Source organism: Streptomyces sp. CRCS-T-1 (genome assembly GCF_024442335.1).
Classification (GTDB): domain Bacteria; phylum Actinomycetota; class Actinomycetes; order Streptomycetales; family Streptomycetaceae; genus Streptomyces; species Streptomyces koelreuteriae.
This window is the reverse complement of record NZ_CP101651.1, coordinates 1,943,934-2,001,604: the sequence shown is the minus strand read 5'-3', so window position 1 is coordinate 2,001,604 and position 57,671 is coordinate 1,943,934. Positions and strand designations below refer to the sequence as shown.

The window sequence follows — 57,671 nt, the reverse complement described above, 5'->3', positions numbered from 1 at the left end:
CCGTCGCCTTCGTGGAGGACCTGTCCCACGCGGGCGACCTGCTCTCCCCGCCGCCCTTCAGCCCGGCCGCGGCCTACCCGGACGGTGTGAACGTCGAGTTCGTGATCGACCGTGGCCCCGGGCACGTCGCGATGCGCGTGCACGAGCGGGGTTCCGGCGAGACCCGCTCGTGCGGCACGGGCGCGTGCGCGGTCGCCGTGGCCACCGCCCGGCGCGACGGCGCCGACCCGGCGGCCACCGGCGCCCCGGCGACGTACACCGTGGACGTCCCCGGCGGCACCCTGGTGATCACCGAGCGGCCCGACGGCGAGATCGAGATGACCGGCCCGGCCGTGATCGTGGCCGAGGGTGAGATCGACTCGGCCTGGCTGGAAACCGCCACCGGCGCGTGAGCAGGAGGCGATCGGCCCGAAACAGCCGCTCGCCCTCGGCCACTCGACCCGAAACCGCCGTCAGATCCGGCCACTTGGCGGAAAACCGATCGGTAGGGTCGCGACGTAACGGGGCACAAACCTCACATTCATCCCTCGAATGGGTGATCAGTTTCACGCTCGGCGAGAGGCGGTCAGTCGGGCATGGTGGGCTCGGTAGCATCAAGCACCGGCCCGGACGGGGGACCGAAGCCGCCCCGTGAGCCGTGTCCGCCCTGGGGCACCCGTCCGCCGGTCCACGCAGCCGGAGGTGCCCATGAGTGCGGAGGCCACGAATTCCGTGACCCCAGGCCCGATGCCGGGTGCGGTGTCAGAACCGGTGACGCCGACAGCCCCGCGGAGAAAGGCCCGCCCCCGGATCGACCTGCGCCGCCTGGGCCGTGCGGCGCTCCTCGGCCCCGCCGCGCGCGACCGGCTGCCCGACGCCATCAGCCATGTGGTCGAGGCCCACCGCGCCCACCACCCCGAGGCCGACCTCGAACCCCTGCGCCACGCCTACGTCCTGGCCGAGTCCTCGCACCGCGGGCAGATGCGCAAGAGCGGCGAGCCGTACATCACGCACCCACTCGCCGTGACCCTGATCCTCGCCGAACTCGGCGCCGAGACCACGACGTTGACCGCATCCCTGCTCCACGACACCGTCGAGGACACGGACGTGACGCTCGACCAGGTCCGCGACCAGTTCGGCGAGGAGGTCCGCTACCTCGTCGACGGCGTCACCAAACTGGAGAAGGTCGACTACGGCGCCGCCGCCGAGTCCGAGACCTTTCGCAAGATGCTCGTCGCCACCGGCAACGACGTCCGCGTGATGTCGATCAAACTCGCCGACCGGCTGCACAACATGCGCACCCTCGGCGTCATGCGCCCCGAGAAACAGGAGCGCATCGCCAAGGTGACACGTGACGTGCTCATTCCGCTCGCCGAACGGCTCGGCGTCCAGGCGCTCAAGACCGAACTGGAAGACTTGGTCTTCGCGATCCTCCACCCCGAGGAGTACGCGCACACCAGAGAGCTGATCGTCCGCAACGCCGCCCGCGCGGACGACCCGCTCGCGGAGGTCGCCGACGAGGTGCGGACCGTGCTGCGCGAGGCGGACATCCCCGCCGAAGTCCTCATCCGGCCCCGCCACTTCGTCTCCGTGCACCGCGTCTCCCGCAAACGCGGCCGGCTCCGCGGCTCCGACTTCGGCCGCCTCCTGGTCCTGGTGAACGAGGACGCCGACTGCTACGGCGTCCTGGGCGAACTCCACACCTGTATGACGCCGGTGGTCTCGGAGTTCAAGGACTTCATCGCCGTACCGAAGTTCAACCTGTACCAGTCCCTGCACACGGCCGTCGCCCGGGAGAACGGGCAGGTCGTCGAAGTCCTGATCCGCACGCACCAGATGCACAAGGTCGCCGAGGCCGGAGTGGTCGCGCTCGGCAACCCCTACGCTCCGGCCCCCGAGGACCCGGCCGACGGCGAGCGCGTCGACCCCACCCGCCCCGGCTGGCTCTCCCGGCTCCTCGACTGGCAGGAGGCGGCGTCCGACCCGGACCACTTCTGGTCGACACTGCGCGAGGACCTCGCCCAGGACCGCGAGATCACCGTGTTCCGGCCCGACGGCGGCACCATCGGCCTGCCCGACGGGGCGACCTGTGTGGACGCCGCCTACGCGCAGTACGGCGAGGACGCCCACGCGTGCATCGGCGCCCGGGTAAACGGCCGCCTGGCGACGCTGAGCACCGTCCTCAAGGACGGCGACACCGTCCAGCTCCTCATGGGCCAGGACGCGGCGTCCGAGCCGTCTCGGGAGTGGCTGGAGCACGCCCACACCCCCGCGGCCCGCATCGCCATCCAGCGCTGGCTGACCGCCCACCCCGCACAGGCCGAGGCCCAGCGGAGCGAGGCCCGGCAGGACCGCCAGGCCGAGGAACGCGCGGCGGCCCCCCGGCCCGCCGGCGGCGACACCTCCGGCGCGGACGGACCGGCCCCCGAACAGACATCCGCCCGCCCCGCCACCGGCCATGTCCTCGCCGACCTCCCCGACGCGACCGTCCGGCTCGCCGGCTGTTGTACGCCGGTACCGCCCGACGAGATCACCGGCTTCTCCGTACGCGGCGGAGCGGTCACCGTGCACCGCGTCGGGTGCGCCGCCGTGGCCCGTATGAAGGACGCGGGGCGGCCGGAGGTCGGCGTGCGCTGGGGCGACACCACCGAGTGCCGGGTCACGCTCACCGCCGAATCGTTCGTCCGGCCCCATCTGCTCGCAGACCTCACCGAGGCCATGGCCCTCGAAGGCGCCGAGATCGTCTCCGCGACCGTCGAGCCCCCGACCCAGCAGCAGGTGCGGCACACGTACACCGTGCAACTCCCGGACGCGGCCCGGCTGCCCGCCCTCATGCGCGCGATGCGCGACGTGGCCGGGGTGTACGACGTCAGCCGGGCGCAGCCGCAGCCGCAGGGCGGCTGACCAGGTACGGACGGACGGCCGGGCGGGTGAGCCCCGGGCGGGCCGGACGCGCGCCGTCCCCACCGCGCTCGCCTGCGCTGATAGCCGTGGGGCATGCTCCTCACCCCCCAGATCCAGGCCCCCCGTTCGCGCCGTCGGAGAACTGCGGCGGCCCTGCTCGCCTCGGCCGTCTCCGTCTGCCTCGTCGCCGCGAGTGCCCCCGCCGTGCCGCTCGGCGTCGGCGACCGCCTCTTCCCGTACCTGGGCAACCCCGGCTACGACGTGGCGTCGTACGACCTCTCGTTCACCTATTCCGGCAGCAACAGCCGGCCGCTGCGGGCCGTCACGACCATCAAGGCCCGGACGACCGCCGACCTGGACCGCGTCAATCTCGACTTCGCCCACGGCACGGTCGACTCGGTCGAGGTCGACGGTGAGCCCGCCGCGTTCAGCGCCGCCGGCGAGGACCTGGTGATCACGCCCCAGGAAGCCGTGCCCAGCGGCGACTGGATGCGCATCACCGTGCGGCACACCAGCGACCCCGTGTCCGCCAAGGGCCTCGAGAGCGGCTGGGTACGCACCACGGACGGGCTCGCCATGGCCAACCAGGCCGATGCCGCGCACCGGGTGTTCCCCTCCAACGACCACCCCTCCGACAAGGCGATGTTCACCATCCGGGTCACCGCGCCCAAGGGCCTCACGGCCGTCGCCAACGGCCTGCCGGCCGGTGTGGCCAAGACCGACGGCTCGACCACGTGGACCTACCGCACCCATCACCCCATGGCCACCGAGCTCACCCAGGTCTCCATCGGCCGCTCCACCGTGCTGCACCGCACCGGCCCCCACAGGCTGCCCCTGCGGGACGTCGTACCGACCCGGGACCGCAAGGTGCTCGAACCCTGGCTGCGGAAGACCCCCGCCCAGATGGCCTGGATGGAGAGGAAGCTCGGCCGCTACCCCTTCGAGACGTACGGCATGCTCGTGGCGGACGCCTCCACCGGCTTCGAACTCGAGACCCAGACGCTCTCCCTCTTCGAGCGGGAGCTCTTCACGCAGTCCGCCTACCCGGAGTGGTACGTCGAGTCGATCATGGTCCATGAGCTGGCCCACCAATGGTTCGGCGACAGCGTCAGCCCCCGCACCTGGTCGGACCTGTGGCTCAACGAGGGATACGCCACCTGGTACGAGGCGCTGTACGCCGAGGCGCGGGGCGGCAAGCCGCTGCGGGACCGGATGAAGGCCGCATACGCCTCCTCCGACGGCTGGCGGACGGTCGGCGGCCCGCCGGCCGCCCCGAAGGTCCCCGAGCCCGGCCGCAAGACCGGCATCTTCCGGCACAACGTGTACGAGGGCGCGGCGCTCGTCCTGTACGCCCTGCGCCAGGAGATCGGCAGCCCGGCCTTCGACCGCCTGCAGCGCGCCTGGGTGGGCCGCCACCAGGACGGCACGGCCTCGACGGCGGACTACGTCCGGCTCGCCGCCGAGATCTCCGGGCGCGACCTGAACGGCTTCTTCAAGAGCTGGCTCTACGGCGAGAAGACCCCGCCGATGCCGGGCCACCCCGACTGGAAGCCTCGGACGCAGGCGCAACCAGGGACGCCGGCGAAGCAGAGCGCCCCCGCGAAGCAGGCCGCGCCCGCCCCGGGAGCCGCCCGATAACACGGTGACGAGACGCCCCGTGCCGTGCGACTATCGACGAGTCGGCGCGGCACGGAGCGCCGGGAATCTCCCGGAGTGCTCGTGCGTTCTGAACAATGAACGGCTTCCCAGCTACGTAAGGATCCAATGACCTCCTCTTCTTCCCCTTCCCAGGACACCAAGCGCTTCACCCAGAGCCACTCCGAGGGTCTTCGGGCCGATGCCCTGATGGAAGAGGACGTCGCCTGGAGCCACGAGATCGACGGAGAGCGGGACGGCGACCAGTTCGACCGCTCCGACCGCGCGGCCCTGCGTCGTGTGGTGGGCCTCTCCACCGAGCTCGAGGACGTCACCGAGGTCGAGTACCGCCAGCTCCGCCTGGAGCGGGTCGTCCTCGTGGGCGTCTGGACGTCGGGAACCATCGAGGACGCGGACAACTCCCTCGCGGAGCTCGCCGCACTCGCGGAGACGGCGGGCGCGCTCGTGCTCGACGGTGTCACCCAGCGCCGCGACAAGCCCGACGCGGCCACCTACATCGGCTCCGGCAAGGCCCAGGAGCTGCGGGACATCGTCCTCGAGTCCGGCGCGGACACCGTCATCTGCGACGGTGAGCTCAGCCCGGGCCAGCTCATCCACCTCGAGGACGTCGTCAAGGTCAAGGTCATCGACCGTACGGCCCTGATCCTGGACATCTTCGCCCAGCACGCCAAGTCCCGAGAGGGCAAGGCGCAGGTCGCGCTCGCGCAGATGCAGTACATGCTGCCGAGGCTGCGCGGCTGGGGTCAGTCGCTGTCCCGGCAGATGGGCGGCGGCAAGGGCGGCGGCCTCGCCACCCGTGGTCCCGGTGAGACCAAGATCGAGACGGACCGGCGGCGGATCCGCGAGAAGATGGCGAAGATGCGCCGGGAGATCGCGGAGATGAAGACCGGCCGCGAGATCAAGCGCCAGGAGCGCAAGCGCAACAAGGTGCCCTCGGTCGCCATCGCGGGCTACACCAACGCCGGCAAGTCCTCGCTGCTCAACCGCCTCACGGGCGCGGGCGTGCTGGTGGAGAACGCCCTGTTCGCGACCCTCGACCCGACCGTGCGCCGGGCCGAGACCCCGAGCGGACGGCTGTACACGCTGGCCGACACCGTCGGCTTCGTCCGCCATCTGCCGCACCACCTGGTCGAGGCGTTCCGCTCCACGATGGAGGAGGTCGGCGAGTCCGACATGATCCTGCACGTGGTGGACGGTTCGCACCCGAACCCGGAGGAGCAGCTGGCCGCCGTGCGCGAGGTGATCAGGGACGTCGGAGCCACCGGCGTACCCGAGATCGTCGTGATCAACAAGGCCGACGCGGCCGACCCGCTGACCCTGCAGCGGCTGCTGCGCGTCGAGAAGCGGTCCATCGCCGTCTCGGCCCGCACCGGCCAGGGCATCGACACGCTGCTCGCGCTCATCGACAACGAGCTCCCGCGCCCCTCGGTCGAGGTCGAGGCGCTCGTGCCGTACACGCACGGCAAGCTGGTCGCCCGCGCCCACGACGAGGGCGAGGTGATCTCCGAGGAGCACACCCCGGAGGGCACCCTGCTCAAGGTGCGGGTGCACGAGGAACTGGCGGCGGAGCTCACGCCGTACGCTCCGGCACCGGCAATCTGACGCAAGCGCGCAAGCACACACACCGAAGGCCCGCCCCCTGTCCGCAGGGAGCGGGCCTTCGGCGTGCTTCGGTCAGCGACCGCCGTATGTCTTGCTCATGTTCTGGTAGAGCGCCTCGGCGTCGCGGCCGAGCTGCGGGCCCGCCAGCCAGGAGTTGTCGGCCGGGCCGATCGAGGTGTTGGACACCAGCACGGACTTGCCGTCTCGCACCCGGAACCAGCCGCCGCCGGACGAACCGCCGGTCATGGTGCAGCCGATGCGGTGCATCGTCGGCAGCGACGGGCTGAGCGAGAACCGGCCGGGGACGTCGACGCACTTGAACATCTTCAGGCCGTTGTAGGGCGGCGCGGCCGGGTAGCCCCAGGCGCCCATCTTGCGCGCCTCGGCTGCGGAGGGGGCGGAGAAGTCCACGTCCAGCGCGGCGCCGACCGTCTCCTCCAGGGACTTGCCGCCCCGCTCGGGCTTCACATGCAGCACGGCGTAGTCGTACGCGGCGCCCTCGCCGCCGGTCTCCGAGCCGCCCTTGATCCACTGGTTCGAGGTCGAGGCCCAGTCCGCCCACCAGTTGCCGTACGGGGCGATCTCGGCCGGGTTCGCGTTGGTCAGCTCCGCCTCGGACTTGCCGTAGTCGTTGTAGGCGGGGACGAAGGTGATGTTGCGGTACCAGCCGCCGTCGCCGCCGGCGTGCACGCAGTGGCCCGCCGTCCACACCAGGTTGGACTTGCCCGGGTGGTTGACGTCCTTGACGACCGTGCCGGAGCAGACGGCCGGGCCGTCGGGGGAGTCGAAGAAGACCTTGCCGACCGGCGCGGCGTTCCGGTGGTACGGCGTCTTCTCCGCCTGCGCCCGCACGGGCGCCGGGTCCGGGTCGCTGACGCCCTGACCGGCCGACGCGTCCTTCGTGGTGACCGTCTTGTCGGCCTCCTTCGCGGACTGCATCCGGTCCGGCTTCCAGAGCCCCTCGATCACCGGGTTGACGAAGTCCTTGGCGTCACTGAGCCACTTGTCCTTGTCCCAGTCCTTCCAGCCCCCGTCCTTCCACCGGTCGGCGTCGATCCCGTGCTCCTCGAGCTTGCCGGCGAGTTCGGCCGGGATCCGGACCTTGCCGCCGCCGTCCGCGGCCTGCGAGGTGGTGGCGTCGGGCTTGTCGCTCGCCGAGTCCGCCGAACCGGCACAGGCGGTGGCCGTGAGTGCCAGGGCGGCGACGAGCCCGGTGGCGGCGAGGACGGTGCGCCGCCCGCGCCTCGGTGCCGCGGGCGTACGTGTGGAACGCATGGTGCGATGACCCCCGTTGGTACGTGCTGTGCGTGTCTGCGCGTGCTGAGTGCGTGCTCAGGTGCTGCGTGTGAATGTCATGGGCTTGTCACGCAGAGGCCCTTGATGTGGCCTGCGATGCGTGACACCCCACTATGCCCGGGGAGTTGGGTGCGAACGGCGGTGGGCCGGTGAAGGTTTCCGTGATCCCCGGCCCCACCACCGCGCTGATCGGCCTGCCGTCAGCGGCCCGCGAACTTCTCGCTCACCGAGTCGTACACGCCCTTGGCCTCTGCGCCCAGGCGCGGTCCGGCCAGCCAGCCCGACGTCACCGGGCCGATGGAGGTGTTCGACACCAGCGCCGGCTTGCCGTCCGGCCCCGGCGCGACCCAGCCGCCGCCCGACGAACCGCCGGTCATGGTGCAGCCGATGCGGTACATCGTCGGATCCGACGCCGCGATCGACAGCCGGCCCGGCCGGTCCTGGCACCGGAACAGCTTCTGCCCGTCGAACGGCGGCGCGGCCGGGTAGCCGATCGCCGTGACGCTCTTCGTCTTCGGTACGGCGGGAGCCTTGAAGTCGACCGGCAGCGCCGAACCGACCATCTCCTCCAGCGACTTGCCGCCGCTGCCCTTCTCCGGCGTCACATGGATCACCGCGAAGTCGTACGGAGCGCCGTCCCCGCCCGTCGAACCGCCCTGCTCGATCCATTGGCCCGAGGTCTGCGCCCAGTCGCCCCACCAGACACCGTAGGGAGCGACGTCCTCCCGGGTGGCGTTCTCCAGCTCCGCGACCGGCTTGCCGTCGTCGTTGTACGACGGCACGAACGCGATGTTGCGGTACCAGCCGCCCTTCTTGCCCGCGTGCACGCAGTGGCCCGCCGTCCACACCAGGTTGGACTTGCCCGGGTGGGCGGGGTCCTTCACCACCGTCGCCGAGCAGACGGCCGATCCCTTGGGGGAGTCGAAGAACACCTTCCCGGCCGTGGGGACGTTGGCGTGGTAGGACGGCGGCACGGCCTGCGCCTCGACGGGCTCGGGCGTGGGGTCGGTGACGCCCTGGTCACCGGAGAGGTCGCTGTCGTCCACGCCCTGGTCGGGCTCCTCGGCCTCCCGCATACGGTCGGGGTCCCAGAGGCCTTCGATGATCGGGTTGATGTACTCGTTGGCCTCGCGCAGCCAGTCGTCCCGGTCCCAGTTCTTCCAGGCGCCGTTCTTCCACTTGTCGACGTCGATCCCGTGCTCGCGGAGCCGGTCCCTGATGTCGTCCGGGATCTTGAGCTTGCCGTCGTCGGAGGCGGAGGCGGAGGCGGCTGCGGACGCGGAGGCCTCACCGCCCGCCGCGGCGTCGCCAGACTCGCAGGCGGTGGCGGTCAGCACGAGCGCAGAGACGAGGGCGGCGGCCAGCACGGGGGAGTTCCTGCGGCGCGTCCACCCCCTTCGGCTGGTGGTGGACGACGGCCGTATGGATCGCATGATCTGACTCCCCCTGATGTGAACGAACTTGGACGAACCGGCTCCTCGGGCGCGGTGTCCGCCGAACTCACGGGGAGTTCGGGCCGGCCGCCCGGCACCCGGGAACGGCACCACACACTATGCGGTGGCTGTGGGGGCGGCCCGACGGAACCGCAACAGTTCCGTCACGGAAAGGATCTTGAAGCAACCCGTAACCCGGTGAGCGGTCGGGGGTTGGTAGCGGTGGGGGGTCTGCTGTCTGTGTGCGGTCCTCCGTGCCCGTGCGCAGTGGGAGGTCGGGGAAGTCGTGGCGGAATCCACCCGTGGGGGATGTGCGTCAGAGGAGGCCGCTGTGGGGCGTACGCCGGTGAGAACCCTCCCCGTTGGTGCGGTCGACGACACCACGGCACCGGGAACGCGCGTCGCGCAGGAGGGGATCCTCCGCCGCCAGTCCGCGCGCGAGTCCGCGGCCCGGACCTATGCTCGGGCCCTGCCGATCGTCCCGGTGCGGGCGCGAGGGCTGACCATCGAGGGCGCGGACGGCCGCCGCTACCTCGACTGCCTCTCGGGCGCCGGCGATCTCGCGCTCGGACACAACCACCCCGTCGTCCTGGAGGCCATCCGCAGGGTCCTCGACTCCGGCGCGCCCCTGAACGTCCTCGACCTGGCCACCCCCGTCAAGGACGCCTTCATCACCGAGTTGTTCCACACCCTGCCCCCAGGACTCGCCGACCGGGCCCGAGTGCGCTTCTGCGGACCGGCCGGCAGCGACGCCGTGGAAACCGCCTGCGAACTCGTCCGCGCGGCGACCGGGCGTACCGGCCTCATCACGTTCACCGCCGCCTGCCACGCAAAGCCCGCCGGGCCGCCCGACGCGCCCACCGTCGTACGGGCCATCCGCCTGCCCTATCCGCAGGACTACCGCTGCCCGTTCGGCGTCGGCGGCGAGGCCGGGGCCGACCTCGCCGCCCGCTGGACCGAGTCCGTGCTCGACGACCCCGGGTCGGGCGTGCCACTCCCCGCCGGGATGATCGTCGAGCCCGTCCAGGGCGAGGGCGGGGTGATCCCCGCAACGGACGTCTGGCTCCGGCGCATGCGGCAGCTCACGGCTGAACGCTCCGTCCCCCTGATCGTCGACGAGACCCAGACGGGCGTCGGGCGGACCGGCGCCTTCTGGGCGGTGGAACACAGCGGAGTGACCCCCGACGTGATGGTCCTCTCCAAGGCCATCGGAGGCAGCCTGCCGCTGGCCGTCGTCGTCCACCGCGACGATCTTGACATCGGCGAATCCGGCGCCCCCACCGGCACCTTCCGCGGCAACCAGCTCGCCATGGCCGCCGGCACGGCGACCCTCGCCCACGTCCGGGAGAACCACCTCGCCGAGCGCGCGGCGACTCTCGGCGCGCGCATGCTGCACCAACTCCGCGGCCTGGCAGCGGACTTTCCCTGCGTGGGGGATGTGCGGGGGAGGGGGCTGATGATCGGGGTGGAGTTTGTGAATCCCGAGGGGGAGGCGGCCGAGGACGCAGGTGCAGCCGGTGCGGCCGGTGCAGCTGGGGAAGTTGGGGGAGTCGGAGGGTTTGGGGGATTCGGCCGGGGTCCCGGTGGAGTGGTAGGTGGTGACTGGATCGGCGGGGGGACTGGCGGACGCCGCCGGGACGACGCCGTGGAGGCATCCGCCGTTTCCGTTTCGGGCGCGTCGGTGGTGCCGGACCGAGCACGTCGTCCCCTCCCCGCCGCCCCCGAACTGGCCGCCGCGGTCCAGCGGGAGTGCCTGCGACGCGGCCTCATCGTCGGACTCGGCGGCCGTCACGCGAGCGTCGTACGACTGCTGCCACCGCTAACGATCACCGACGAACAGGCCGCCGCGGTCCTGGACCGCTTGGCCGATGCCGTCCGAGCAGCCGCTCGATGCCCTGGGGGCGCGGCAGCGGCGCCGTCTACGCCGTGAGCCTTCTGGCTCTCACCAGTGAGCTGAGTGGAACCCCTCGGCTCGCACCCCCGACCCCACGCCCCTGCCCCCCCACGAGGTGCCCGTGTTGAACGCCATCCCCGACTCCGACGAACATGCCACGATGCGGGCAGAAGGTTCCGTCCATGCCCGGCTGTCGGGCGCGTCCGTGGAGTCGGCGGTCCCTGCGCAGAGGCCCGAGGCACCGTCCGCCGAGGGGCGGAACGCCGGACCTGCCACCGACCTCCTGGACCATCCGGACCCGCACATCGCCGCCCAGGCAGCCGCCGTGGAGAACCTGCTGCGCTGCTGGGTGCGCGAGACCGACCAGCCCGCCCCCGCCGACGGGATCCTCCGCATCCCCCTTCCCGCCAGCGGCACGGCCCTTCTCGCCCCGGTCCGCTACTGGTCCCCGACCGGCTGGCACCGCTTCGGCCTGCCACAACTGGCCCACGCCCCCGACCACGCCCCGCCGGCCGACGCCGTCACGGTCGCAGCCCTGCTCACCAGAGAGACGTTCGCGGGAAGCGCCGACATGAGCCCCGGCCCTGGCATTGGCCCCGGGCCCGGGCCCGGCTCCGGCGTCAACCCTGGCATCGGCCTCTGCGTCGACCCCGGCATCGGCCCCGCCTTGGGCTCCGGCCTCACCGGCGGACCCGCCTCCAGCGTTGGTGCCGGTGCCGGTGCCCGTGCTGTTGCCGCTGCCGGCGAAGGCCCCGGCGGCATCGAGCTGGTCGCCGGTGTCGCCGACTCCCTCCGCCGTGTCGCCGCCTTCCTCAGCGATCGCCGGAACCATCCGGCCGACGGCCCTGGTCTCTTCCTCGCCGCAGAGCAGGCACTCCTCCTCGGACACCCCTGGCATCCGTCCCCGAAGAGCCGCGAGGGCCTCTCCGATACCGAAGCCCGGCTCTACTCACCCGAGCTGCGCGGCTCCTTCCCTCTGCACTGGCTGGCTGTCGCTCCCTCCCTCCTCGCCACCGACTCCGCGTGGACCGAACGCGGTCGCCCCGTCCCCGCCGCCCGGCTCACCACACGCCTGGCCGGGACCGGACTGTCTCTGCCGGACGGATACGCCCTGCTGCCCCTGCACCCCTGGCAAGCGTGCGAGGTCCGGCACCGACCTGAGACGGCTGCCCTGCTGGACGCAGGACTGCTCCGCGACCTCGGCACTCATGGCACCCCCTGGCAGCCCACCTCCTCCGTTCGAACCGTCTACCGCTCCGATGCCCCCGCGATGCTCAAGCTGTCGCTCGGCCTGCGCATCACCAACTCCCGCCGCGAGAACCTCCGCAAGGAACTCCACCGGGGCGTCGAGGTCCACCGCCTGCTCCGCAGCGGACTCGCGCAGCAGTGGCATGCCGCGCACCCGGGCTTCGACATCGTGCGCGACCCGGCCTGGCTGGCTGTCGACGATCCCGACGGTGCCCCGTTGCCCGGGCTGGACGTGGTGATCCGCCACAACCCGTTCACCTCCTCCGACGACGTTTCCTGCGTGGCCGGACTCGTCTCGCCACGCCCGGGTTCGCCGACCCGGCCCGGGACCAGTCCGGACCGCCCGGAGGACCATCGCCCAGTACTTCGGTCCAGGCTTGCCGAGGTCGTCACGCGTCTCGCCCGCCGGACCGGCCGACCGCAGGGAGCCGTGGCCGCCGAGTGGTTCCTGCGCTACCTCCAGCACGTAGTGCGCCCCGTCCTGTGGCTCGACTCCGAGGCCGGTATCGCTCTGGAAGCGCACCAGCAGAACACCCTGCTTCTGCTGGACGCCGAGGGCTGGCCCGCGGGCGGCCGCTACCGAGACAACCAGGGCTACTACTTCCGCGAGTCCCGGCGCGCGGAGCTCGATGCCCGGCTGCCCGGTATCGGAGAGCGGAGCGACACGTTCGTCCGTGACGAGGTCGCCGACGAGCGCTTCGCGTACTACCTGGCCGTCAACAACGTCCTCGGCCTCATCGGCGCGTTCGGCTCCCAGGGACTGGCCGATGAGCGGCTGCTGCTCGCCGCCTTCCGCCGTTTCCTCGGAAGCGTCGCAGCCGGCCCGGGTCGGCTGCGCACACCGCTGCCCGCCCGCCTGCTCGACTCACCGGTGCTGCGCTGCAAAGCCAACCTGCTGACCCGGCTGCACGGCCTCGACGAACTCGTCGGCCCGGTCGACACCCAGTCCGTCTACGTCACCATCGCCAACCCCCTGCACTCCTGACCACCCCGAGCGTCTCTGATCACAACCGACCTCCTTCATTCCTGAGGACGTGCCCCACCCCCCTTGCTGAGAGGAGCATTCGGTGCCCTTCGCCGACCCCACCACCGATCCCGGTACCGCTGTTCCCGTCACGGCCGGCCTCGGCTCTGACGCCGGCTGCGACGCACACCGCGCGACCCCCGGTGCGTATGCCGGTGAGCGGGACGCGCGGGGCACGGCTCAGCTCTCCGTCTCCCTCACCATGACCCGCGACACCTCGCTCCTCCCGGCTGAGGCCGACCTCCTAGACCACGTCGCCGACTGGGGCCCAGCCCATACATCCGCAGGCGTCTTCCATCTCGACCCCGTGCGCGTCGACCGTGACCTTCCGCTCATCAGTGGCTGGATGAACGACCCTGCCGCGGGGTTCTGGGAGCTGGCCGGACCGCAGGACGTGACCGAGGAGCACCTACGGGCCCAGCTCGCCTGCGACGGACGCAGCGTGCCCTGCATCGGAGTGCTGGACGGAACGCCGATGAGCTACTGGGAGATCTACCGGGCGGACCTCGACCCGTTGGCCCTCCACTACCCCGCCCGGCCTCATGACACGGGACTCCACCTCCTCTTCGGTGCCGTCGCCGACCGGGGGCGTGGTCTGGGCGGTCTGCTGCTGCGAGCCGTAGCCGATCTCGCTCTCGCGCAGCGTTCCTCCTGCGCACGCGTCATCGCGGAACCCGACATTCGCAACACCCCCTCCATCGCCGCTTTTCTGACCGCAGGCTTCCGGTTCTCCGCCGAGGTCGACCTGCCCGCGAAGCGGGCCGCCCTCATGGTCCGAGACCGGTCTCTCCGGCATCTGTTGTAGCGCTGTGTCACCGCGCCATCACTCATTGAACGCGGTGCGTGACGCCGTAGTTCCCACGAGCACCCACCCCGTCGAGGAGCCCAAGGTCTTGATCCCGTCCCCCGCCCCCGCCTTGATCGCCCGATTGTCAGTGCCGGGTCGTAGGGTGGTCGCGCTATGACGAAGCCCTCGCTCCCCGAACTCCTGCATGCCGCCGTCACTGCCGTCGGCGGTACGGAGCGCCCCGGTCAGGTGACCATGGCCGAATCCGTCGCGGAAGCGATCGACGACGGCTCCCACCTGCTGGTCCAGGCCGGCACCGGCACCGGCAAGTCGCTGGGCTACCTGGTGCCCGCGCTCGCGCACGGGGAGCGCGTGGTCGTCGCGACCGCCACCCTGGCCCTGCAGCGCCAGCTGGCGGAGCGCGACCTGCCGAGAACGGTCGAGTCGCTGCACCCCCTGCTGCGCCGCCGCCCGGAGTTCGCGATGCTCAAGGGCCGGTCGAACTACCTGTGCCTGCACCGGCTGCACGAGGGCGTCCCACAGGACGAGGAAGAGGGCCTCTTCGACCAGTTCGAGGCGGCCGCTCCCACCAGCAAGCTGGGTCAGGACCTGCTGCGGGTGCGGGACTGGGCCGACGAGACCGAGACCGGGGACCGTGACAACCTCACGCCCGGTATCTCGGACCGGGCCTGGGCCCAGGTGTCGGTGTCGTCGAGGGAGTGCCTGGGTGCCTCGAAGTGCGCCTACGGAGCGGAGTGCTTCGCCGAGATGGCCCGCGAGCGGGCCAAACTCTCCGACGTCGTCGTCACCAACCACGCGCTGCTTGCCATCGACGCCATCGAGGGCGCCCCGGTCCTTCCGCAGCACGAGGTGCTGATCGTCGACGAGGCCCATGAGCTGGTCTCCCGGGTCACCGGAGTCGCGACAGGGGAGCTCACCCCCGGCCAGGTCAGCCGCGCGGTGCGCCGCGCCGCGAAGCTCGTCAACGAGAAGGCGGCGGACCAGCTCCAGACGGCCTCCGAGGGGTTCGAGCGGCTGATGGAGCTGGCGCTGCCGGGCCGGCTCGAGGAAATCCCCGAGGACCTCGGCTACGCGCTCATGGCCCTGCGCGACGCGTGCCGCACCGTCATCTCCGCGATCGGCGCGACCCGCGACAAGTCCGTCCAGGACGAGGACGCGATCCGCAAGCAGGCCCTGGCTTCCGTGGAGAACGTGCACGACGTGGCGGAGCGGATCACGAACGGCTCCGAATGGGACGTGGTCTGGTACGAGCGCCACGACCGTTTCGGAGCCTCCCTGCGCGTCGCCCCCATGTCCGTCTCGGGTCTCCTGCGGGAGAAGCTCTTCGCGGACCGCTCCGTGATCCTGACGTCCGCGACGCTGAAGCTGGGCGGCGACTTCAACGGCGTCGGTGCCTCCCTCGGCCTAGCCCCCGAGGGCACCGAGGGCGACGACCTCCCCAAGTGGAAGGGCATCGACGTCGGCTCGCCCTTCGACTACCGCAAGCAGGGCATCCTGTACGTCGCCAAACACCTGGCGCGCCCCGCGCGGGACGGCGATCGCGCCGACATGCTCGACGAGCTCACGGAGCTGATCCAGGCGGCGGGCGGCCGCACCCTCGGCCTGTTCTCCTCCATGCGGGGAGCCCAACTGGCCGCTGAGGAACTGCGCTCCCGGATCCCGGAGTTCCCGATCCTCCTCCAGGGTGAGGAGACGCTCGGCGAGCTCATCAAGAACTTCGCGGCCGACCCGAAGACCTGCCTGTTCGGCACGCTGTCGCTGTGGCAGGGCGTGGACGTACCCGGGCCCAGCTGTCAGCTGGTCGTGATGGACAAGATCCCGTTCCCGCGTCCCGACGACCCCTTGATGAGCGCCCGTCAGAAGGCCGTGGAGGAAGCGGGTGGCAACGGTTTCATGGCGGTCGCCGCCACCCACGCCGCGCTCCTCATGGCCCAGGGCGCCGGCCGTCTCGTACGGGCGTCAGGCGACCGCGGTGTGGTCGCCGTGCTGGACCAGCGGCTCGCGACGGCCCGGTACGGCGGCTATCTGAAGGCGTCCATGCCCGACTTCTGGTTCACGGCCGACCGTAATCAGGTGCGGAAGTCGCTGGCGGCGATCGACGCGGCGGCGCAGCAGACGGAAGCCGGATGAGTCGCGGGGGCTGTCCGTGCCTGCGGACCGGCCCCCTCCAGCACCCGACCCCACCACTGAGGGTCGAGCCTGAGGCTGACCCGCGGGTACCGGCCCCGGACAGCACAGGGCCCCGGAACCGGCGCAGGGGTCCCGGGGCCCGGTCTGAAGGTGGGCCCGCTGGGCCCACCCGACGCGGTGCGTGGCGTCAGACGCGGCGCAGTACGGCCACCACCTTGCCGAGGATGGTCGCGTCGTCGCCGGGGATCGGCTCGTAGGCCGCGTTGTGCGGCAGGAGCCAGACATGGCCGTCCTCGCGCTTGAAGCGCTTGACGGTGGCCTCTCCGTCGAGCATCGCGGCCACGATGTCGCCGTTCTCCGCGACCGGCTGGCGGCGGACCGTGACCCAGTCGCCGTCGCAGATCGCGGCCTCGATCATCGAATCGCCGACGACCTTCAGCACGAACAGCTCACCGTCGCCGACGAGCTGGCGGGGGAGAGGGAAGACGTCCTCGACGGACTCCTCGGCGAGAATCGGGCCACCGGCGGCGATACGGCCGACCAGCGGGACGTAGGACGCGGCCGGCTTGCCCGCGGTGTCCGTGGGCTGCACGGACGCGGCCTGGTCCGAGCCGCGCACCTCGTAGGCGCGCGGACGGTGCGGGTCGCGGCGCAGGAAGCCCTTGCGCTCCAGTGCCATCAGCTGGTGTGCGACGGAGGAGGTGCTGGAAAGGCCGACGGCCTGACCGATCTCCCGCATCGACGGCGGGTAGCCGCGCCGCTGCACTGAGTCCCTGATGACCTCGATCACGCGGCGCTGGCGGTCGGTGAGTCCGGAGCTGTCAGCCCGGATGCCGGGAGGTCGTCCCGGCAAGGAGCGCTTGTGCCCCTCCGGGTTCGTAACTTCGTTCATCGCGTGCACCGGCTCGAGTCGGCCCTGGGAGCGGTCCTGGGCAGTGATGGTGGCACTGTCTGCGGTGGTGGTCACGTCGGCCCCTCTCGATGGTCTCCCTGCTGGACAACGGTAGTTGGTTTCGAAAGGTTGCGCCAAACACACGTTCGAGTGAAAAATCGCGAATCGACTGACGCGATCATGTGTCCGGGTGTATTGGCTGCCGCGTTTCCTGGCGGGCAAAAAGGTCCATTGCTGTACTCTTCACCGCCGGGGTGATCGCCTCGTGGACTGTTGCCCCAGTCTGCCATCCGGCATTCCCCTGCCCTGGGACCGGCGGCCATCTGTGCGGGAGTCCCACGCCCCCTCCTCGCGGCGCCCACGGTATCTCCGCATGCGCCGCGGCGATACGGCCGTGCGTGGACGGAAGCGGTCGTGGGCGAGTGGTGCGTCCGTTCGCGCGCGAACAACGGGGCCGCGGTGTGCGGCCGAGGCCGGTGTGGCTCGGCCGGTCGCGCCTCACCTGCGGCTACGCGTGCGACACGCGTGGACGGCGTGGATGTATGAGCCAATCCCCACATCTAGTGGTTGGATTGCAGCAGCAGCCCACAAGTTGTGGTCCCCCGGGTCTCAGTGCCCATGGTCATCGCCTATGCTTGGGACTGCTTCGTGGGGCGCGAGATGCCCGGCGAGGCCATTGAGTCTGCTGTGAGGAGGGTTGGGAGTTCATGCACTGCCCCTTCTGCAGGCACCCCGACAGCCGTGTCGTCGACAGTCGTACGACCGACGACGGCACGTCGATCCGCAGGCGCCGCCAGTGCCCTGACTGCTCCCGTCGTTTCACGACCGTGGAGACGTGCTCGCTCATGGTGGTCAAGCGGTCCGGAGTCACCGAACCCTTCAGCCGCACCAAGGTGATCAATGGTGTGCGCAAGGCGTGCCAGGGGCGGCCCGTCACCGAGGACGCGCTCGCCCAACTCGGCCAGCGGGTCGAGGAGGCGGTGCGGGCCACCGGAAGCGCCGAGCTGACCACCCACGACGTGGGGCTGGCCATTCTCGGCCCGTTGCAGGAGCTCGATCTCGTCGCCTATCTGCGATTCGCCTCCGTCTATCGGGCGTTCGACTCGCTCGAGGACTTCGAGGCGGCCATCGCGGAACTGAGGGAAGAGACGGGACGCCCCGACGCGGACGACGGCGACCGCGAGGACACGGGTGCGGGGAGCCAGGAAGACGATCGCGGGCCCGGAGGGACGACGAAGGTCCCCGAGCCCGCGGCCACCGCCGACTGACCGGCGGGCCGGATCCGGACGGCAGCTCCGGGCCCGGCCGGGCGGCGGCGATGTGAAGACCTGTTGCGGGCGACGCGAGTGGATGCCCGCAACACCAGACAGAACACCGTGCCACGGGAACAACGGGGCACTTCAGGGCGTTTTCGCCCGTACAGGGAGGCGGCATGACAGAGACGGCGAGCGGTCCGGCACGGAGTTCCCGCGCCAAGGGCACCAAGGCGAACAAGGGCCTGCGTATCGAGCGCATCCACACCACCCCTGGGGTCCACCCCTATGACGAGGTGGCGTGGGAGAGCCGTGACGTCGTCATGACCAACTGGCGCGACGGCTCGGTCAACTTCGAGCAGCGCGGCGTCGAGTTCCCCGAGTTCTGGTCGGTGAACGCGGTCAACATCGTCACCAGCAAGTACTTCCGCGGTGCCGTCGGCACCCCGCAGCGCGAGACCAGCCTCAAGCAGCTGATCGACCGCATCGTGAAGACGTACCGGAAGGCCGGAGAGGACCACAAGTACTTCGCCTCTCCCGCTGACGCCGAGATCTTCGAGCACGAGCTGGCGTACGCCCTCCTGCACCAGATCTTCAGCTTCAACAGCCCTGTCTGGTTCAACGTCGGCACCAAGCAGCCCCAGCAGGTCTCCGCCTGCTTCATCCTGGCCGTCGACGACTCCATGGAGTCGATCCTCGACTGGTACAAGGAAGAGGGCATGATCTTCAAGGGCGGCTCCGGCGCCGGCCTGAACCTCTCCCGGATCCGCTCCTCCAAGGAGCTCCTGTCCTCCGGTGGCAACGCCTCCGGCCCGGTCTCCTTCATGCGCGGCGCCGACGCCTCCGCAGGAACGATCAAGTCCGGTGGCGCCACCCGCCGTGCGGCCAAGATGGTCGTCCTCGACGTGGACCACCCGGACATCGAGGACTTCATCGAGACCAAGGTCAAGGAAGAGGAGAAGATCCGCATCCTGCGGGACGCGGGCTTCGACATGGACCTGGGCGGCGACGACATCGCGTCCGTCCAGTACCAGAACGCCAACAACTCGGTCCGCGTGAACGACGAGTTCATGACCGCGGTCGAGCAGGGCGGCCAGTTCGGGCTGCGCGGCCGGATGACCGGCGAGGTCATCGAGGAGGTCGACGCCAAGGCGCTCTTCCGCAAGATCGCCGAGGCCGCGTGGGCCTGCGCCGACCCCGGCATCCAGTACGACGGCACCATCAACAACTGGCACACCTGCCCCGAGTCCGGCCGGATCACCGCGTCGAACCCGTGCAGCGAGTACATGCACCTGGACAACACGTCCTGCAACCTGGCCTCGCTGAACCTGATGAAGTTCCTCGAGGACGACGGCAAGGGCAACCAGTCCTTCGAGGCCGAGCGCTTCCAGAAGGTCGTCGAGCTGGTCATCACCGCGATGGACATCTCGATCTGCTTCGCCGACTTCCCGACCCAGAAGATCGGCGACAACACGCGCGCGTTCCGCCAGCTCGGCATCGGCTACGCCAACCTCGGCGCCCTGCTGATGGCGACCGGCCACGCCTACGACTCCGACGGCGGCCGTTCCCTCGCCGGCTCCATCACCTCGCTGATGACCGGCACGGCGTACCGGCGCTCCGCCGAACTCGCCGCGGTCGTCGGACCGTACGACGGCTACGCCCGCAACGCCGACGCCCACAAGCGCGTCATGAAGCAGCACTCGGACGCCAACGACACGGCCGTCCGCATGGACGACCTGGACACCCCGGTGTGGGCCGCCGCCAGCGAGGCCTGGCAGGACGTGGTCCGTCTCGGTGAGAAGAACGGTTTCCGTAACTCCCAGGCGTCGGTGCTCGCCCCGACCGGCACCATCGGCCTCGCGATGTCCTGCGACACCACCGGTGTCGAGCCGGACCTCGCGCTGGTCAAGTTCAAGAAGCTGGTCGGCGGCGGCTCGATGCAGATCGTCAACGGCACCGTGCCGCAGGCCCTGCGCCGCCTCGGCTACCTGGAAGAGCAGATCGAGGCGATCGTCGCCCACATCGCCGACTACGGCAACGTGATCGACGCCCCGAGCCTCAAGCCCGAGCACTACGAGGTGTTCGACTGCGCCATGGGCGACCGGTCCATCTCCGCGATGGGCCACGTCCGCATGATGGCCGCGATCCAGCCGTGGATCTCCGGCGCCATCTCCAAGACGGTCAACATGCCGGAGTCGGCGACCGTCGAGGAGGTCGAGGAGATCTACTTCGAGGCCTGGAAGCTGGGCGTCAAGGCGCTCGCGATCTACCGCGACAACTGCAAGGTCGGTCAGCCGCTCTCCGCCAAGAAGAAGGAGGAGGAGAAGGCCGAGGAGCCCGCAGCCGTCGAGGCCAAGGTCGAGAAGGTGGTCGAGTACCGCCCCGTCCGCAAGCGCCTCCCGAAGGGACGTCCCGGCATCACCACGTCCTTCACCGTCGGCGGTGCCGAGGGCTACATGACCGCCAACTCCTACCCGGACGACGGTCTCGGCGAGGTCTTCCTCAAGATGTCCAAGCAGGGCTCGACCCTCGCGGGCATGATGGACGCCTTCTCCATCGCGGTCTCCGTCGGCCTCCAGTACGGCGTCCCCCTGGAGACGTACGTCTCGAAGTTCACGAACATGCGCTTCGAGCCGGCCGGCATGACGGACGACCCGGACGTGCGGATGGCGCAGTCGATCGTCGACTACATCTTCCGCCGCCTGGCGCTGGACTTCCTGCCCTTCGAGACGCGCTCCGCGCTCGGCATCCACTCCGCCGATGAGCGCCAGCGTCACCTCGAAACGGGTTCGTACGAGCCGAACGAGGACGAGGTCGACGTCGAGGGCCTGGCCCAGTCGGCGCCGCGCGCCCAGGAGCTGAAGGCCGTCACCCCGCCGGCGAACGAATCGGCGGCCCAGCCGGCCCCGCAGCAGGCCCACACCAGCGCCGAACTGGTGGAGATGCAGCTGGGCATCCAGGCCGACGCCCCGCTGTGCTTCTCCTGCGGCACGAAGATGCAGCGCGCCGGTTCGTGCTACATCTGCGAGGGCTGCGGCTCGACCAGCGGCTGCAGCTGACGCCGAGGGCATGAGCCGATGACAGAGGGGCACCGCCTTCGGGCGGTGCCCCTCTTGTCGTCACAGGCTGCGGATGTCGCGCATGGCGCTCACGCCTGGCGTGCCGCGCCCATCGTCCTGGTGAAGGTCACGGGGTCGCCCTCGAAACCACGGATGCCGGAGTGGAAGGTCCACGGGCCGGAGCCCTCCCGGGCGAACTCCGCGACCGTCGCGGCCGTCGCCCCCAGGACACCGCCGAAGTCGTCCTCCGTGAGGACCGTGTACCCCTCGCGGATCCGCAGGCCGGGGTTGACCACGCTGACGAAGGTGCGCTCCGCCGGGCGCTGCTGGATGACGACACCGACCACCACGCGCGCGTAACGGTCGTCGAGGCGGTTGAGTTCCAGCATCATGACCTCGTCGTAGCCGAAGCCCTGGCCGTCCTTGCTGTCCCGGTTGAGGTAGATGGTGCCGTCGGGGGAGCGGCTGTCGAAGTGCACCACATAGGCGGGATCGCCGTACGGGTCGTCCGCCAGGTACGTCGCCGCGACGAGGTCCAGATCGGTGGACGGCTGCCCCGCCGGACTGGGATCCCACCTCATCGCGATCTCGATCTTGCTCAGTCCCTTGTTGAGCCCGTCCACCAGAGTCCCCTTCCCCGTACCGACCCGCCTGCTCGCCCCAACTGCCGGGCGCTTACGACTGTTTGTCCATCCTGCCACGCGTGCGGGTGCGCGCGTGGAGGAGCGGTCCGGCCGAGAGTGACCGACGCCACGCTCCGTGGCCTTACCATGGCGCGGTGCTGGTCAAGTGGATTCGCTGCACCGTGGTGGACCGCCGCGGTTTCGAGCGGGGGCAGCGGAAGTGGGCGGGGCTTCTGGGGGAGCCGGGGTTTCGCGGGCAGGGGGGTGGATGGAGCCGGGGGCGGCCGGATGTGGCACACATATTCGCGTTCTGGGAGAGCCGTGCCTTCTACGACTCCTTCATGGCGCGGTCCCACGACCGGCTGGCGACGGCCCAGTCGGGCACCTTCAAGGACGCTCAGGTCAGGCTCTTCGACTACCGCTTCGACGTGAAGACCGGCTTCGAACCGCGCTTCACGGACGCCGACCTGCTGCGGGTGGCGCTCTGCCGTGTCCACGAGGAGCGGGCCGAGCATTTCGTGCTCATGCAGGAGAAGGTCTGGAACCCGGCGATGGCCGGCTCTCCCGGCATGGTGCGCGGGCTGTTCGGCGAGGCGCCCGGGCACGAGTTCCTGGTGCTGTCGATGTGGCGCTCGGACGCCGAGCACGGCAAGTACCGCACCGAGCGTGTGGAGCGGCTCGCCCTGAGGGCCCAGACAGAGGCGGACGTGGCGGCGCTCACCGGGGACATCGTGGGTATGGAGTCGAGCTGGACCGTCTGACTCGGGAACGGTCCGATTCAGAACAGTCTGGATGGATTGGTTCCGGGTGGCGATGGGCGCGACCTGTGGGACCCGTGGTGCAGGATCTGTGTGACCTACGCTGTATGGGTGGGGTATGAGTGCTGCGCAAGCGCTCACCCGATCTAGGGTCTTGGCATGGCACGACCACGGCGCATCGTCCTTGTCCGGCACGGCGAGTCAACGGGCAATGTTGATGACTCCGTGTACGAGCGTGTACCCGACCACGCCCTGTCGCTGACCGAGAAGGGCCGGCGACAGGCGGAGGCGACGGGCGAGCGGCTGCGTGAACGGTTCGGCGGTGAGCGCGTCAGTGTGTACGTCTCCCCTTACCGCCGTACGCACGAGACGCTGCGCTCCTTCCATCTCGACCCCGACCTCATACGCGTACGCGAGGAGCCCCGGCTGCGCGAGCAGGACTGGGGCAACTGGCAGGACCGGGACGAGGTCCGTCTCCAGAAGGCCTACCGGGACGCGTACGGCCACTTCTTCTACCGTTTCGCCCAGGGCGAGTCCGGCGCCGATGTCTACGACCGGGTCGGCGGCTTCCTGGAGAGCCTGTTCCGCAGCTTCGAGGACCCCGACCACCCGCCGAACGTCCTCATCGTGACCCACGGTCTGGCCATGCGGCTGTTCTGCATGCGGTGGTTCCACTGGACGGTCGCGGAGTTCGAGTCGCTGGCGAACCCGGGGAACGGCGAGGTGCGGATGCTCGTTCTGGGGGAGGACGGCAAGTACACGCTTGACCGGCCGTTCGACCGCTGGCGAGATCCCGAACCCTACGGGATCACCGGATAGAGTGGCAGGGCGATGACCGCTGACTCCTCCCCCGAAGGGCGCCTGGACCGCGCCCTGGCCAGCCTGCGCGGACTGTCCGTCGGTGACGCCCTGGGTTCCCAGTACTTCGTGCCGGTGAACTACCCCCTGCTGAAGCGCCGCGAGGTGCCGTCCGGGCCCTGGCAGTGGACCGACGACACGGAGATGGCCGGTTCCGTCGTCGCCGTCCTGGCCGCCCACCACCGCGTCGACCAGGACGCCCTGGCCCGTTCCTTCGCCGAGCACCACGACTTCGACCGCGGCTACGGCCCCGCGGTCAACCGCCTGCTGCGACTCGTCCGGGAGGGCGGGGACTGGCGCGAACTCGCCGCCGCGCTCTTCAACGGCCAGGGGTCCTGGGGCAACGGCGCCGCGATGCGGATCGCCCCGCTGGGCGCCTGGTACGCGGGTGACCCGGAGCAGGCGACCCACCAGGCGGAGATCTCGGCCTACACCACCCACCAGCACCGTGAGGCGGTCGTCGGCGCGATGGCCGTCGCCGCGGCCGCCGCCTTCGCGGCCGACCCCGACGGGCCGCCCGGCGCCGAGGCCCTCCTCGACGGGGTCATCGACCTGGTGCCGAAGAGTGCCGTGGGCGCGGGGCTGCGCCGGGCCCGGGACATGCTCGACTACGGCGACCCGGCCACGGTGGCGGCGGTACTGGGGTGCGGCCGACGCACGACCGCCCACGACACCGTGCCTTTCGCCCTCTGGTCGGCGGCGAGGAGCCTCGGTGACTACGAGCAGGCGTTCTGGACGACCGCGCAGGTCGGCGGGGATGTCGACACCACCTGCGCCATCGTCGGCGGCGTGATCGCCGCGGGCAAGGCAGGGGCACCGCCCGCCGAGTGGGTGGAGCGGACGGAACCGCTTCCGGAGTGGGTGCCCGCGTCGGTCTAGCGGTAATGCCTCTTGCGTCTCTTCGGAAACTCTCCGTACACCCCGGGAACTCTCCGTAATCGGCCGCTCGTTGTCGTGACATCCGCTGTGCGAGCCAGCAGGGCGCGCAGGCACCGGAGTGGAGCGATGGGGGGTGAACATGGCAGTCCTGCTCGCGGTTCTGATCCACTGGTGGGGCGCTCTTGTGTGCCGTCCAGGGAGTAACCGGGTCCCCAACCGGCCCGACAGCCGCCGCCAGGCATGTCGCACGCCTGTCGGCGAGCCGCCGAGGCCGGCTCGTGGTGCTGTCGTGTCAGCCGAGTCCCGGTCCGGCCGACCCGGCGAGTGCCTCCAGGTCGCTCTTGCGGACCCGGATCACCAGCCAGGCCGTGACCAGGGCGAGGGCGGCCATCGCCGCCGCCGGGATGAAGGCCGTCGAGATGCCCTGCGCCAACACCTCGTGCCCCCACGGGGCGGGCAGTTGCTGTGTACGGGCGAACTCCGCCTTCTGCTCCGCGGAGCCCTCGGCCATGAACTGCGGAAGCTGCTTCTCCGCCTCGTCCCGGGTCGCCGTGCCGAAGACCGTCGTCAGGATGGCCAGGCCCAGCGATCCGCCCACCTGCTGCGTCGTGTTGAGCAGCCCGGACGCGGCGCCCGCCTCGTGCGGGGCGACACCGGAGACGGCGGTGAGCGTGAGCGTCACGAAGTTCAGCCCCATGCCGAAGCCGAACACCAGCATCGGACCGAGGACCCCGCTCGCGTAGGAACTGTCGGAGCTGATGAGCGCCTGCCAGGCCAGTCCGATCATCGCGAGCGTCGAGCCGGCGATCATGAACGGCTTGGGGCCCAGCACGGGCAGGAACCGCTGCGAGAGACCCGCGCCGAGCGCGATCACGACCGTCACGGGCAGGAAGGCGAGCCCCGCTTCGATCGGGCTGTAGCCGAGCACGTTCTGCACGAACAGCACGATGTAGAAGAACATGCCGAACATCGCCGCGGCCAGGCTCAGCATGATGACGTAGGTGCCCGAGCGGTTGCGGTCGGCGAACATCCGCAGCGGGGTGATCGGTTCCTTGGCCCGGGACTCGATGATCCCGAAGGCCAGGAGCAGGACCACCGCGGCGCCGAAGGACCCGATGGTGAGGCTGTCCCGCCACCCCTCGTCAGCCGCCCGGATGAAGCCGTAGACGAGGGACGCCATGCCCGTGGTCGAGGTCACCGCACCCGCGATGTCGAACCGGCCGGTGTGCCGGTCGGACTCGCTGATGTAGAGCGGTGTGAGTACGGCGATCAGCACTCCGATCGGCACGTTCACGAAGAGCACCCAGCGCCAGTCGAGCCACTCGGTGAGCATGCCGCCGGCGAGGAGGCCGATGGCGCCACCGCCGGCGGACACGGCGGCGAAGACTCCGAAGGCCCGGTTGCGCTCCGGGCCCTCGGGGAACGTGGTGGTGATGAGTGCCAGCGAGGTGGGCGACGCGATGGCGCCCCCCACGCCCTGCAGGACCCGTGCGGCGAGCAACTGCCAGGGCTCCTGGGCGAGCCCGCCGAGCAGCGAGGCGAGGGTGAACAGCAGGATGCCGGTCATGAAGACCCGGCGGCGGCCGAGGATGTCACCGGCGCGGCCGCCGAGGAGCAGCAGACCGCCGAAGGTGAGTGTGTAAGAGCTGACGACCCAGGTGAGGTCGGTGGTGCTGAACTTGAGCGCGTCTTGAATGTGCGGGAGCGCGATGTTCACAATCGTCGCGTCGAGTACCACCATGAGTTGGCAGGCCGCGATGACGGTGAGTGCGATGCCGGGGTGTCCTTCCCGGCGGGCCGCACCTGGCTTCTGGTCCTGGAGCAATGGAGAGGTTGTCACTATGGGTCCCCCACGAGTGCGTTAGTGAACGCTCGCGTTCACTGCCGCGTCAACGGTAGTGAGTCCCCGACAGTGAACGCAAGCGTTCACTCGCGGCGTTGTTGTTCGGCATGTCCCCCTCTGCCGCCGTCCGGCACGCCCCCATATCCCCGAAATCCCCGCTTCTCTGGTCGTTGGAGAGAGTCAGATGGTTACCCCGAGCTGGGTGGATGCCCCCGCTCAGACAGCCGCCCGCCGCCGCGGCGCCGTGCTCGAGCGCGCGATCCTCGACGCCGCCTTGGATCAACTCAGCACCGTCGGCTGGAACGGCCTGACGATGGAGGGCGTCGCCGCCGGAGCCCAGACCGGCAAGGCCGCGGTCTACCGACGCTGGCCGTCGAAGGAGGATCTTGTCGCCGACGCTCTGCGTGCCGGTCTGCCGCATTTCGACGAGGCGCCCGACGAGGGTGGGGTGCGCGAGGATCTCTTGGTGCTGTGTCTGCGAGCCCGGGACGCGATGTTCTCCCGTCCTGGCGTCGCGCTTCGCTCGGTGATTCACGAATGCGACACGACGCAGGCCGAGCGGTTTCATGCCGTGATCTTCGACGGGGTCGTGGAGCCCACCATCAAGATGCTGCGAGAGGTCATCGAGCGCGGGATGCGGCGTGGAGAGGTGCGTCCCGATGCCGCGAACGGCTATGTCTTCGATGCCATCCCGGCGATGATGATGTATCGCTCCAAGATGTGCGGCTGCGAATGGCAGGATCATGAAATCGAGGAGATGATCGACGAGTTGATGGTTCCGCTGCTGCGGCCGGGCGGCTCCTGACAGGGGCTCGCGAGGGGTGTGACGCCGCCAGGGTGGGCCGGGGTGTCGCGGGCGCTTCCGGGCGGCGTAACCTAGGGGCGCCATGCCGTACGAACCACCTACTCACACCGTCGAGCGCTCCCTTCGAGCCACGACCGGAGCGAAGATCGTTGCAGGTGTCGACGAGGTGGGGCGCGGCGCGTGGGCCGGCCCGGTCACCGTCTGCGCTGCGATCACCGGACTGCGCCGGCCGCCCGAGGGTCTCACGGACTCGAAGCTGCTCACCATCAAGCGACGCACCCAACTCGCCGAGACGCTGCGGACGTGGGTGACGTCGTACGCCCTGGGTCATGCCTCCCCGGAGGAGATAGACGAACTGGGGATGACGGCCGCGCTGCGCCTCGCTGCGGGGCGTGCGCTGGATGGCCTGCCGGTCCGCCCGGACGCGGTCATCCTGGATGGCAAGCATGACTATCTCGGTGCGCCTTGGCGGGTCCGTACGGTGATCAAGGGCGACCAGTCCTGCGTGGCGGTGGCCGCGGCCTCGGTGATCGCCAAGGTTCAGCGCGACAAAATGATGGCCGAACTGGGTATCGACCATGCAGACTTCGGTTTTGCGGACAACGCCGGGTATCCATCCCCCGTGCACAAGGCCGCACTGGCGGAGCGGGGCCCCACCCCCTACCACCGGTTGTCATGGGCGTATCTTGATGCGCTGCCCCAGTGGCGGCACCTCAAGAAGGTCCGCAGCTGGGCGGACGGAAGTGTTCCGGAAATCGAGGGTCAGCTCGGCTTCGATTTCTGACGGTTTCGTTCGCACTCATGCGCCACCCGCCGACGCGGGCCGTACCAGCGTTTGATAAATATCAACTCATGCCTCTCATTCCCGAGGAGCCTCAGATTCACGAGAGTGCCCAGGGTCCCCGCGCCACTCCGGCCAGCGGCCGCACCGCGCCGACCCCCCGTCCCGTACCCGGCCCCCGTCCCGCGGCCCCGTCGCGTCCCGGTCGTCCAGGCCCTCTCCGGCCCGCGCCGCCCGTGCAACGTGCGCCGCGTGACGCAGCCGCCAAGCCCGGCCCGTCCGGGCCCGCCGCCGGTGCCGCCGCTCCGGCCGCCCCGCAGATCCAGCTGATCCCGGCTTCCGCACAGGGCGCGCTCGACGCGGCCGAGGAGGCCGTGGACCTGCTGCTGGACTCCGGTCGCGCCCCCAGCGACGTCCTGGTGATCACGACCGGCGAACAGCACCCGTGGGCCACCCACGAGCTGTCCTTCGGCGAGACCTCCTACTGGGCCCAGCACGACGCCAGTGACGACGTCTTCTACACGGACGCCACCATCGCGGCCCGCGCCGCGTCGCGTCCGGTGGTCGTGGTCGCCGTCAACGGCGGTTCCGAGGCCGTAGCCGCGAGCGCCCTGGCCCTGGCCCACTCCCGGGCCAACACCCTGCTGATCGTCTGCGGTGACCCGCAGCAGATCAACTCGGTGCTGGGCGCGGGCGTCTGAGCCGTTCCTCAGCGTCCGGCCGGACGCTGAGGAGGGCCTCAGGCGCCGCTACGGCGGCTCCGCACGGTGGGCGTTTCTGCATGCCCGGAGAACTGAACGCCGTTGCTGCGTAGGGGCCTTGTCCGGTTGGCGAAGGCGTCCTGCGGCCCTGCGCGGGTCGTCACGCGGGCTCGTATTGCCGTGCCTTGAGGGCACGGCACAACACCCGTGCGGGATGGTCTGGCCAGTGGGCTTCAGCGGGCCGCCGCCGCGCGGCGCAGGACCTCCGAGGCGGCGCCACCGGTGCGCGGCAGCGGTGGCGCCGCCTCGGACGTGGCGAACGGCTCCGGTGCCGAGGCCGAGTGAGGGCGGCGTCCGCCCCGGCCTTCGCCGAGGACCTGCCAGCCGTCACGCGTCAGCGTGATGTACGCCCCGCAGCGCAGCCCGTGCAGGGTGCACGCGTCGCGCAGACCCCACATCCACGCGCCGTCCTCCTCCGTCCAACGCGCGTCGCCCTCACGGCAGTAGAGCAGCACCGCGGTCCGCACCGGAGTGCGGCGCCGCAGATCGTGCGGGATGACCCGGCGCAGCTGTGCGAGCAGCACGTTGCGGAACATCCAGCCGTCGGCCGGGGCCGGGCGGCGTACGAACGAGGCGCTCGCCCGCAGCCGCTCGTCCTGGTCGAGCACGGCGACGACAGCCGTCGCCGGCTGCGGGTGGTGCCGGGCATGCAGTCCGCTGACGACCTCACGGGGGTCGCGCAACAGTGGGATCCCGGCGGCGGCCCATTCCGCGGGTTCGAGCAAGCGGTTGGCGGAAGCGGCGGACGACGACGCCGCTGCCGAGGCCGGAGCGAATCCGAAGGTCACGGTCCTCCCTTCGGCTACGCGCCCACACTGCGGGCGAGGTCGGATTCCTGGGAGCGCGCACCGCAGCGAAGCCCTACCGGATCGGCGGGCGCGCCGTGCGGGAGCGGACTTCAATTCTTCCTGTCGAACTTGGATGCGGCAACGAGCAATTGAGGCCGCCGACCGTTATCAGATGATGCGCGGCTAATATCCCTACCCAGTGCGCCGCCGGGCCACCCATGGGGCGTTCGAGCACGACACGTTCGTACGCCACGAGGGTGCGCGGCGTCCAGAGGCGTGCGCGGGTGGTCAGGTCACGGGTGCCCAGTACTCCGGGGTGGACACCTTGCACCGGAGGCTCGGTCGTCAGCCCTGCAAGGCCAGCACGAGCGGCAACACCCCCTGCGCACCGGAGCGTCGGAGCATGCGGGCCGCGACCGCGAGGGTCCACCCGGTCTCCGTGTAGTCGTCCACGAGGAGGACCGGGCCCTGGGCCTCGGCCAGGGCGGAGGCGAGAGCGGGCGGCACGGTCAGAGCGCCGTCGAGTGCCTTCAGCCGCTGGGCGCTGTTGCTCCGGGAGCTCGGGTACGCGTCGCCGGTGTACTCGATGGCACCCAGCAGCGGGAGCCGACCCACTTCAGCGATGCGCGCCCCCAGAGAGTGGATCAACGCGGGGCGGGTGCGGGACGGCAGAGTCACGACACCGACCGGGCGCGGCTGGGCCTCCGACGCGCCGGCCGCCCAGCCACCCGGGCCCTTGGCCCAGTCGGCCAGCACGCCCACCACGGCCTTCGCCACGTCGTCCGGAACGGGCCCGTCGGGGGCCTGGGGTGCGAGCAGGGGCCGCAGCCGGTTGCCCCAGCCGATGTCCGACAGACGCCCCAAAGCCCGCCCCGACGTGGCCTGTTCGCCGGCCGGGATACGGCCCTTGAGGTCCACCCCGATCGCCGGCAGCCCCGTGGGCCACATACGGCGGGGCTCCACCTCGACTCCCGCCCGGCCCAGGTCCACGCGCGCGGCGTCGAGTGCCTCCTCTGACGTTTCCGCCACGAAGCGCGGGCCCGTGCAGTTGTCGCAGCGACCGCACGGCTTGGCGGCCTCGTCGTCGAGCTGGCGCTGCAGGAACTCCATGCGGCAGTCCGCCGTCGACGCGTACGCGCGCATGGCTTGCTGCTCGGTCTCCCGCTGACGCGCCACCCACGCGTACCGCTCGGCGTCGTACGTCCAAGGCTGTCCGGTGGAGATCCAACCGCCCTTGACCCGCTTGACCGCGCCGTCCACGTCGAGGACCTTGAGCATGGTCTCCAGCCGGGACCTGCGCAGTTCCACCAAGGGTTCCAGGGCGGGCAGCGACAAGGGCTTCTCCGCGTGCGCGAGGAGATCGAGCGTGCGGCGCACCAGGTCTTCCGAGGGGAAGGCGAGCGACGCGAAGTACTTCCAGATCGCCTCGTCCTCCTTCCCCGGGAGCAGGAGCACCTCGGCGTGCTCCACACCGCGTCCCGCGCGGCCGACCTGCTGGTAGTAGGCGATGGGGGAGGAGGGCGAGCCGAGGTGCACCACGAAGCCCAGGTCGGGCTTGTCGAAGCCCATGCCAAGCGCAGAGGTGGCGACCAGCGCCTTCACCTTGTTGGCGAGCAGGTCCTCCTCGGCCTGCTGGCGATCGGCGTTCTCCGTCTTGCCCGTGTACGAGGAGACCGTGTGCCCGCGCTGCCGGAGGAAGGCGGTGACCTCCTCGGCGGCGGCCACGGTGAGTGTGTAGATGATCCCTGAGCCCGGCAGTTCGTCGAGGTGCTCGGCGAGCCAGGCCATCCGATGCGCGGCGTCCGGCAGCCGCAGCACGCTCAGACTCAGGCTGTCGCGGTCCAGTGGGCCCCGCAGCACGAGGGCGTCCGAGCTGCCGCCCGTGCCGAGCTGCTCCGCGACATCGGCCGTCACGCGCGCGTTGGCCGTGGCCGTGGTCGCGAGCACCGGCACACCGGGCGGGAGGTCGGCGAGCATGGTGCGCAGCCGGCGGTAGTCCGGCCGGAAGTCGTGGCCCCAGTCGGAGATGCAGTGGGCCTCGTCCACCACCAGGAGCCCGGTGGCGGCCGCGAGCCGGGGCAGCACCTGATCCCGGAAGTCCGGGTTGTTGAGCCGCTCCGGACTGACCAGCAGGACGTCCACCTCTCCCGCGGCGATCTCGGCCTGGACGGCCTCCCACTCCTCGGTGTTCGAGGAGTTGATGGTCCGGGCGTGGATGCCGGCTCGGGCCGCCGCCTCGACCTGGTTCCGCATGAGGGCGAGCAGTGGGGAGACGATCACCGTCGGGCCGCTGCCCCGCGCCCGCAGGAGCGAGGTCGCCACGAAGTAGACCGCGGACTTGCCCCATCCCGTGCGCTGGACGACCAGGGCACGTCGTCTGTCGGCGACCAGCGCCTCGATCGCCCGCCACTGGTCCTCGCGCAGCCGGGCACCTCCCGAGACGTCCCCGACGAGACGGGCGAGGACCGTGTCGGCCGCCGCCCGTAGATCCGCGTTGCTCGTGTGCTCCATGCGTCCCATGAAACAGGACGGCAGTGACAACGGGAGCGGTGCACCGGGAGAAGCGAGAGCCGGAAGGCTCCGGGTGACGTGCCCCTGATCGAAGTTATCCACAGGGCAAACCGGAGCTGCGGATTCCGGGAGATCGTCTCCGCATGACGAACCACAGCGAAGCGACTGGCTCCCCCGAGAACGGCGACATCACCGGGCCCGACGCACCGGGCAACCGCAAGGACGGTGGGCAGCGGAAGCGGGAGCCGAACGCGGGCGAAACGGCCGGACAGCACGTCCCCGGCCCCGCGCACGACGGTCACGGCGGCGAGCATCAGGTCACCCTGCGCACCCCGGCCGAACTGGCCGACGCCCTGCCGTATCTGCTCGGATACCGCCCCGAGGACAGCATCGTCCTGGTCGCCCTGCACGACAAGGACGGCCGCGGACGGTTCGGAGGGCGGGCCCGGCTCGGTATCCCCGCCAACGCGGACGACTGGCCGTCCGCGGCCGGACAACTGGCCCACGGCCTGGTGACGGGCAGCGAGCGCCGAGGGGCCAGGCCCGAGTCGATGGTCGCCTTCCTCTGCCAGGAGCCGCGGAAGGGCGAGACCGGGCAGCAGGTCATGGAGCGGCTGAGGCCGCTGGCCCAGAGGCTGCGCGTCGAGTGCGGCTCCCGGGACGTGGTGGTGGTCGAGGCGCTGTGCATCTCGGAGGGGCGCTACTGGTCGTACTGCTGTGACAACGCGGCATGCTGCCCGCAGGTGGGAGCACCCATGGGCCTCCCCGGCACCTCCGTGCTGGCCGCCGCGGCCACCTACGCGGGGATCCAGGTGCGCGGCACGCTGAGGGAGCTGCGGGCCCGGCTGCTGCCCTGGGAGAACGCCGCCGCCCTCGAACAGGAGACGGCTCTCGACACCGCCAGCATGGCGCTGGTCCCGAGGCTCCTGGACGAGGTGGGCCGCGCCTCCGTGGCCGATGAGACGCTGGAACTGGCCGGGAGGGTCCTGGACCGCTTCGCCAAGGCGAGGCCCGTTTCCGGCATGCTCCTGGCCGACCTCCGCGACGACGAACTTCTCGGATACGACGAGGCCGCACGGTTGATCCTCGGTCTCCAGGACCGCGCGACCCGCGACCGCGCGGCCGAGTGGATGGAGGGAGACGAGGCCGCACGTGCCCTTCGTCTCTGGCGGACGCTGGCCCGCCGCTGCGTCGGACCCTACGGCGAGCACGCCGCCGCGCCGCTCACTCTCGCCGGCTGGGTCGCCTGGTCCACCGGCGACGAGCTGGAGGCCAGGGAAGCCCTCGCCATGGCCCTGGGCGCGGATCCCGACTACCTCTTCGCCCGTCTCCTGCACCAGGCCTGCAACGAAGGCCTCGACCCGGAATCGATCCGCTCCTGCCTGCGAGCGGAACGCGACGGCCGTGGGCGAGCGGTCGTCGACCACGCCATGATCCGTGCGCACGCCGCCGCCGAAGCTGTTGAGCAAGAGACAGTGGCGCCGCAGCCCGACCCCGAACCCAAGCCTGCGGCGGCGCCCTCCCGTCGCCGCCGCTCCCGTACTACCGGTGCCGCCGACACCGCCTCCGGCCGTACCCGCACCGGCCGCGACACGAGCACGCCTCTCGCGCTCGAGCGTAAGCCGGCAGGCACCACGCGCCCGGCCGGCGCCGCGGAAGCCGGCACACGCCCCGAGCGTGCGACGACGGGGCCCGCGCGGCCCGGCAGTGCGCGCGCGGGCGGTACCCGTCCGCGTGCCTCACGGAGGGCAACCGCCTCCTGCCGGGACGCGGGGCAGGAAAGCGTCCAGCCCGGCCACGGTACGGAGGGGGAGGGGTGACTTCCCGCCACCCCCTGTCGCCGGATGGCCTTGAGGCACAAGGGCCGAGGCGCGGGCGTGACCCGGAGGACACCCACGACGTTCACCTGAGTGGCGGAACGCCTGGACGGGATGTGACGCCGCACCGCCCCTGTCCCGTCGGAGCCCTCCGGCACCGGCGCCGAACCCGATCGAGGCGCACAGAGCGCAGAGGAAGCCTTCCCATGCAACAGCCGACTCCGCCCTCCTCCGCTGCCGGTAACCGCCGCCCCACAGACGGTCCTCCGCCGACGACGCCCTTCGCGCCGGGGGCCGGGGCTCCACGGTCGGGGGATCAGGGCAGCACCCCTCCACGATCCGTGGCCCGTGTCGACGGTTACGGGCCCCGGTTCCCTGGAGGTGCCTCACGCGTCTCGCCGCCCACCGGTCCGGACTCTCGCGCCCCCTCGCCGCCGGGCCCGGGCCGTTCGTCGCCCCGATGGGCGGGCCAGAGCCGCCCCGGATCCACGTCGGGGCAGGGCTCAGCAGCACCGCCCTCGGCTCAGGGCCGGGCGCCCGCGCCCACGGGCCACGCGCCCCCGCCCCGGGGTGCCACGATCCCCGGACTGCGCTGGTCCGCCGACCTGCCGCCCGCCCACACCGCGATGATCTGTGTCGCCCTTCCCGGCCTGGCCATCTCGACGGAGGAAGGGCAGATGACCGGCCGGGGGCTGGAGGGGTTCTACCGCGGCGGTCGGCGCGTGCTCTCCCGGTGCGAGATCCGTGTGGGCGGGCGGGAACCTCTCGCGGTGCAGGCCCGCATGGCCTCGGCCGACCGCGCCAGGTTCGTGGGCACGCTCCGCACGTCCCCGCAGGCCGGCCCGGACCCGGACGTGATCGTGGAACGCAACCGCTTCGCGGACGGCACGGAGCGGATCACCCTGCACAGCGCGGCTCACCGACCCATGCGCCTGCCGGTCGAGGTGACCCTGGGCACCGACCTGGCCGACCTCGGTTCGATCGCCTCGGGCACCGCGGGACCCGAACTGCCCGCCAGCGTCCACAGCTCCGGCCTGCGCTGGACCTGCCCCACCGGCAACGCGTCCGTCACGGCCGAACCACCTCCCTCGGACGCCCTGGCCTCGGCCGGGCTGCTGCGGTGGGAGCTCGACCTGCCGCCGGGTGGAAGCAGCAGCCTGGAACTGCGGGTGCGGCAGGATGGCGCGGGGCCTCTCCGCGCCGTGGGCCGTGCAGCGACCAGCCCCCTGGCCGCGGCGTGCGCGGAAGGCGACGACCCCAGAGTCGCCGCCCTCTTACGGACCAGCATCGAGGACCTCCAGGCCCTCCTGCTGCGTGACTCCGCGAACCCCGCCGACACCCATCTCGCGGCCGGGGCACCCTGGCGCTGCGGTCTGGCACCCGCCGATGCGCTCGTCGCCGCCCGGATGGCCCTGCCGCTCGGCACCGGCCTGGCAGCGGGAACGCTGCGGATCCTCGCCCGGACCCAACTCACCGGACCGGGACCGCAGTTCGGGATGATCCCCGGCCCGAGACGGGACGCCGGGCCTTACCTTCCGCCGCAGTGCACCGGTACGGAGGCGACACTGCTCTTCCCCGTCCTGCTCGCGGAAGCCCGGCGCTGGGGGCTCGGCGAACAGGAGACGGAGGAACTGCTGCCCGTCGCCGAGCGCTGCCTGACCTGGCTGCGGACCACGGTGGGCGACAACGTGTACCTGCGCGACCCGCACCCGGGCGGACCCATCCGCTGCGAGACACAGGCCCACGCGCACCGCGCCGCACTGCTCGGTGCCGATCTGCTCGACGCCTGCGGCCGTACCGGAGCAGCGGCACTCCGGGAGTGGGCGCAGGTCTTACGGCCCGCCTTCCGGGAGGACTTCTGGCTCGACGACCGCGGGGGCGGCAGGCCCGCGGCGGCACGTGCCCCCGACGGCAGGCCCGTGCCTCATCTTGGTGTGGCCGCCGTCCATCTCCTCGACACCGGGCTGCTGGGCGGGGGTGCCCTGGCACCCGGTCTGCTCGACAAGGTCCAGACCGAGAAGCTCGCCCGGCTGCTCGGCAGCCCCGTCATGGACTCGGGCTGGGGTCTGCGTGGACTGGGCGCGAAGGAACCGGGATTCAACCCGTTCGGCCATCGCGCCGGGGCCGTACGGATCCAGGAGACGGCACTCGCCGTCGCCGGTCTGGCCGCCGCGGGCTACGAGAAGGAGGCGAGTTCGCTGCTGCGCGGCGTACTCGAGGCCGCCGAGACCTTCGGCCACCGCCTGCCCGAGATGTACGCGGGCGAACAGCGTACGGAGGGAAGCGCTCCCCTCCCGCACCCTGCGGCCTGCCGCCCCGCGGCCACCCCGGCGGCGGCCGGAGTCCTGCTGCTTACCACGCTCGCAGGGATCCGCCCCGACGCCCCGGCCGGGACCGTCACCCTGCGCCCGGTGCGCAGCGCACCCCTGGGCAAGGTCGGCTTCACGGGGCTGCGCGTGGTGGGCGCCCCGTTCTCCGTGCGGGTCAGCCGGCTCGGCCTCGTCATGGTCGAGGAGGCGGCCGACGGACTGCAGCTGGGTGCCTGACCTGCCACAACAGGTCACTTCCGGATCACCGGGAGCCGACAGTGAAGCCCATACCCGACCGAAGTGGATCAGTCAGCGAAGCGAGCCACGAAGGGAGTGTTTATCGTCAGGCAGACGACTATGATCGCCGCATGCCCTACGACCCGTCAGCGTTTCCGCCCTTCGCCGTCACCGTGGACCTGGTCGTACTGACCGTGCGTCGCCATGCCCTGTGTGCGCTGGCGGTACGCAGGGGCGAACCACCGTTCCAGGGGCGTTGGGCGCTTCCCGGCGGTTTCGTACGGGCCGACGAGGACCTGGCACAGGCCGCGGCGCGTGAGCTGGCCGAGGAGACAGGGCTGCGCGTCCACGACCCTGCCGTCCCCGCCCAGGACAACGGCGCACACCTGGAGCAGCTCGCCACCTACGGCGACCCCAAGCGGGACCCCAGGATGCGGGTCGTCAGTGTCGCCCACCTCGCCCTCGCTCCCGACCTGCCCGCGCCCAGAGCCGGCGGCGACGCCAGCAACGCGCGCTGGGCTCCGGTCGAGGAACTGCTGCAGCAGGGCGGTTACGGGCGTGACGCCGAACCGGGAGCCCCGCTGGCCTTCGACCACGCGCAGATTCTGGCGGACGGAGTGGAGCGAGCCCGCTCCAAGATCGAGTACTCATCGCTGGCCACGGCCTTCTGCCCGCCCGAGTTCACGGTCGGAGAGCTGCGTCGCGTCTACGAGGCGGTGTGGGGCGTGGCGCTCGACCCGCGCAACTTCCACCGCAAGGTCACGGGCACCCCGGGCTTCCTGGTCCCCACCGGTGGGACGACCACCCGCCAGGGCGGCCGCCCGGCCCAGCTCTTCCGGGCAGGGGGCGCGACGCTGCTCAACCCTCCGATGCTGCGCCCCGAGGTGTGACGCCGGGCCTGGAACGCGACCCGCCCACAGCCCGGACAGTGGTGATTGCCCTGCCCGAGACGGCCTCGCGCTGCCCGGAAAATCGGACATAGCGCGCTATCTTGCTGCGAGTGATCCAGGCCTTCGGACTGACCAGCAACCCTCGCAAAGAGCTTCCGCCCGCGGCCGACGATGTCTCCTTCGAGGCGCGGGCGGGCCGCGTCACCGCGCTGCTCGGAGCCCCGGGCGCGGGCAAGACGACAGTCCTCAGGCTCATGCTCGAGCTTCAACAGGGTCGCGGCATCACCTACTTCCGGGGCCGCCCCCTGCACCGCGTCGCCCATCCCTCGCGTGAGGTCGGCGTGCTGCTCGGCGACGTTCCGGGGCACCCGGCCCGCACGGTCCGTGGCCATCTGCGCATGCTGTGTGCCGCCGCGGGGGTTCCGGTCCGGCGTGCGGACGAAGTCCTCGAGGCGGTCGGGCTCGTGAGTCTGCGCGACGAACGCCTCGGTGCCCTCTCGCGTGGCATGGACCGCCGCCTCGGCCTGGCCTGCGTCCTCCTCGCCGACCCGCACACCCTTGTGCTCGACGATCCGGCCGACGGGCTCTCCGTCCGCGAGGGCGGCTGGCTGCACGGCATGCTCCGCGCACACGCCGGTCACGGCGGCACGGTCCTGTTCACCACGGCCGACCCCAAGGAGGCCGCGCGCACCGCCGACCGCGTCGTCACGCTGGAGCAGGGCAGGCTCGTGGCCGACCAGGAGGCCGTGGAGTTCTCACGCACCCGCCTGCGTCCCCGAGTGGCCGTACGCAGCCCGCACGCGGCCCGTCTGGCCGCTCTGCTTGCCAAGCAGGCCCGCACGGCGCAGCGCTCGGTCGAAGTCGTACGAGAGGGCGACAACCGCCTCTCCGTGTACGGCAGTACCTGCGCGGACGTCGGGGAGACCGCGTTCCGTCACGGCATCGTCGTCCACCAACTCGCGGACGAGATCGGTGACATGGGCCCCGGTGCGGGAGCTGCGCAGCCTGGTGAGCCACACGGCGACCTGGACGAGGGCCGGGTCGATCACGACAGCGCCGAGTCGGACCATGACAGCGTCGAGCTGGAGGGGGCCAATCCCGAACCGGAACGGGTCCCCGCGCTGCCGAGGCACGTCACGAACGCCCTCTGGCCAACCGCTCCGCCCCGGGCCGTCGAGCCGGAGCCCGACCTCGAAGCGTCGACGCCGAGCACACCGGACCCCGTCGTCATCACTTCCGAGCTGGAATCCACTCTGGAGCTGAAGCCTGCCGCCGACGTGCCGCGAGCAGCCGCAGGCGAGCAGCCGCCCGCCTCCGAGCATGCGCAGCCCTCCCCTGAGCAGCGCCCCACCCTCGATCAGCAGGCCACCACCGACACTCCGGAGCCAGCCACCGACGGTCCGTTGCCCACCACCGACGCCCCAGAGCCAGCCAACGACGACGATCCGCTGCCAGCCACCGGCCCCACACAGCCCGTCGCCGAGCCCCACGACTCCCCAGACGCACCCGCGGCCGCCCCCTTGGGCGACCCCGCCGCCCCTCCCCACCCCCAGGCCGCAGCCTCCTCACGCCCCGAGCCCCACCCTGCCGAAGCCCGCGGAGCGTCCCGCACGCTCGACGCGCTCCCCCCTCTGCCACCTCCCATCTCCGTCCGCCCCGCTCCCAGCCCGCTCCGCCCCCTCCGATACGAGATCCGCCGTGCCGCCGGGATCGGCACCGGCTTTCTCACCGGGGCCGTGGTGCTCGTCGTGTCCGCCGTGACCGCTGTCGTGCTCGCCCGCATCGGGCACACCCCGCAACCGCGCCTGCTGGCCGCCTGGCCGCGGGAGCTGCCCCTGCCGCCCGCGGCGCTCGGCGCGGGACTGCTCGGCGCGCTGTCCTTCGGTGACGAGTTCCGCCATCCCGCCCTGGCCGCGGACCGCGGCACCGTGCCCCGCCGGCTGGGACTGCTGGCCGCCAAACTGCTCGTCGCCTCGGCCGCCGCGCTGGCGCTGGCCGTCCTCACCGTCGGCTGCGACGCCGAGGTGCTCTATCTCGTCTACGGACGGGAACTCGCCCAGGTTCCCGCCGACTGGCTGCCGCTGAGTGCGAGTTGGATCGGTCTCGTCATCGGCTGCGCCTGGGCGGGCGTACTGGCCGCCGGTGTCTTCCGGTCCACCACGGCCGGCCTCGCCGCGGTGGCCGCCGTGCCCCTCCTCGTCGTACCTGTCGTGCACAAGATCCTGGAGGGACCGTCCGTTCGAACCGCGGCCGGACTGCCTCTGCGAATGCGAGAGGTCCTCGTACCGCGGTGGCCCTTCGGGGGAGAGCGCTACCTGGAAGCCGCGCTCGGAGTGCTGTCCCAACCTGTCGGTGGCGCAATGACGTTGTCGCTGGCCGCGCTGCTCTGCGCGTACCTGCTCACCACCCTGCGGAGCAGATTCCGCTGACGACTGTCCGTAACCCCCCGTCCAGCCATGCGCACAACTCCCCGCAGAACGCCCATTTCTTTCCGATAAGGCGTCAATTGCGACGGGGTGAGCGATCACCCTTTCGTGTGCTTTTCACCAAAGACCTCAAGGGAGTTGGAGACGACGCCGACAAAGGATGCGTGAGTACCCTTGCGCACACCATGATGACCGCCGCCCGCTCCGCTGACTCCGGCCTCACGAGCCCGGGCGAACTCGACCGCTACCCGTACGCCGAGGCGCCCGCCGTCGACCGTGTCGGGGCCTCTGCCTGGGACGGCGCGGACCCCGAGCTGGGCCGTGTGGGCCGACGCGCCGCGGGCAGCCGCGGACGCGGGCTGCACGGCCAACTCGTCCAGCAGCTGGGTCAGATGATCGTCTCCGGCGACCTGGGCGCCGACCGCCCGCTGGTGCCCGAGGAGATCGGCCAGCGCTTCGAGGTCTCCCGTACCGTCGTCCGCGAGTCGCTCCGCGTCCTGGAGGCCAAGGGCCTGGTGAGCGCCCGCCCGAACGTGGGCACGCGCGTGCGCCCGGTCAGCGACTGGAACCTCCTCGACCCGGACATCATCGAGTGGCGGGCCTTCGGGCCGCAGCGCGACGACCAGCGCCGCGAGCTGAGCGAGCTGCGCTGGACGATCGAGCCGCTCGCCGCCCGCCTGGCCGCCGGCCACGGGCGCGAGGACGTCCAGCAGCGCCTCGTGGACATGGTCGAGATCATGGGGCACGCGATGGCCCAGGGTGACGCGCTCACGTTCTCCCGCGCCGACTCCGAGTTCCACTCGCTGCTCATCCAGGTCGCGGGCAACCGCATGCTGGAGCACCTGTCGGGGATCGTCTCGGCGGCCCTCCAGGTCTCAGGCGGTCCGGTCACGGGCTGTGACCGGCCGAACGAGGCGTCGCTGGGGCACCACGGCCGCATCTGTGACGCCCTCGCCGCCGGCGACGGAGCCGCGGCCGAGACGGCGATGCGGCAACTCCTCATGGTCCACCCCGAGGTGGAACGGGTAGTGCCCGCCCCGCGCGAGCACTGACCGCGTTCCGCGGGCGGCGCGGCCGGGTGTGCCACCCCCTCCTGTGGCAGCGCCCGATCATGCACCGCCTCCCGTCGGACCCCGCCGGATCCTCGTGATCCCGCGGGGTCCGACGGCGCGAAGGGGGCCGCCCGTCCGTCGCGGCGGTAAGGTCACGTCCAGGAGTGACAGCCTCTATCCGTATCTGACCGTTTTTATTCGCTTACGGGGTGTGACTCGGGCCACGCGGATTGGGCGTAACGCTCGCGGGGAGAACGCGATGACCTAAGAGGTGACAGCCGCGGAGGGAATACGGACGCCGTTCACGGCGCTGTGCATCTTCCCGGCCCCCGCCCGCGCCGTCGGCCCATCCCCAAGCCGGCGGTCGGCTCCTGTCCACTGTGGACGGGGCCGGAAGCCGTTTTCCAACGTTCCGAGAGGTTGTTCGTGTCGGCCAGCACATCCCGTACGCTCCCGCCGGAGATCGCCGAGTCCGTCTCTGTCATGGCGCTCATTGAGCGGGGAAAGGCTGAGGGGCAGATCGCCGGCGATGACGTGCGTCGGGCCTTCGAAGCTGACCAGATTCCGGCCACTCAGTGGAAGAACGTACTGCGCAGCCTCAACCAGATCCTCGAGGAAGAGGGTGTGACGCTGATGGTCAGTGCCGCAGAGCCCAAGCGCACCCGAAAGAGCGTCGCAGCGAAGAGTCCCGCCAAGCGCACCGCCACCAAGACGGTCGCGGCCAAGGCGGTGACCACCAGGAAGGCCACCGCCACCGCCACGCCGGCGGCGCCCGCAGCCGAGCCCGCCGCTGAGGAAGAGGCGCCTGCCAAGAAGGCAGCCGCCAAGAAGACGACCGCCAAGAAGGCGGCCGCGAAGAAGACCGTCGCCAAGAAGACGGCGGCCAAGAAGACCAGCGCCAAGAAGGACGACGCCGAGCTCCTCGAAGAGGAGGTGCTCGAGGAAGCAGCCCCCGGCAAGCCCGGCGAGGAGCCCGAGAGCACGCCGGAGAACGCGGGCTTCGTCCTGTCCGACGAGGACGAGGACGACGCGCCCGCCCAGCAGGTCGCCGCCGCCGGCGCCACCGCCGACCCGGTCAAGGACTACCTCAAGCAGATCGGCAAGGTCCCGCTGCTCAACGCCGAGCAGGAGGTCGAGCTCGCCAAGCGCATCGAGGCCGGTCTGTTCGCCGAGGACAAGCTGGCCAACGCCGACAAGCTCGCCCCCAAGCTCAAGCGTGAGCTGGAGATCATCGCCGAGGACGGCCGCCGCGCCAAGAACCACCTCCTGGAGGCCAACCTCCGTCTGGTGGTCTCCCTGGCCAAGCGCTACACCGGCCGCGGCATGCTCTTCCTGGACCTCATCCAGGAGGGCAACCTCGGTCTGATCCGCGCGGTCGAGAAGTTCGACTACACCAAGGGCTACAAGTTCTCCACGTACGCCACCTGGTGGATCCGTCAGGCGATCACCCGCGCCATGGCCGACCAGGCCCGCACCATCCGTATCCCGGTGCACATGGTCGAGGTCATCAACAAGCTCGCGCGCGTGCAGCGCCAGATGCTCCAGGACCTGGGCCGCGAGCCCACCCCGGAGGAGCTGGCCAAGGAACTCGACATGACCCCCGAGAAGGTCATCGAGGTCCAGAAGTACGGCCGCGAGCCCATCTCGCTGCACACCCCGCTGGGCGAGGACGGCGACAGCGAGTTCGGTGACCTCATCGAGGACTCCGAGGCGGTCGTCCCGGCCGACGCGGTCAGCTTCACCCTCCTCCAGGAGCAGCTGCACTCCGTCCTGGACACCCTGTCCGAGCGCGAGGCGGGCGTCGTCTCCATGCGCTTCGGTCTCACCGACGGTCAGCCGAAGACCCTCGACGAGATCGGCAAGGTCTACGGCGTCACGCGCGAGCGGATCCGCCAGATCGAGTCCAAGACCATGTCGAAGCTGCGCCACCCGTCCCGTTCGCAGGTGCTGCGCGACTACCTCGACTAGTCGCCGGTCGTACGACGCGGAAGGCCCGGTTCCCTCAGGGGGACCGGGCCTTCGCCGTGCCCTGTCTCCGCGTCATCCCGAGGGTGCGGCGCGGCGCCGGGTGAATCACTCTGGGTGTTCAGTGAACACCACGGAGTGAGGAGTGCGTATGCGTCGTCGCCTTGCCCGGGCCCTGGCCCGACCGCTGGTCCTGGCGGCCGCGGCATCCGCCATATCAGTGGCCTCCAGCGCCCCTGTGGCCGCCGACAGCGTGGTCATAGGCGGATTCCCCGTCGATGTGTCCGAGAGCCCGTGGACGGTCGCCCTGTCCAGCCGTGACCGGTTCGGAGGTACGCGTGCGGGGCAGTTCTGCGGCGGGGTGGCCGTCGGCCGCAGCACGGTGCTCACCGCGGCCCACTGCCTGGACAAGGAGGTCTTGGGCGTGGCCCCGGAGCGCGTACGTGACCTCAAGGTCATAGCAGGGCGCACGGACCTGGTCTCGGACCGCAGCGGCCGGGAGATCGCCGTGCGGCGGTCCTGGGTGAACCCGGCGTACGACGGTGTCAGCAACTTCGGGGACTACGCCGTACTCACTCTGGCCGAACCTCTGCCCGTCGGCTCGGTCATCGGTATGGCGGCCGACGGTGATCCCGCGTACGCGGTGGGCGGTGTTGCGACGGTGTACGGGTGGGGCGACACCTCCGGCGCCGGTGAGTACCCGAACAGTCTGCGCGCCGCGCGTGTGCGTGTGTTCTCCGACGAGCTGTGCGAGGACGCCTATCCGGGCGGATCCGACGGCACGTACGAAGCGGAGAGCATGCTGTGCGCGGGGGAGAGGGAGGGAGGCCGGGACGCCTGCCAGGGAGACAGCGGGGGGCCGCTGGTGGCCCGGGGGCGGGTGATCGGGCTGGTGTCCTGGGGGATCGGCTGCGGGCGGGCCGGCAGTCCGGGGGTGTACATGCGTGTGTCCGAGATCATGCGGACGCTCGGCTGGTCACGGGGGTGAGAGGACCCGGAAGGGGACTCGGAGGGCGTCCGGCGGAGCCTGGGCGGGCTTGTGGGGACGAGGACGGGCGGCTGCCTCTGCTCTTCAGAGGCAGCCGCCCGTTCACCGGCCTGTGCCGTGCTGGCTCGTCGTCGGACGCGAGGTGTCAGCGCTCTTCTTCGGAGGCGGTCGCGGGAACGGTCGTGAGCCGCTCCGTCTCGTCCTGTATCTCAGCGGCGATCTTCTTGAGTTCCGGCTCGAACTTGCGGCCGTGGTGGGCGCAGAAGAGCAGTTCTCCGCCGCTGAGCAGCACGACGCGCAGGTACGCCTGGGCGCCGCAGCGGTCGCAGCGATCAGCGGCCGTCAGGTGGCTCGCGGGGGTCAGAACAGTAGTCACGTCGCCTCTTCTCTAGCTCGACGAGCTGTCGTACCAGGGTCAACATCCAACCAGCCATAAAACGTTCCCGCTCGTGGCTTTTCCTCGAAAAAATCTTGCGAGGCGGCTGTCTGCTGCCGGTTGGCGGCGAATGTGCCGTATTGCGTGTCTATGTGCTTACGGGGCTTCGCGTTGTATCGGTGGTCGGTCCTCCCGGCTGGGTTGCCGGTTGTTCATGAGGACGTGCCCGGAGCCTAAATGGTTCATGCCTGGAAGGGAACGTGATGTGTACTTCACTCCATCGAGGGATCGAACACACATGCGAGCCTGGACTAGTCTGAGTCTCTGACGAGGGTGGCGTTACAACGGCTCTACCAGGCCTCGGTACCCTCTCACCGGTGACTGAAGCCGCGCCCTTACCCACAAGGGCCCCATCTGAAATTCAGCGAGGAGCGAACCGCGTGACCGCCGAATCGTCCGTGCCGTCCACAGCTCTGCTGGCAGGAGCAGACCGGGACGGATCCAACTACACCGCGCGGCACCTGCTCGTCCTTGAGGGGCTCGAAGCCGTGCGCAAGCGCCCGGGCATGTATATCGGGTCGACCGACAGTCGCGGTCTCATGCACTGCCTCTGGGAGATCATCGACAACTCCGTCGACGAGGCCCTGGGCGACTACTGCGACCACATCGAGGTCATCCTCCAGGACGACGGATCCGTAGAGGTCCGGGACAACGGCCGGGGCATCCCGGTCGACGTCGAACCCAAGACCGGCCTCTCCGGTGTCGAGGTCGTCATGACCAAGCTGCACGCCGGCGGCAAGTTCGGCGGCGGCTCGTACGCCGCCTCCGGCGGCCTGCACGGCGTCGGCGCCTCCGTGGTGAATGCCCTCTCCGCCCGCCTGGACATCGAGGTGGACCGCGGCGGGCACACGCACGCCATCAGCTTCCGGCGCGGCGTCCCGGGCGCCTTCACCGGGAACGGCCCGGACGCCAAGTTCGAGGCCAAGGGCGGGCTGCGCAAGGCCAAGAAGATCCCCAAGAGCCGCACCGGCACGCGCGTGCGGTACTGGGCCGACCGCCAGATCTTCCTCAAGGACGCCAAGCTCGCCCTGGAGACGCTGCACCAGCGCGCCCGCCAGACCGCGTTCCTGGTGCCCGGCCTGACCATCGTCGTACGCGACGAGTACGGGCTCGGCGAGGGCGGCAGCAAGGGCGAGGAGTCCTTCCGCTTCGACGGCGGAATCAGCGAGTTCTGCGAGTACCTGGCGAACGACAAGCCGGTCTGCGACGTCCTCCGCTTCTCCGGACAGGGCACCTTCAAGGAGACGGTCCCCGTCCTGGACGACCACGGCCAGATGACGCCCACCGAGGTCACCCGCGAACTCGCCGTCGACGTCGCGATGCGCTGGGGCACGGGATACGACACGACGCTCAAGTCGTTCGTGAACATCATCGCCACCCCCAAGGGCGGTACGCACGTCGCCGGGTTCGAGCAGGCCGTCGCCAAGACGATGAACGAGGTGCTGCGCACCAAGAAGCTCCTGCGCGTCGCCGAGGACGACATCGTCAAGGACGACGCCCTGGAGGGCCTCACCGCGGTCGTCACCGTCCGCCTCGCCGAGCCACAGTTCGAGGGCCAGACCAAGGAGGTCCTCGGCACCTCGGCGGCCCGGCGCATCGTGAACACCGTGATCTCCAAGGAGCTCAAGGCGTTCCTGACGTCCACGAAGCGAGACGCCGCGGCCCAGGCCCGGGTCGTCATGGAGAAGGCCGTCGCCGCCGCCCGCACGCGCATCGCGGCCCGCCAGCACAAGGACGCGCAACGCCGTAAGACGGCCCTGGAGTCGTCCTCGTTGCCGGCCAAGCTCGCCGACTGCCGCAGCGACGACGTCGACCGCAGTGAACTGTTCATCGTCGAGGGCGACTCCGCGCTCGGTACGGCGAAGCTCGCCCGGAACTCCGAGTTCCAGGCGCTGCTGCCGATCCGGGGCAAGATCCTCAACGTCCAGAAGTCGTCCGTGACGGACATGCTGAAGAACGCCGAGTGCGGTGCGATCATCCAGGTCATAGGAGCCGGATCGGGCCGGACGTTCGACATCGACACGGCTCGCTACGGCAAGATCATCATGATGACCGACGCCGACGTCGACGGCTCGCACATCCGCACCCTGCTCCTGACCCTGTTCCACCGCTACATGCGGCCCATGGTCGAGGCCGGCCGGGTCTTCGCGGCGGTGCCGCCGCTGCACCGCGTCGAGATCGTCCAGCCGAAGAAGGGCCAGGACAAGTACGTCTACACGTACTCGGACCGGGAACTGCGCGACAAGCTCATGGAGTTCCAGAGCAAGGGCATCCGCTACAAGGACTCGATCCAGCGCTACAAGGGTCTCGGCGAGATGGACGCCGACCAGCTGGCCGAGACGACCATGGACCCGCGTCACCGCACGCTGCGCCGCATCAACCTCACCGACCTGGAGTCGGCCGAGCAGGTCTTCGATCTGCTGATGGGCAACGACGTGGCACCGCGCAAGGAGTTCATCTCCAACTCGGCGGCGACGCTGGACCGGTCGAGGATCGACGCGTAGCCGCTGGGCCGAGACGGAGGCCAAGGGCCCTGCCCGGGCGGTGCGTTACGCCAAGAGGCAGGGTCTGGTGCGGCCACCAGCGGGTTGAGTCACCTGAAGGGGTGAAGCGGGAGGGGAAGAAGAGTCGGGGATCTTCCCGTTCTGTCCATCCTTGGGCATGCAGCCAAGCAAGGACCGTCCCCGTGACAGCGGGGCGGGGCAGGACAGCTGGGTCGAGACTCTCGACGCTCATGACCCGGACCCGGTCGAGCAGGCCGGGCACCTCAGGTACGACGACCCCTGGTACGACGCCCTCGCCTCCGGCTGGGGCGAATCGGCCGGTGCCGGGGAGCCCGCTCCGGCGGTGGTGCCGTCGGCGCGACGGGAGGGCGAGAGCGGGGCCGCGCCGGCCGAGGTGTACCTGGAGGTGCAGCGCAGCGCCGCCTTTCAGGAGGTGCGGCGGCGGTACCGCAGGTTCGTGGTGCCGGCCTTCGCGGCCTTCTTCGCCTGGTACGTGGGCTATGTCGTGGCCGCCACGACCGCGCCGGAGCTGATGGCCCGGCCCGTGGCGGGAGCGGTGAACGTGGCGATGGCCGTGGGACTCGGGCAGTTCCTGACCACCTTCCTGCTCACCTGGGCATACGCCCGGCACGCGCGGCTGCGCAGGGACCGGGCCGCGCTCGAACTGCGCTGGGATACACAGGAACTGACGCGCGGCGCGAACGGCGGTGTCTCGTGACCGGGGAGCACCAGACCCTGGCGCTGCTGCTGTTCAGCGCGTTCGTCGCCGTCACGCTGGCGATCACGACCTGGGTGAGCCGTAAACGGCGTGGCTCGGCGGAGGAGTTCTACGCGGGCGGGCGGCTCTTCTCACCCATGGAGAATGGTTTTGCCCTCGCCGGTGACTACATGTCGGCGGCCTCCTTCCTGGGCGTCACCGGGCTGATCGCGCTGTTCGGCTACGACGGGCTGCTCTATGTCGTCGGGTTCCTCGTGGCCTGGCTCGTGGTGCTGTTCCTCGTCGCCGAACTGGTCCGCAACTGCGGCCGGTTCACGCTCGCCGACGTCGTGGCGGCCCGGATGAGGGAGCGGCCGGTACGGATCGCGGCGGGAACCTCCTCGGTCACCGTGTCCGTTCTGTATCTGGTGGCGCAGATGGTCGGCGCCGGCAGCCTGGTGGCGCTGCTGCTGGGAGGTACGAGCGAGGCGGCGCGGTCCTGGACCGTCATCGGTGTCGGGGCGCTCATGGTGATCTATGTGTCGTTGGGAGGGATGCGGGCGACCACATGGATCCAGATCGTCAAGGCGGTTCTGCTGCTCGGCGGCACCGTCCTGCTGACCGTGCTCGTCCTGATGCGCTTCCACGGCGATCTGGACCGGCTGCTGCTCACGGCGGCCGAGCGCAGCGGTCACGGGGCGGAGTTCCTGGCGCCAGGCCTGAAGTACGGCGGGGACTGGACCGCTCGCTTCGACTTCATCAGCCTGGGACTGGCCCTCGTGCTGGGCACGGCCGGGCTGCCGCACATCCTGTCCCGCTTCTACACGGTGCCCACCGCGCGCGCCGCACGCCGCTCGGTCGTCTGGGCCGTCGGACTCATCGGCGGCTTCTACCTGATGACGATCGTGCTCGGCTTCGGCGCCGCCGCCATCGTGGGGCCGGACGCCGTCCGCGGGTCGAACGCGTCCGGGAACACGGCGGTTCCGCTGCTGGCGCTCGATCTGGGCGGCGGTGCCGGATCCACGGGCGGCACGGTGCTCTTCGCGATCGTCGCCGCGGTCGCGTTCGCCACCATCCTCGCCGTGGTCGCCGGGATCACGCTCGCGTCCTCGGCCTCGGTGGCCCACGACCTGTACGCGTCCCTGCGGCGCCGTGGCGGCAAGCCGCGCAGCGAGGTCGCGGTGGCCCGTGTCGCGGCCGTCGGAGTGGGCGTGGTGGCGATCGCGCTCGGTCTGCTGGCGCAGGACCTCAACGTGGCGTTCCTGGTCGGTCTCGCCTTCGCCGTCGCCGCGTCGGCGAACCTCCCGGTGCTGCTCTACTCCCTGTTCTGGCGCGGCTTCACGACACGCGGCGCCGTATGGGCCGTCTACGGCGGTCTCGTGCCGGCCGTCGTGCTCGTCGTGCTGTCACCCGTGGTCTCCGGCAGCCCGGACTCGCTGTTCCCGGGCATCGACCTCCAGTACTTCCCACTGCAGAACCCGGGCCTGGTCTCGATCCCGCTGGGCTTCCTCGCGGGCTGGCTGGGCACGGTCACCTCGGCGGACGTACCGGACGAGGCCAAGCACGCGGAGACCGAGGTGCGGTCGCTGACCGGGGCGGGAGCGGCGTAGGACAGCCGCCTTCCCGCGAGGCCGTTGTCGGCTAGGCGCGGGTCGCCCACACGTAACGGTGTTCCGGGCGGCCCGCGTCCCCGTACTTGAGGGTCAGCCTGGCCCGTCCCGTGCGCTCCAGGAGCTTCAGATAGCGCTGGGCGGTCTGACGGCTCACCCCGGTGCGATCGGCGATCTCCTGGGCGGACAGGGGCCCGTCCGCGTGCATCAGGGACTGACGGACCAACTCCGCCGTGGTGGGGGAGTGCCCCTTGGGCAGATCGGGCTCCGACGGGGTCGACAGCGCCCCGAAGATACGGTCCACCTCGGCCTGTTCGGCCTCCCCGCCGCCGTCGAGGGTGCGGCGCAGCTCCGCGTACGCCTCCAGCTTGGCGCGCAGGCCGGCGAAGGCGAACGGCTTGACCAGGTACTGCAGCGCGCCCTGCCGCATCGCCGCCTGCACGGTGGACACGTCCCGGGCGGCCGTCACCATGATCACGTCGGTCTGGTGGCCGCGCCGCCGCATCTCCTGGACGACCGCCAGCCCCGTCTCGTCGGGCAGGTAGTGGTCCAGGAGCACCAGGTCCAGCCGGGGCAGCGCCTCCAGCTGGAGCAGCGCCTCGGCCGCGCTGTGGGCCTCGCCGGCGACATGGAAGCCCGGCACCTTCTCGACGTAGGCGGCGTTGACCCGCGCGACTCTGGTGTCGTCGTCCACGACCAGGACCTCGATCATCAGGACTCCTTCTTGGCGGTCTGCGGAGCTGACGGCGCGGTCAGGGCCGGTTCGGGGCCCGGCTCGGTGAGGGCATCGGGCAGGACGACGGTGAACTCCGCGCCCCCGCCGTAGGCCTCGTCGACGGTCGCGCTGCCCCCCTGCCGTTCGGCGAGCCTGCGCACCAGGGAGAGGCCGATGCCCCGCTCGCGGTGGGCCGGCGGCTTCTTCGTGGACCATCCCGCGGTGAAGATCAACTCACGCTGCTCCGGCGGGATTCCCGGGCCCGTGTCACGCACCCGGAGGATCGCCGTACGCCCCTCGGCGCGCAGTTCGACCTCCACGCGCGCGTGCGGCTTGCCCGCCACGGCGTCGAGGGCGTTGTCCACCAGGTTGCCGACGACGGTCACGAGCCCCTGGGGGTCGATCAGCCGGTCGGGCAGCCGGGTCCGGTCCGAGACCCCCAGGGCGACGCCCCGCTCGGCGGCGACGGTCGCCTTGCCTACGAGCAGGGCGGCGAGCAGCGGGTCCTCGATCCGCTCGGTGACCTGCTCCGCGGTGGCCCGGTGGTCGCCGACCACTTCGCCGACGAACTCGACGGCGTCGTCGTACATCTCGAGTTCCAGCAGCCCCAGGAGCGTGTGCATACGGTTGGCGTGTTCGTGGTCCTGGGCGCGCAGGGCGTCGATCAGACCACGGGTGGAGTCGAGTTCGCGGCCCAGCTGCTCCAGCTCGGTGCGGTCGCGCAGGGTGGCCACCGCGCCGCCGTCGTCGGTGGGCATGCGGTTGGCGACCAGCACCCGCTGACCGCGCACGGTGAGCAGGTCCGTGCCGGTCACGCGCCCGGCCAGCACATCGGCCGTGCGGCCCGCGCCCAGCGCCTCGTCGGGGGAGCTGCCCACCGCCGCGTCGTCGATGCTCAGCAGGCGCTGCGCCTCGTCGTTGAGGAGACGGATGCGGCCGGTGCGGTCCAGGGCGACGACGCCCTCCCTGATGCCGTGCAGCATCGCCTCGCGCTCCGACAGGAGCGCCGCGATGTCGGAGAAGGCCAGGTCCCGGGTCTGCCGGTGGACCCGCCGGGAGATGAGCCACGCGGCCAGCGCACCGACGGCCAAGGCGCCGCCGGCGTACGCGAACAGCCCCGGGATCGCGTGGATCAGCCGGGCCCGGACGCTGTCGTAGGCGATGCCGACCGAGACGGCACCGACGACGGAGCCGTCGCTGTCGCGCAGCGGCACCTTGCCCCGGGCGGAGCGGCCCAGGGTGCCGCTGTCGATCTCCATGACCTCCTTGCCGGCCAGGGCCTGGCCGGGGTCGGTCGAGACGATGCCGCCGATCTGCTTCTTGTCGGTGTGCGACCAGCGCACCCCGCGCCAGTCCATCACCACGATGTACTCGGCCTGGGTGGCCTTGCGGATCCGCTCCGCCTCCCGCTGCACCGGACCGTTCGGAGAGGGCGGGGTGTCCCTCAGGTCCTGAGCGAGATCCGGCTGCTGGGCCGTCGTCTGCGCGATCGCGAGCGCGCGGCGCATCGCCTGGTCGTCCAGCTGGTTGCTCAGCGGCGCGAGGAACAGCCCGGTCGCGAGGACCGCGACTCCCGCGGCGATCGCCACCTGCATCAGCAGCACCTGCGAGAACACCCGCCGCGGGAGGCCGAGGCGCAGGCGGCGTGCGGGGGGAGTGGGGCTCATACCCAAGACGGTACGTGCGGCCGGCTACCTGCCGTAACGGGTGTGGCGTGGATCTCTTGATCAATGCTTGCGAAGACGACGCCGGGCGAAGGCGGCATCAATGGTTGACGGGGGCGGAGGCGCCATGGCGCCGACCGGTCAGCTCGCCAGTGCCGTCGTCATCCTCAGCTCGCGCACCGCCACGACGTCCATCCGCGCGGGCGAACCGAGGACGGACGCCCCGCAGCTCTCCGGGCGGGGCGGCAGGGCCGCACCCTGGGCCACCTCGACCTGCCAGCGGCGCCCGTCGGTGTGGGCGACGGTCACCTCCCAGCGCGGGGCCGCGCCCGACGTCCGTACGACGCTCAGCGCCTCCGCGGCGTACTCGCCGGTCCGGGTACGCACGGCGAGCTCGGCCGCCTGACCGGGCCGTTCCCAGGCCGAGCGGCCCCGGCAGCCCTCCACGACGATCCGCCCCTCCCCGGCGCCGTGCAGGACCTCCTTGAGGGTGTGGGCCTCGGCCCGGCCGTACGCGTATCCGTACGGCAGCACGAGCACGGTCGGGGAGAAGCGGTGACCACCCAGATGAGTGACCTCCCAGACGCCCTCGACGCCCGACGTGGCGAGTTCGGCCGCGAGGGGCCGGCCCAGGAGGGCGCAGCAGCGGTCCCGCTTGCCGTTGGTGCAGACGAGGGCGAGCGGATCACCGTCGTGGGGCCGGCCGCCGAGCACCGCCTCGAACGTGTGGTGCTCGCCCCGGCCGAGCGCGGCGAAGTCGAGATCGAGCAGCCGCTCGGGCTCCGAGGTCGTAGCTTCGTGCAGCCACACGTTTCCCGGCACGGTGTGGGCCGCGTACACCCGGCGCGAGGCGGGCATACGGCGGTCCGCGTGGCGCCCGGGGCGGCGGATCAGCACGATCCGTACCCCTGTGTCCTTCGCGGCCGCCTCCAGGGCACGGCCCAATGCGGGGTCCAGGTGGCTCGAGGTGAGCGCCTTGGCACCCCACGGACCGGGCTGTTCCAGCAACAGCCAGGTCCTCGCGGTGGCGGCGGTTGCCGAAACGGGCTCGTCGAAGTCCCGGGAGACGCTCGTGCACGTACTCACACAGGTGAGCCTAACCTGAGTTGGCGCGCGGCGACGGCCGGGCCCGCCCTGCCCTACTCCGGCAGTGGCTGCGGCGGCTTCGGACCCGCGTAGAGACCGCTCGGGCGCATCCGCAGGGGGCGTTCGCCGTACTCCTCCAGGGCGTGAGCGATCCAGCCCGCTGTCCGCGCGACGGCGAAGATCGTCTCGCCGGCCGTCGAGGGCATGCCGCAGGACGCGGTCAGCACGGCGAGCGCCAGGTCGACGTTGGCGTGCAGCGGGGCGTGACGGGCGGTGGTCTCGACGATGTCGCGGGCCGCGAGCAGGGCGGGCTCCGCGCGCGGGATCTGTTCCAGGTAGGTGAACAGGGCACGCGCGCGTGGGTCCTCGCCGGGGTAGAGCCGGTGGCCGAGTCCCGGGATACGGCGGCCGGCGCGCAGTTCGTCCGCGATCACGGGCGCCGCGTCGCCCTGGTCGAGCACATCGAGGAGCAGCCGGTGGGCGAGTCCGCTGGCCGCGCCGTGCAGCGGGCCCTCGATCACGCCCAGCCCCGCGGAGACCGCCGCGTAGGCGTGGGCACGGGCCGACGCGGCGACGCGCACGGCGAGTGTCGAGGCGGCCAGATCATGGTCGACGAGGAGGGCGAGAGCGGCGTCCAGGGCGCGCAGGGACGCCTCGTCGGCGTCCTGCCCGGTCAGCCGGGTCCACAGGCGGTGGGCCAGGGGGCCTTCGTCGCGACGGTCGTGCCGCACGTGCGGCAGCGCGGCGACGAGCGTGGGAATGAGCGTGCGCGCCGTGCCGAGCACGGCTTCCTCGGACAGGTCGAACCGCAGCGGGTCGGCGGTCGCGGCGGCGATCGTCGCGACGCGCAGCAGATCGGTGGGCGCGGCGTGTTCGGGCAGCGCGTCGACGGCACGGCGGGCCACGGCGACGGAGGCGGGAGGCGCGGTGAATGTGCCTCCCCGGTGCATCCGGCCGGTCCACAGCCACTCGGCGACCTCCTCGTAGGTGTGCCGTGCGGCCAGGTCCACCGCGTCGACACCGCGGAAGGAGTAGCGGTCGCTCTCGATGAGCGTGATGCGCGTCCGCACGGACAGCTCGCCGCCGGATCCGGAACTTCCCGCGCCCTCCCGCCTGTTGCGCCGGGCGAGCGCCTCGACCTCCCCGGCGTCGAAGGTGCTGCCCCGGCCGCCGGTCACCCGCCGGCTGCTGAGCTGACCGCGGCTGACGTACGCGTACACGGTCTCCGGCTTCACACCGAGCAGCTCGGCGGCCTCCTTGGTGCTCAACCGCCGGTCCGCGTCGCGGGGGGCGGGCTCTTGATCGCGCATGGGGGTCACCGTATCCGCCTAGCGGCCTATTGATTGATGTATTGATTGAATCAATATTGACACGTCTTGAGTCAATCATGGACAGTCGAATCAAGTCCAGGGAGGAAGACATGTCAGTCAACAGGTCCGCACCCGCTCTTCTCGACGTGCCGCGGGGGCTCGCCGGGGTCGTCGTCACCGACACCCGGATCGGGGACGTCCGTGGTCTCGAGGGCTTCTACCACTACCGGCAGTACTCGGCCGTCGACCTCGCGCGGACCCGCGGCTTCGAGGACGTCTGGCACCTGCTCGTGCACGGCGAACTGCCGGACGCCGGGAGCGGTGCGGCCTTCGCGGCCGAGACCGCCGCGCTGCGCCGGCTCCCCGACGAGGTGCGAGCCGCCCTGCCGGCCATAGCGGCGGCCGGCGGGCGCTCAGGCCCGCTCGCCGGGATGCGTACGGCGCTGTCGCTGCTGGGGGCGGCAAAGGGGTTCCGTCCTGTGTACGACGTCGACGCCGGGCAGCGCCTGCGGAACACGCTCGAGGCGGCCGCCGCCGTACCCACGCTGCTCACCGCGCTGCACCGGCTGGGGCAGGGGCTCGAGCCCGTGGAGCCGCGCGAGGACCTGTCGTACGCGGCGAACTACCTCTACATGCTGACCGGGTCGGTGCCGACCGAGCAGCACGCACGCGCGATCGAGCAATACCTGATCTCAACCATTGATCACGGATTCAATGCGTCAACCTTCACGGCCCGGGTCATCGCGTCGACCGGCGCGGATGTGGCGGCGTGCCTCGCCGGCGCGGTGGCGGCGCTGTCCGGGCCGCTGCACGGAGGTGCGCCCAGCCGCGCGCTGGACACCCTGGATGCGATCGGCACCCCGGACCGGATCGACTCCTGGGTGCGTCAGAGGGTGCTCGCCGGGGATCGCATCATGGGCTTCGGCCATGCGATCTACCGCACGGAGGACCCGCGGTCCCGGATGCTGCGCGAGGTCGCCCAGGCGTTCGGCGGGCCGCGCGTGGACTTCGCCGTGGAGGTCGAGCGCCACGTCGAGGCGATCCTGGCGGAGCTGAAACCCGGCCGGGAGCTCCACACCAACGTCGAGTACTACGCGGGCGTGGTCATGGAACTGTGCGGTCTGCCCCGGGAGATGTTCACCCCGACCTTCGCCGCGGCGCGAGCGGTGGGCTGGAGCGCCAACATCCTGGAACAGGCGGAGGACACGAAGATCATCAGGCCGGTGGCGCGGTATGTGGGGCCGCCGGCGCCCGAGTCGGTGCCGATCGTGTCGTCGGCGCCGACTGCATAAACAGTCACAACTGTCCTAAACGGGCCGATGATCGATTCTTCACTGCCTTCCGTCACTCTTGCGGATGTTCTCCAGGAACGTGAGTGGCCCCACCCTCGCGGGTGATAAAACAGGGCCGCAAAGATGCCTTGCTTCCTTGGGGCGCGGGGGCGGACCGCGTGCGTGTCGCGCGGCGGCCAAGGCTCGGGCCTGCGAGGATGCCACCGCTCGCGCGGCCGCGGGCGCAGGCGCTTGTGCCTTGAGAACAGAGGGAATTCAACAGTGAGTCAGATCATCCGCCGCCTTGGTGTCGCTCCCCGCTATCGAGGCAGTGCCGGTGGCGGGACATGTCCCGACATCTTTGAATTGGCCGACGGCAACTTCGCGGTCATCGGCACGGATGTCACTGACTCCCTCGACACCCAACTGCCCGACGACGCCGGACGCGCCGACTACGAACGCATCGTCGTCATCACCCGAGAGACCCTGGTCAAGGCGAAGAAGGACATCCCCGACGCCTGACGATCCCGTGGTCGTGAAGGAGCCGGTCCGTATCGGCGTGGTGCCGTGCGGGTCGGCTCCTGCCGTCTCGGGCCATATCGGGCCATCACGTCCCGTCAGGGGTCGGTGGGCGGCTCGCCGACCACCCACCACTCATCGGTGTCCGCTTCATCGAGTTGCAGCAGCAGGTCGTCGACGAGTCGGCCGAGTTCCGCCTCCTCGGTGCCCGTGAGGCTCGCGCGCTGCTGCTGGGTCGCGTACCAGTACTCCCTGACGATCGGGTTCTGGAAAATGCCCCGGACGTGCTTGAAGAACTCGTCTCTTCCCATGTTGCCGATGCGGTAGTAGCAGAGCAGGTTGGTGTACAGCGCGTTGGCGAAGAGGTACTGCCGGCGCCGCTCAGGGGTGACGGGCCTCTCGAAGATGTCCAGGACCTCGGCGAGTTCGGGATCGTCGATCGCCTTGCTCAGCAGCTCCCAGTGCTGCCGCTGCTGCCTGGCCAGGTTGGAGCGCTGCTGCTGTGTGCGGGCGTGCCGTTCCAGCTCGCCCAGGCGTTCGTGCAGCGTGTCCATCGCCTGCTTCTGTGCCGCCATGGCGACGAGAGCGCCGGCCGCCATGCCGAGTCCGGCCGCGGCGGCGGAGCGCAGTCCCTGTATCCCAATTTTCCGTGTGGCCATGTCAACCCCCGAGTCAGGCGGCCGTCCGCCGGTCGTCGGGGTGCGGGTCGACTGGAGGGGACCGGCGAGCAGTGGGCGGCGCTTGCCGTCTCCCCAGAGTGCCGAGCGGCTCTGATCGGCGGGGAGGCGGAGAGGCGGCGCACGGAGGGAAGCGAGGGTCGCACGATCCGGCGCCTTGCCGAACGTCTGCCCCGCAAGTGCTGCTAACAATCGTTCACTTCGGCGCGATTCCTGCGGCTCGTATCCTGGTTCGGCATTCATTCTTCGTCCCAGTGCCGAGAACGCGAGCCGGTGCACGCGTCGGCGTGAGAGAGGTCGCACGGTGAGCCAGCCGAGCCCGAGCCCGAGTCCGCGGCAGAGCCCGAGCCCGAGCGCGGGTCCGCGGCAGATCCCGGTCGTGGTCCTGGCCGGATTCCTCGGATCCGGAAAGACCACACTGCTCAATCACCTCCTGCACCGCAGCGGAGGCAGCCGGATCGGCGCGGTCGTCAATGACTTCGGGGCCATCGAGATCGACGCGATGGCCGTCGCGGGCGCGCTCGGCGATTCGACCGTCTCGCTCGGCAACGGATGCCTGTGCTGTGCCGTCGACGCCGGTGAACTGGATCTCTATCTCGAGCGGCTCACGGAGCCGTCCCTCGGCATCGACGTCATCGTCATCGAGGCCAGCGGTCTCGCCGAGCCGCAGGAACTCGTGCGGATGGTGCTCGCGAGCGAGGATCCGCGCATCGTGTACGGCGGGCTCGTCGAGGTCGTCGACGCCGCCGAGTTCGACGACACCCGGGCCAGGCACCCCGAGATCGACCGGCATCTCGCGCTGGCCGACCTCGTCGTGGTCAACAAGGCCGACCGGGCGACCGACGGCGAGCGCGTCCTCGGGCTGGTCCGGTCCCTGGTCGACCGCGCGGCCGTCGTCCCGGCCACCTACGGCCGGATCGATCCCGAGTTCCTCTTCGACTGCCGGCCGAGCGAGGAACGCGTCGGGCAGCTGTCCTTCGACGACCTGCACGAGACCGGCGCGGAGGGCCACGCCGGGCATCTGCACAGCGCGTACGACAGTCTGTCGTTCGTCTCCCGGGAGCCCCTCGACCCGCGCCGGCTGATGGAGTTCCTCGACAGCCGGCCCGAGGGGCTGTACCGGATCAAGGGCTACGTCGACTTCGGGCCCCACGACGTCCACAACCGCTACGCCGTCCACGCCGTCGGACGGTTCCTGCGCTTCTACCCGGAGCCCTGGCCGGCCGGCGACGAACGCCTCTCCCAGCTGGTCCTCATCGGCTCCGGGATCGACACCGCCGCCCTCGACAAACAGCTCGACGCGTGCCGGAGCGAGGCCCCACACGCCGATGAGCGCGGCATGTGGGGCGTCCTGCGGTACGTACCGGGCACCGAGGAGGATCTCGGGGAGCCCGTCTAGAACGGCTGGGGCCCGCCTACACCGGCCCCGCCACCACCCATACGGTCTTCGCCAGGGAAACCCCCGAGCCGTCCCGCCGCGGGTCGATCTCCGGAAGGTCGACCGGAGTGCCGTTCTTCTGTGCCGCGAGGGCAGGGACCGGGCCCGCCCAGGCCACGGACAGACAGTCCTCGCCCTTCAGGAACCGCTGGCAGCGGACGCCGCCCGTGGCCCGGCCCTTGCGCGGGTACTGGTCGAACGGGGTCAGCTTGGCCGTCGTCTGGACCGAGTCGTCCAGGGTGCCGCGCGAGCCCGCGACGGTGAAGACGACGGCG

The 57,671-nt window shown here is 70.9% G+C and carries 43 protein-coding genes (2 of these 43 cut by a window edge); 29 read left to right on the top strand and 14 right to left on the bottom strand.

The features are described from left to right. From dapF to hflX, 4 genes are all read left to right on the top strand, one after another. Positions 1 to 392: the end of a diaminopimelate epimerase gene (dapF, locus tag NNW99_RS08775; protein WP_215118145.1), read on the top strand. It extends 487 nt beyond the left edge of the window; 392 of the gene's 879 nt are visible here — the last part of the coding sequence; its start codon lies beyond the left edge, outside the window; it ends in the stop codon at positions 390 to 392. A 295-nt stretch (positions 393 to 687) separates the two neighbouring features. Then, complete coding sequence (locus tag NNW99_RS08770; RefSeq protein ID WP_215118144.1) at positions 688 to 2,883, top strand: bifunctional (p)ppGpp synthetase/guanosine-3',5'-bis(diphosphate) 3'-pyrophosphohydrolase; 2,196 nt, start codon at positions 688 to 690, stop codon at positions 2,881 to 2,883. A gap of 93 nt (positions 2,884 to 2,976) precedes the next feature. Continuing rightward, complete coding sequence (locus tag NNW99_RS08765; protein WP_215118143.1) at positions 2,977 to 4,521, top strand: M1 family metallopeptidase; 1,545 nt, start codon at positions 2,977 to 2,979, stop codon at positions 4,519 to 4,521. Positions 4,522 to 4,647: 126 nt separating this feature from the next. Continuing rightward, complete coding sequence (gene hflX, locus NNW99_RS08760) at positions 4,648 to 6,141, top strand: GTPase HflX (protein WP_215118142.1); 1,494 nt, start codon at positions 4,648 to 4,650, stop codon at positions 6,139 to 6,141. Positions 6,142 to 6,213: 72 nt separating this feature from the next. Here the strand turns inward: hflX and NNW99_RS08755 are convergent, their stop codons facing one another. Beyond that, on the bottom strand, positions 6,214 to 7,416 hold the full coding sequence (locus NNW99_RS08755) for a serine protease (protein ID WP_215118141.1): 1,203 nt from the start codon (positions 7,414 to 7,416) through the stop codon (positions 6,214 to 6,216). A gap of 221 nt (positions 7,417 to 7,637) precedes the next feature. Next, on the bottom strand, positions 7,638 to 8,870 hold the full coding sequence (locus tag NNW99_RS08750; protein ID WP_215118140.1) for a serine protease: 1,233 nt from the start codon (positions 8,868 to 8,870) through the stop codon (positions 7,638 to 7,640). A 346-nt stretch (positions 8,871 to 9,216) separates the two neighbouring features. Between NNW99_RS08750 and NNW99_RS08745 the strand changes: the two genes are divergently transcribed. The 4 genes from NNW99_RS08745 (at position 9,217) to NNW99_RS08730 (ending at position 15,974) form a co-directional block, all read left to right on the top strand. Next, entirely contained in the window at positions 9,217 to 10,800 is a 1,584-nt protein-coding gene (locus NNW99_RS08745) for an aminotransferase class III-fold pyridoxal phosphate-dependent enzyme (protein ID WP_370869195.1), read from the top strand. 124 nt (positions 10,801 to 10,924) lie between these two features. Beyond that, positions 10,925 to 12,997 carry an IucA/IucC family siderophore biosynthesis protein gene (locus NNW99_RS08740; RefSeq protein WP_215118139.1) on the top strand — a complete coding sequence of 691 codons (2,073 nt, stop codon included), beginning with the start codon at positions 10,925 to 10,927 and terminating at the stop codon, positions 12,995 to 12,997. An 82-nt stretch (positions 12,998 to 13,079) separates the two neighbouring features. Beyond that, positions 13,080 to 13,841 (top strand): GNAT family N-acetyltransferase, encoded by a 762-nt coding sequence (locus tag NNW99_RS08735; protein ID WP_215118138.1) that lies wholly within the window; start codon positions 13,080 to 13,082, stop codon positions 13,839 to 13,841. A gap of 156 nt (positions 13,842 to 13,997) precedes the next feature. Further along, a complete protein-coding gene (locus tag NNW99_RS08730) occupies positions 13,998 to 15,974 on the top strand; it encodes an ATP-dependent DNA helicase (RefSeq protein WP_215118137.1) in 1,977 nt (658 codons plus the stop codon). A 187-nt stretch (positions 15,975 to 16,161) separates the two neighbouring features. Here the strand turns inward: NNW99_RS08730 and lexA are convergent, their stop codons facing one another. Beyond that, on the bottom strand, positions 16,162 to 16,941 hold the full coding sequence (gene lexA, locus NNW99_RS08725) for a transcriptional repressor LexA (RefSeq protein ID WP_215118136.1): 780 nt from the start codon (positions 16,939 to 16,941) through the stop codon (positions 16,162 to 16,164). Positions 16,942 to 17,573: 632 nt separating this feature from the next. On the opposite strand from lexA, the gene nrdR reads away from it, so the two are divergent. Together nrdR and NNW99_RS08715 are read left to right on the top strand one after the other, a co-directional pair. After that, positions 17,574 to 18,134 carry a transcriptional regulator NrdR gene (nrdR, locus tag NNW99_RS08720; RefSeq protein ID WP_215118135.1) on the top strand — a complete coding sequence of 187 codons (561 nt, stop codon included), beginning with the start codon at positions 17,574 to 17,576 and terminating at the stop codon, positions 18,132 to 18,134. 164 nt (positions 18,135 to 18,298) lie between these two features. Continuing rightward, positions 18,299 to 21,178: a vitamin B12-dependent ribonucleotide reductase gene (locus tag NNW99_RS08715; protein WP_215118134.1), complete on the top strand. Its 2,880-nt coding sequence runs from the start codon at positions 18,299 to 18,301 to the stop codon at positions 21,176 to 21,178. A gap of 89 nt (positions 21,179 to 21,267) precedes the next feature. On the opposite strand, the gene NNW99_RS08710 is transcribed toward NNW99_RS08715, so the two are convergent. Beyond that, entirely contained in the window at positions 21,268 to 21,801 is a 534-nt protein-coding gene (locus NNW99_RS08710) for a TerD family protein (RefSeq protein WP_215118133.1), read from the bottom strand. Positions 21,802 to 21,956: 155 nt separating this feature from the next. On the opposite strand from NNW99_RS08710, the gene NNW99_RS08705 reads away from it, so the two are divergent. The 3 genes from NNW99_RS08705 to NNW99_RS08695 all read left to right on the top strand — a co-directional run bounded on the left by NNW99_RS08705 (position 21,957) and on the right by NNW99_RS08695 (position 24,296). After that, on the top strand, positions 21,957 to 22,562 hold the full coding sequence (locus NNW99_RS08705; protein ID WP_215118132.1) for a YdbC family protein: 606 nt from the start codon (positions 21,957 to 21,959) through the stop codon (positions 22,560 to 22,562). Between the two features lie 156 nt (positions 22,563 to 22,718). Next, positions 22,719 to 23,378, top strand: coding sequence for a histidine phosphatase family protein (locus NNW99_RS08700; RefSeq protein ID WP_215118131.1), 660 nt, complete (start codon positions 22,719 to 22,721; stop codon positions 23,376 to 23,378). 12 nt (positions 23,379 to 23,390) lie between these two features. Further along, positions 23,391 to 24,296 carry an ADP-ribosylglycohydrolase family protein gene (locus NNW99_RS08695; protein ID WP_215118130.1) on the top strand — a complete coding sequence of 302 codons (906 nt, stop codon included), beginning with the start codon at positions 23,391 to 23,393 and terminating at the stop codon, positions 24,294 to 24,296. A 292-nt stretch (positions 24,297 to 24,588) separates the two neighbouring features. Here the strand turns inward: NNW99_RS08695 and NNW99_RS08690 are convergent, their stop codons facing one another. Next, positions 24,589 to 26,136, bottom strand: coding sequence for an MFS transporter (locus NNW99_RS08690; protein ID WP_215118129.1), 1,548 nt, complete (start codon positions 26,134 to 26,136; stop codon positions 24,589 to 24,591). Between the two features lie 187 nt (positions 26,137 to 26,323). Between NNW99_RS08690 and NNW99_RS08685 the strand changes: the two genes are divergently transcribed. From NNW99_RS08685 to NNW99_RS08675, 3 genes are all read left to right on the top strand, one after another. Then, positions 26,324 to 26,944 carry a TetR/AcrR family transcriptional regulator gene (locus NNW99_RS08685; RefSeq protein ID WP_215118128.1) on the top strand — a complete coding sequence of 207 codons (621 nt, stop codon included), beginning with the start codon at positions 26,324 to 26,326 and terminating at the stop codon, positions 26,942 to 26,944. A gap of 82 nt (positions 26,945 to 27,026) precedes the next feature. Then, entirely contained in the window at positions 27,027 to 27,728 is a 702-nt protein-coding gene (locus NNW99_RS08680) for a ribonuclease HII (RefSeq protein WP_215118127.1), read from the top strand. 68 nt (positions 27,729 to 27,796) lie between these two features. Beyond that, positions 27,797 to 28,426, top strand: a complete 630-nt coding sequence (locus tag NNW99_RS08675; RefSeq protein WP_215118126.1) for a hypothetical protein — start codon at positions 27,797 to 27,799, stop codon at positions 28,424 to 28,426. 233 nt (positions 28,427 to 28,659) lie between these two features. On the opposite strand, the gene NNW99_RS08670 is transcribed toward NNW99_RS08675, so the two are convergent. Both NNW99_RS08670 and NNW99_RS08665 read right to left on the bottom strand, forming a co-directional pair. Continuing rightward, entirely contained in the window at positions 28,660 to 29,274 is a 615-nt protein-coding gene (locus NNW99_RS08670) for a hypothetical protein (RefSeq protein WP_215118125.1), read from the bottom strand. Positions 29,275 to 29,619: 345 nt separating this feature from the next. Continuing rightward, positions 29,620 to 31,785, bottom strand: a complete 2,166-nt coding sequence (locus NNW99_RS08665) for a RecQ family ATP-dependent DNA helicase (protein ID WP_215118124.1) — start codon at positions 31,783 to 31,785, stop codon at positions 29,620 to 29,622. A gap of 143 nt (positions 31,786 to 31,928) precedes the next feature. Between NNW99_RS08665 and NNW99_RS08660 the strand changes: the two genes are divergently transcribed. The 7 genes from NNW99_RS08660 to NNW99_RS08630 all read left to right on the top strand — a co-directional run bounded on the left by NNW99_RS08660 (position 31,929) and on the right by NNW99_RS08630 (position 43,469). Continuing rightward, complete coding sequence (locus NNW99_RS08660) at positions 31,929 to 33,605, top strand: DUF4192 domain-containing protein (protein WP_215118123.1); 1,677 nt, start codon at positions 31,929 to 31,931, stop codon at positions 33,603 to 33,605. Positions 33,606 to 34,279: 674 nt separating this feature from the next. Next, positions 34,280 to 36,148, top strand: a complete 1,869-nt coding sequence (locus NNW99_RS08655; protein WP_370869123.1) for a glycogen debranching N-terminal domain-containing protein — start codon at positions 34,280 to 34,282, stop codon at positions 36,146 to 36,148. 131 nt (positions 36,149 to 36,279) lie between these two features. Further along, positions 36,280 to 37,038: an NUDIX domain-containing protein gene (locus NNW99_RS08650; protein WP_215118121.1), complete on the top strand. Its 759-nt coding sequence runs from the start codon at positions 36,280 to 36,282 to the stop codon at positions 37,036 to 37,038. Between the two features lie 110 nt (positions 37,039 to 37,148). Next, positions 37,149 to 39,467: an ATP-binding cassette domain-containing protein gene (locus tag NNW99_RS08645; protein ID WP_215118120.1), complete on the top strand. Its 2,319-nt coding sequence runs from the start codon at positions 37,149 to 37,151 to the stop codon at positions 39,465 to 39,467. Positions 39,468 to 39,628: 161 nt separating this feature from the next. Continuing rightward, the gene (locus tag NNW99_RS08640) at positions 39,629 to 40,516 is read left to right on the top strand and encodes a FadR/GntR family transcriptional regulator (protein ID WP_215118119.1); all 888 of its coding nucleotides are present in this window, start codon (positions 39,629 to 39,631) and stop codon (positions 40,514 to 40,516) included. Between the two features lie 426 nt (positions 40,517 to 40,942). Next, a complete protein-coding gene (locus NNW99_RS08635; RefSeq protein WP_215118118.1) occupies positions 40,943 to 42,484 on the top strand; it encodes an RNA polymerase sigma factor in 1,542 nt (513 codons plus the stop codon). 148 nt (positions 42,485 to 42,632) lie between these two features. Then, positions 42,633 to 43,469, top strand: coding sequence for a serine protease (locus NNW99_RS08630; RefSeq protein ID WP_215118117.1), 837 nt, complete (start codon positions 42,633 to 42,635; stop codon positions 43,467 to 43,469). A gap of 145 nt (positions 43,470 to 43,614) precedes the next feature. Here the strand turns inward: NNW99_RS08630 and NNW99_RS08625 are convergent, their stop codons facing one another. Continuing rightward, positions 43,615 to 43,845, bottom strand: coding sequence for a hypothetical protein (locus tag NNW99_RS08625; RefSeq protein WP_215118116.1), 231 nt, complete (start codon positions 43,843 to 43,845; stop codon positions 43,615 to 43,617). Between the two features lie 440 nt (positions 43,846 to 44,285). Here NNW99_RS08625 and NNW99_RS08620 point away from each other — a divergent pair, with 440 nt between their 5' ends. From NNW99_RS08620 to NNW99_RS08610, 3 genes are all read left to right on the top strand, one after another. Then, complete coding sequence (locus NNW99_RS08620) at positions 44,286 to 46,409, top strand: type IIA DNA topoisomerase subunit B (RefSeq protein ID WP_215118115.1); 2,124 nt, start codon at positions 44,286 to 44,288, stop codon at positions 46,407 to 46,409. 157 nt (positions 46,410 to 46,566) lie between these two features. After that, positions 46,567 to 47,127, top strand: coding sequence for a DUF485 domain-containing protein (locus NNW99_RS08615; protein WP_215118114.1), 561 nt, complete (start codon positions 46,567 to 46,569; stop codon positions 47,125 to 47,127). Then, positions 47,124 to 48,716 carry a cation acetate symporter gene (locus NNW99_RS08610; protein WP_215118113.1) on the top strand — a complete coding sequence of 531 codons (1,593 nt, stop codon included), beginning with the start codon at positions 47,124 to 47,126 and terminating at the stop codon, positions 48,714 to 48,716. Before NNW99_RS08615 ends, NNW99_RS08610 begins: the two co-directional genes overlap by 4 nt. A 31-nt stretch (positions 48,717 to 48,747) precedes the next feature. On the opposite strand, the gene NNW99_RS08605 is transcribed toward NNW99_RS08610, so the two are convergent. From NNW99_RS08605 to NNW99_RS08590, 4 genes are all read right to left on the bottom strand, one after another. Then, positions 48,748 to 49,428 carry a response regulator gene (locus tag NNW99_RS08605; RefSeq protein WP_215118112.1) on the bottom strand — a complete coding sequence of 227 codons (681 nt, stop codon included), beginning with the start codon at positions 49,426 to 49,428 and terminating at the stop codon, positions 48,748 to 48,750. Further along, positions 49,428 to 51,098 carry a sensor histidine kinase gene (locus tag NNW99_RS08600; RefSeq protein ID WP_215118111.1) on the bottom strand — a complete coding sequence of 557 codons (1,671 nt, stop codon included), beginning with the start codon at positions 51,096 to 51,098 and terminating at the stop codon, positions 49,428 to 49,430. Before NNW99_RS08600 ends, NNW99_RS08605 begins: the two co-directional genes overlap by 1 nt. A gap of 138 nt (positions 51,099 to 51,236) precedes the next feature. After that, complete coding sequence (locus NNW99_RS08595) at positions 51,237 to 52,181, bottom strand: sucrase ferredoxin (protein ID WP_215118110.1); 945 nt, start codon at positions 52,179 to 52,181, stop codon at positions 51,237 to 51,239. Positions 52,182 to 52,234: 53 nt separating this feature from the next. Next, positions 52,235 to 53,491, bottom strand: a complete 1,257-nt coding sequence (locus tag NNW99_RS08590; protein ID WP_215118109.1) for a citrate synthase — start codon at positions 53,489 to 53,491, stop codon at positions 52,235 to 52,237. Positions 53,492 to 53,601: 110 nt separating this feature from the next. Here NNW99_RS08590 and NNW99_RS08585 point away from each other — a divergent pair, with 110 nt between their 5' ends. Both NNW99_RS08585 and NNW99_RS08580 read left to right on the top strand, forming a co-directional pair. Beyond that, positions 53,602 to 54,783 (top strand): citrate synthase/methylcitrate synthase, encoded by a 1,182-nt coding sequence (locus tag NNW99_RS08585; RefSeq protein ID WP_215118108.1) that lies wholly within the window; start codon positions 53,602 to 53,604, stop codon positions 54,781 to 54,783. Positions 54,784 to 55,044: 261 nt separating this feature from the next. Continuing rightward, positions 55,045 to 55,284 carry a hypothetical protein gene (locus tag NNW99_RS08580; protein ID WP_184589726.1) on the top strand — a complete coding sequence of 80 codons (240 nt, stop codon included), beginning with the start codon at positions 55,045 to 55,047 and terminating at the stop codon, positions 55,282 to 55,284. A 95-nt stretch (positions 55,285 to 55,379) separates the two neighbouring features. Here NNW99_RS08580 and NNW99_RS08575 read toward each other — a convergent pair whose 3' ends face one another. Beyond that, positions 55,380 to 55,940 carry a DUF6082 family protein gene (locus NNW99_RS08575; protein ID WP_215118107.1) on the bottom strand — a complete coding sequence of 187 codons (561 nt, stop codon included), beginning with the start codon at positions 55,938 to 55,940 and terminating at the stop codon, positions 55,380 to 55,382. Positions 55,941 to 56,262: 322 nt separating this feature from the next. Here NNW99_RS08575 and NNW99_RS08570 point away from each other — a divergent pair, with 322 nt between their 5' ends. After that, positions 56,263 to 57,357, top strand: coding sequence for a GTP-binding protein (locus NNW99_RS08570; protein ID WP_251057748.1), 1,095 nt, complete (start codon positions 56,263 to 56,265; stop codon positions 57,355 to 57,357). Between the two features lie 16 nt (positions 57,358 to 57,373). On the opposite strand, the gene NNW99_RS08565 is transcribed toward NNW99_RS08570, so the two are convergent. After that, positions 57,374 to 57,671: the 3' portion of a DNA topoisomerase (ATP-hydrolyzing) subunit A gene (locus NNW99_RS08565; RefSeq protein WP_215118106.1), read on the bottom strand. The gene runs 2,159 nt beyond the window's last position; the window shows 298 of its 2,457 coding nt (coding positions 2,160–2,457); the start codon falls outside the window, past its right edge; the stop codon is at positions 57,374 to 57,376.

Bases quoted from the DNA above. Each gene is read 5' to 3' on its own strand.
- NNW99_RS08630 (WP_215118117.1), top strand. From the start codon at position 42,633: ATGCGTCGTCGCCTTGCCCGGGCCCTGGCCCGACCGCTGGTCCTGGCG.
- NNW99_RS08700 (WP_215118131.1), top strand. From the start codon at position 22,719: ATGGCACGACCACGGCGCATCGTCCTTGTCCGGCACGGCGAGTCAACG.
- NNW99_RS08650 (WP_215118121.1), top strand. From the start codon at position 36,280: ATGCCCTACGACCCGTCAGCGTTTCCGCCCTTCGCCGTCACCGTGGAC.
- NNW99_RS08590 (WP_215118109.1), bottom strand. From the start codon at position 53,491: ATGCGCGATCAAGAGCCCGCCCCCCGCGACGCGGACCGGCGGTTGAGC.
- NNW99_RS08585 (WP_215118108.1), top strand. From the start codon at position 53,602: ATGTCAGTCAACAGGTCCGCACCCGCTCTTCTCGACGTGCCGCGGGGG.
- NNW99_RS08750 (WP_215118140.1), bottom strand. From the start codon at position 8,870: ATGCGATCCATACGGCCGTCGTCCACCACCAGCCGAAGGGGGTGGACG.
- NNW99_RS08605 (WP_215118112.1), bottom strand. From the start codon at position 49,428: ATGATCGAGGTCCTGGTCGTGGACGACGACACCAGAGTCGCGCGGGTC.
- NNW99_RS08660 (WP_215118123.1), top strand. From the start codon at position 31,929: ATGACGAACCACAGCGAAGCGACTGGCTCCCCCGAGAACGGCGACATC.
- NNW99_RS08715 (WP_215118134.1), top strand. From the start codon at position 18,299: ATGACAGAGACGGCGAGCGGTCCGGCACGGAGTTCCCGCGCCAAGGGC.
- nrdR (WP_215118135.1), top strand. From the start codon at position 17,574: ATGCACTGCCCCTTCTGCAGGCACCCCGACAGCCGTGTCGTCGACAGT.
- NNW99_RS08740 (WP_215118139.1), top strand. From the start codon at position 10,925: ATGCGGGCAGAAGGTTCCGTCCATGCCCGGCTGTCGGGCGCGTCCGTG.
- NNW99_RS08765 (WP_215118143.1), top strand. From the start codon at position 2,977: ATGCTCCTCACCCCCCAGATCCAGGCCCCCCGTTCGCGCCGTCGGAGA.
- NNW99_RS08680 (WP_215118127.1), top strand. From the start codon at position 27,027: ATGCCGTACGAACCACCTACTCACACCGTCGAGCGCTCCCTTCGAGCC.
- NNW99_RS08575 (WP_215118107.1), bottom strand. From the start codon at position 55,940: ATGGCCACACGGAAAATTGGGATACAGGGACTGCGCTCCGCCGCCGCG.
- NNW99_RS08755 (WP_215118141.1), bottom strand. From the start codon at position 7,416: ATGCGTTCCACACGTACGCCCGCGGCACCGAGGCGCGGGCGGCGCACC.
- NNW99_RS08770 (WP_215118144.1), top strand. From the start codon at position 688: ATGAGTGCGGAGGCCACGAATTCCGTGACCCCAGGCCCGATGCCGGGT.
- NNW99_RS08655 (WP_370869123.1), top strand. From the start codon at position 34,280: ATGACCGGCCGGGGGCTGGAGGGGTTCTACCGCGGCGGTCGGCGCGTG.
- NNW99_RS08730 (WP_215118137.1), top strand. From the start codon at position 13,998: ATGACGAAGCCCTCGCTCCCCGAACTCCTGCATGCCGCCGTCACTGCC.
- NNW99_RS08695 (WP_215118130.1), top strand. From the start codon at position 23,391: ATGACCGCTGACTCCTCCCCCGAAGGGCGCCTGGACCGCGCCCTGGCC.
- NNW99_RS08615 (WP_215118114.1), top strand. From the start codon at position 46,567: ATGCAGCCAAGCAAGGACCGTCCCCGTGACAGCGGGGCGGGGCAGGAC.
- hflX (WP_215118142.1), top strand. From the start codon at position 4,648: ATGACCTCCTCTTCTTCCCCTTCCCAGGACACCAAGCGCTTCACCCAG.
- NNW99_RS08685 (WP_215118128.1), top strand. From the start codon at position 26,324: ATGGTTACCCCGAGCTGGGTGGATGCCCCCGCTCAGACAGCCGCCCGC.
- NNW99_RS08675 (WP_215118126.1), top strand. From the start codon at position 27,797: ATGCCTCTCATTCCCGAGGAGCCTCAGATTCACGAGAGTGCCCAGGGT.
- NNW99_RS08600 (WP_215118111.1), bottom strand. From the start codon at position 51,098: ATGAGCCCCACTCCCCCCGCACGCCGCCTGCGCCTCGGCCTCCCGCGG.
- NNW99_RS08665 (WP_215118124.1), bottom strand. From the start codon at position 31,785: ATGGAGCACACGAGCAACGCGGATCTACGGGCGGCGGCCGACACGGTC.